The 54,883-nt window shown below is 57.0% G+C and carries 59 protein-coding genes and 1 tRNA gene (1 of these 60 cut by a window edge); 42 read left to right on the top strand and 18 right to left on the bottom strand.

Features of this window, described 5'->3' with window-relative positions; all coding sequences use genetic code 11:
• A protein-coding gene (locus Y5S_RS02395; RefSeq protein ID WP_035230159.1) for a M48 family metalloprotease crosses the window boundary here: on the bottom strand, nt 1-484 show its 5' end (the start). 947 nt of this gene lie to the left of the window's left edge; only the first 484 of its 1,431 coding nucleotides appear in the window; it begins with the start codon at nt 482-484; its stop codon lies beyond the left edge, outside the window.
• Nucleotides 485-557: 73 nt separating this feature from the next.
• Between Y5S_RS02395 and Y5S_RS02390 the strand changes: the two genes are divergently transcribed.
• Nucleotides 558-806 carry a sulfurtransferase TusA family protein gene (locus tag Y5S_RS02390; RefSeq protein WP_035230157.1) on the top strand — a complete coding sequence of 83 codons (249 nt, stop codon included), beginning with the start codon at nt 558-560 and terminating at the stop codon, nt 804-806.
• Nucleotides 806-1,897, top strand: coding sequence for an AI-2E family transporter (locus Y5S_RS02385; protein ID WP_035230156.1), 1,092 nt, complete (start codon nt 806-808; stop codon nt 1,895-1,897). The genes Y5S_RS02390 and Y5S_RS02385 overlap by 1 nt, the downstream gene beginning before the upstream one ends.
• A 285-nt stretch (nt 1,898-2,182) precedes the next feature.
• Here Y5S_RS02385 and bcp read toward each other — a convergent pair whose 3' ends face one another.
• Both bcp and Y5S_RS02375 read right to left on the bottom strand, forming a co-directional pair.
• Nucleotides 2,183-2,659, bottom strand: coding sequence for a thioredoxin-dependent thiol peroxidase (gene bcp, locus Y5S_RS02380; RefSeq protein ID WP_035230154.1), 477 nt, complete (start codon nt 2,657-2,659; stop codon nt 2,183-2,185).
• Between the two features lie 57 nt (nt 2,660-2,716).
• Nucleotides 2,717-3,244 (bottom strand): glycine cleavage system protein R, encoded by a 528-nt coding sequence (locus Y5S_RS02375; protein ID WP_035230152.1) that lies wholly within the window; start codon nt 3,242-3,244, stop codon nt 2,717-2,719.
• A gap of 266 nt (nt 3,245-3,510) precedes the next feature.
• Between Y5S_RS02375 and dapA the strand changes: the two genes are divergently transcribed.
• The 6 genes from dapA (at nt 3,511) to Y5S_RS02345 (ending at nt 7,481) form a co-directional block, all read left to right on the top strand.
• The gene (gene dapA / locus Y5S_RS02370; RefSeq protein ID WP_035230150.1) at nt 3,511-4,395 is read left to right on the top strand and encodes a 4-hydroxy-tetrahydrodipicolinate synthase; all 885 of its coding nucleotides are present in this window, start codon (nt 3,511-3,513) and stop codon (nt 4,393-4,395) included.
• Nucleotides 4,392-5,048 carry an outer membrane protein assembly factor BamC gene (locus tag Y5S_RS02365; RefSeq protein WP_156107547.1) on the top strand — a complete coding sequence of 219 codons (657 nt, stop codon included), beginning with the start codon at nt 4,392-4,394 and terminating at the stop codon, nt 5,046-5,048. Before dapA ends, Y5S_RS02365 begins: the two co-directional genes overlap by 4 nt.
• Before the next feature lie 6 nt (nt 5,049-5,054).
• The gene (locus Y5S_RS02360; RefSeq protein WP_035230149.1) at nt 5,055-5,828 is read left to right on the top strand and encodes an MBL fold metallo-hydrolase; all 774 of its coding nucleotides are present in this window, start codon (nt 5,055-5,057) and stop codon (nt 5,826-5,828) included.
• 27 nt (nt 5,829-5,855) lie between these two features.
• Nucleotides 5,856-6,572 carry a phosphoribosylaminoimidazolesuccinocarboxamide synthase gene (purC, locus tag Y5S_RS02355; RefSeq protein WP_035230147.1) on the top strand — a complete coding sequence of 239 codons (717 nt, stop codon included), beginning with the start codon at nt 5,856-5,858 and terminating at the stop codon, nt 6,570-6,572.
• A 55-nt stretch (nt 6,573-6,627) separates the two neighbouring features.
• Entirely contained in the window at nt 6,628-6,861 is a 234-nt protein-coding gene (locus Y5S_RS02350) for a DUF6726 family protein (protein WP_035230145.1), read from the top strand.
• Between the two features lie 113 nt (nt 6,862-6,974).
• Nucleotides 6,975-7,481 (top strand): hypothetical protein, encoded by a 507-nt coding sequence (locus Y5S_RS02345; RefSeq protein WP_035230143.1) that lies wholly within the window; start codon nt 6,975-6,977, stop codon nt 7,479-7,481.
• 420 nt (nt 7,482-7,901) lie between these two features.
• Here the strand turns inward: Y5S_RS02345 and Y5S_RS02340 are convergent, their stop codons facing one another.
• Nucleotides 7,902-8,447: a hypothetical protein gene (locus Y5S_RS02340; RefSeq protein ID WP_197055077.1), complete on the bottom strand. Its 546-nt coding sequence runs from the start codon at nt 8,445-8,447 to the stop codon at nt 7,902-7,904.
• A 234-nt stretch (nt 8,448-8,681) separates the two neighbouring features.
• Here Y5S_RS02340 and Y5S_RS02335 point away from each other — a divergent pair, with 234 nt between their 5' ends.
• The 4 genes from Y5S_RS02335 to Y5S_RS02320 all read left to right on the top strand — a co-directional run bounded on the left by Y5S_RS02335 (nt 8,682) and on the right by Y5S_RS02320 (nt 10,954).
• Nucleotides 8,682-9,380: a GntR family transcriptional regulator gene (locus Y5S_RS02335; RefSeq protein ID WP_035230140.1), complete on the top strand. Its 699-nt coding sequence runs from the start codon at nt 8,682-8,684 to the stop codon at nt 9,378-9,380.
• A gap of 85 nt (nt 9,381-9,465) precedes the next feature.
• Nucleotides 9,466-9,542, top strand: a tRNA-Val gene (locus Y5S_RS02330).
• Nucleotides 9,543-9,632: 90 nt separating this feature from the next.
• Complete coding sequence (locus tag Y5S_RS02325) at nt 9,633-10,112, top strand: DUF6942 family protein (RefSeq protein WP_035230139.1); 480 nt, start codon at nt 9,633-9,635, stop codon at nt 10,110-10,112.
• Nucleotides 10,112-10,954, top strand: a complete 843-nt coding sequence (locus Y5S_RS02320; RefSeq protein ID WP_035230137.1) for a DUF72 domain-containing protein — start codon at nt 10,112-10,114, stop codon at nt 10,952-10,954. Before Y5S_RS02325 ends, Y5S_RS02320 begins: the two co-directional genes overlap by 1 nt.
• A 151-nt stretch (nt 10,955-11,105) precedes the next feature.
• Here the strand turns inward: Y5S_RS02320 and mltF are convergent, their stop codons facing one another.
• Nucleotides 11,106-12,509 carry a membrane-bound lytic murein transglycosylase MltF gene (gene mltF, locus Y5S_RS02315; protein WP_035230135.1) on the bottom strand — a complete coding sequence of 468 codons (1,404 nt, stop codon included), beginning with the start codon at nt 12,507-12,509 and terminating at the stop codon, nt 11,106-11,108.
• A 409-nt stretch (nt 12,510-12,918) separates the two neighbouring features.
• Here mltF and purL point away from each other — a divergent pair, with 409 nt between their 5' ends.
• From purL to Y5S_RS02295, 4 genes are all read left to right on the top strand, one after another.
• Nucleotides 12,919-16,794: a phosphoribosylformylglycinamidine synthase gene (gene purL / locus Y5S_RS02310; RefSeq protein ID WP_035230133.1), complete on the top strand. Its 3,876-nt coding sequence runs from the start codon at nt 12,919-12,921 to the stop codon at nt 16,792-16,794.
• A 189-nt stretch (nt 16,795-16,983) separates the two neighbouring features.
• Nucleotides 16,984-17,661, top strand: coding sequence for a PaaI family thioesterase (locus tag Y5S_RS02305; protein ID WP_035230130.1), 678 nt, complete (start codon nt 16,984-16,986; stop codon nt 17,659-17,661).
• Between the two features lie 2 nt (nt 17,662-17,663).
• On the top strand, nt 17,664-18,368 hold the full coding sequence (locus Y5S_RS02300) for a PaaI family thioesterase (protein WP_035230129.1): 705 nt from the start codon (nt 17,664-17,666) through the stop codon (nt 18,366-18,368).
• Between the two features lie 13 nt (nt 18,369-18,381).
• Complete coding sequence (locus tag Y5S_RS02295) at nt 18,382-18,711, top strand: Nif3-like dinuclear metal center hexameric protein (RefSeq protein ID WP_035230127.1); 330 nt, start codon at nt 18,382-18,384, stop codon at nt 18,709-18,711.
• 358 nt (nt 18,712-19,069) lie between these two features.
• Here Y5S_RS02295 and Y5S_RS02290 read toward each other — a convergent pair whose 3' ends face one another.
• Nucleotides 19,070-19,627 (bottom strand): NUDIX hydrolase, encoded by a 558-nt coding sequence (locus Y5S_RS02290; RefSeq protein WP_035230126.1) that lies wholly within the window; start codon nt 19,625-19,627, stop codon nt 19,070-19,072.
• A gap of 310 nt (nt 19,628-19,937) precedes the next feature.
• Here Y5S_RS02290 and Y5S_RS02285 point away from each other — a divergent pair, with 310 nt between their 5' ends.
• Genes Y5S_RS02285 through Y5S_RS02270 form a run of 4 tightly spaced genes read left to right on the top strand, consistent with a single transcriptional unit; the run spans nt 19,938 to nt 22,325 of the window.
• Nucleotides 19,938-20,612: a helix-turn-helix transcriptional regulator gene (locus Y5S_RS02285; protein WP_035230124.1), complete on the top strand. Its 675-nt coding sequence runs from the start codon at nt 19,938-19,940 to the stop codon at nt 20,610-20,612.
• The gene (locus tag Y5S_RS02280) at nt 20,612-21,022 is read left to right on the top strand and encodes a CsgE family curli-type amyloid fiber assembly protein (RefSeq protein ID WP_035230123.1); all 411 of its coding nucleotides are present in this window, start codon (nt 20,612-20,614) and stop codon (nt 21,020-21,022) included. Before Y5S_RS02285 ends, Y5S_RS02280 begins: the two co-directional genes overlap by 1 nt.
• Nucleotides 21,022-21,429: a curli assembly protein CsgF gene (locus tag Y5S_RS02275; RefSeq protein ID WP_035230122.1), complete on the top strand. Its 408-nt coding sequence runs from the start codon at nt 21,022-21,024 to the stop codon at nt 21,427-21,429. The genes Y5S_RS02280 and Y5S_RS02275 overlap by 1 nt, the downstream gene beginning before the upstream one ends.
• Nucleotides 21,430-21,488: 59 nt before the next feature.
• A complete protein-coding gene (locus tag Y5S_RS02270; protein WP_197055076.1) occupies nt 21,489-22,325 on the top strand; it encodes a CsgG/HfaB family protein in 837 nt (278 codons plus the stop codon).
• A 1,359-nt stretch (nt 22,326-23,684) separates the two neighbouring features.
• On the opposite strand, the gene Y5S_RS02265 is transcribed toward Y5S_RS02270, so the two are convergent.
• From Y5S_RS02265 to Y5S_RS19355, 4 genes are all read right to left on the bottom strand, one after another.
• Nucleotides 23,685-24,056, bottom strand: coding sequence for a hypothetical protein (locus tag Y5S_RS02265; RefSeq protein ID WP_231552609.1), 372 nt, complete (start codon nt 24,054-24,056; stop codon nt 23,685-23,687).
• 22 nt (nt 24,057-24,078) lie between these two features.
• Entirely contained in the window at nt 24,079-25,017 is a 939-nt protein-coding gene (locus Y5S_RS19080; protein ID WP_052041348.1) for a hypothetical protein, read from the bottom strand.
• A 263-nt stretch (nt 25,018-25,280) separates the two neighbouring features.
• A complete protein-coding gene (locus Y5S_RS02255) occupies nt 25,281-26,540 on the bottom strand; it encodes a hypothetical protein (RefSeq protein WP_035230117.1) in 1,260 nt (419 codons plus the stop codon).
• Between the two features lie 53 nt (nt 26,541-26,593).
• Nucleotides 26,594-27,127: a hypothetical protein gene (locus tag Y5S_RS19355; RefSeq protein ID WP_081939629.1), complete on the bottom strand. Its 534-nt coding sequence runs from the start codon at nt 27,125-27,127 to the stop codon at nt 26,594-26,596.
• A gap of 368 nt (nt 27,128-27,495) precedes the next feature.
• Between Y5S_RS19355 and Y5S_RS02245 the strand changes: the two genes are divergently transcribed.
• Genes Y5S_RS02245 through rssA form a run of 4 tightly spaced genes read left to right on the top strand, consistent with a single transcriptional unit; the run spans nt 27,496 to nt 29,791 of the window.
• A complete protein-coding gene (locus Y5S_RS02245; RefSeq protein ID WP_035230595.1) occupies nt 27,496-28,092 on the top strand; it encodes a CoA pyrophosphatase in 597 nt (198 codons plus the stop codon).
• Between the two features lie 2 nt (nt 28,093-28,094).
• A complete protein-coding gene (locus tag Y5S_RS02240) occupies nt 28,095-28,634 on the top strand; it encodes a gamma carbonic anhydrase family protein (RefSeq protein WP_035230113.1) in 540 nt (179 codons plus the stop codon).
• On the top strand, nt 28,570-28,839 hold the full coding sequence (locus Y5S_RS02235; protein ID WP_407921412.1) for a DUF1289 domain-containing protein: 270 nt from the start codon (nt 28,570-28,572) through the stop codon (nt 28,837-28,839). The genes Y5S_RS02240 and Y5S_RS02235 overlap by 65 nt, the downstream gene beginning before the upstream one ends.
• Nucleotides 28,840-28,858: 19 nt before the next feature.
• A complete protein-coding gene (rssA, locus tag Y5S_RS02230) occupies nt 28,859-29,791 on the top strand; it encodes a patatin-like phospholipase RssA (protein ID WP_052041346.1) in 933 nt (310 codons plus the stop codon).
• Nucleotides 29,792-29,925: 134 nt separating this feature from the next.
• On the opposite strand, the gene Y5S_RS02225 is transcribed toward rssA, so the two are convergent.
• A complete protein-coding gene (locus Y5S_RS02225) occupies nt 29,926-31,188 on the bottom strand; it encodes an HlyC/CorC family transporter (protein WP_052041345.1) in 1,263 nt (420 codons plus the stop codon).
• 202 nt (nt 31,189-31,390) lie between these two features.
• A complete protein-coding gene (locus Y5S_RS02220; protein WP_035230110.1) occupies nt 31,391-32,191 on the bottom strand; it encodes a cytochrome C assembly family protein in 801 nt (266 codons plus the stop codon).
• Between the two features lie 214 nt (nt 32,192-32,405).
• Between Y5S_RS02220 and ffh the strand changes: the two genes are divergently transcribed.
• The 5 genes from ffh (at nt 32,406) to rplS (ending at nt 36,233) form a co-directional block, all read left to right on the top strand.
• Entirely contained in the window at nt 32,406-33,833 is a 1,428-nt protein-coding gene (ffh, locus tag Y5S_RS02215) for a signal recognition particle protein (protein ID WP_035230105.1), read from the top strand.
• A 446-nt stretch (nt 33,834-34,279) separates the two neighbouring features.
• On the top strand, nt 34,280-34,528 hold the full coding sequence (gene rpsP / locus Y5S_RS02210; protein ID WP_035230104.1) for a 30S ribosomal protein S16: 249 nt from the start codon (nt 34,280-34,282) through the stop codon (nt 34,526-34,528).
• Entirely contained in the window at nt 34,528-35,067 is a 540-nt protein-coding gene (gene rimM, locus Y5S_RS02205) for a ribosome maturation factor RimM (protein ID WP_035230103.1), read from the top strand. The genes rpsP and rimM overlap by 1 nt, the downstream gene beginning before the upstream one ends.
• 1 nt (nt 35,068) lies before the next feature.
• On the top strand, nt 35,069-35,866 hold the full coding sequence (gene trmD, locus Y5S_RS02200) for a tRNA (guanosine(37)-N1)-methyltransferase TrmD (protein WP_035230101.1): 798 nt from the start codon (nt 35,069-35,071) through the stop codon (nt 35,864-35,866).
• Nucleotides 35,867-35,876: 10 nt separating this feature from the next.
• A complete protein-coding gene (gene rplS / locus Y5S_RS02195) occupies nt 35,877-36,233 on the top strand; it encodes a 50S ribosomal protein L19 (RefSeq protein WP_035230100.1) in 357 nt (118 codons plus the stop codon).
• A 457-nt stretch (nt 36,234-36,690) separates the two neighbouring features.
• On the opposite strand, the gene Y5S_RS02190 is transcribed toward rplS, so the two are convergent.
• Nucleotides 36,691-36,945 carry a GlsB/YeaQ/YmgE family stress response membrane protein gene (locus Y5S_RS02190; RefSeq protein WP_035230098.1) on the bottom strand — a complete coding sequence of 85 codons (255 nt, stop codon included), beginning with the start codon at nt 36,943-36,945 and terminating at the stop codon, nt 36,691-36,693.
• A 133-nt stretch (nt 36,946-37,078) separates the two neighbouring features.
• Between Y5S_RS02190 and xerD the strand changes: the two genes are divergently transcribed.
• The 7 genes from xerD to Y5S_RS02155 all read left to right on the top strand — a co-directional run bounded on the left by xerD (nt 37,079) and on the right by Y5S_RS02155 (nt 43,521).
• On the top strand, nt 37,079-37,987 hold the full coding sequence (gene xerD, locus Y5S_RS02185) for a site-specific tyrosine recombinase XerD (RefSeq protein WP_035230097.1): 909 nt from the start codon (nt 37,079-37,081) through the stop codon (nt 37,985-37,987).
• 46 nt (nt 37,988-38,033) lie between these two features.
• Entirely contained in the window at nt 38,034-38,795 is a 762-nt protein-coding gene (locus Y5S_RS02180) for a DsbC family protein (RefSeq protein ID WP_035230093.1), read from the top strand.
• A 133-nt stretch (nt 38,796-38,928) separates the two neighbouring features.
• Nucleotides 38,929-40,119 (top strand): alanine transaminase, encoded by a 1,191-nt coding sequence (alaC, locus tag Y5S_RS02175; protein WP_035230090.1) that lies wholly within the window; start codon nt 38,929-38,931, stop codon nt 40,117-40,119.
• Between the two features lie 60 nt (nt 40,120-40,179).
• The gene (locus tag Y5S_RS02170; RefSeq protein WP_035230087.1) at nt 40,180-41,481 is read left to right on the top strand and encodes a homoserine dehydrogenase; all 1,302 of its coding nucleotides are present in this window, start codon (nt 40,180-40,182) and stop codon (nt 41,479-41,481) included.
• A gap of 57 nt (nt 41,482-41,538) precedes the next feature.
• On the top strand, nt 41,539-42,621 hold the full coding sequence (gene thrC, locus Y5S_RS02165) for a threonine synthase (RefSeq protein ID WP_035230075.1): 1,083 nt from the start codon (nt 41,539-41,541) through the stop codon (nt 42,619-42,621).
• Nucleotides 42,622-42,708: 87 nt separating this feature from the next.
• Nucleotides 42,709-43,107, top strand: coding sequence for a globin (locus Y5S_RS02160; protein WP_035230073.1), 399 nt, complete (start codon nt 42,709-42,711; stop codon nt 43,105-43,107).
• A gap of 204 nt (nt 43,108-43,311) precedes the next feature.
• Nucleotides 43,312-43,521 (top strand): DUF3565 domain-containing protein, encoded by a 210-nt coding sequence (locus Y5S_RS02155; RefSeq protein WP_035230071.1) that lies wholly within the window; start codon nt 43,312-43,314, stop codon nt 43,519-43,521.
• A gap of 417 nt (nt 43,522-43,938) precedes the next feature.
• Here the strand turns inward: Y5S_RS02155 and Y5S_RS02150 are convergent, their stop codons facing one another.
• Nucleotides 43,939-45,171, bottom strand: coding sequence for an EstA family serine hydrolase (locus tag Y5S_RS02150; RefSeq protein ID WP_035230069.1), 1,233 nt, complete (start codon nt 45,169-45,171; stop codon nt 43,939-43,941).
• 520 nt (nt 45,172-45,691) lie between these two features.
• On the opposite strand from Y5S_RS02150, the gene Y5S_RS02145 reads away from it, so the two are divergent.
• The gene (locus tag Y5S_RS02145; protein ID WP_035230067.1) at nt 45,692-46,009 is read left to right on the top strand and encodes a DUF962 domain-containing protein; all 318 of its coding nucleotides are present in this window, start codon (nt 45,692-45,694) and stop codon (nt 46,007-46,009) included.
• Nucleotides 46,010-46,020: 11 nt separating this feature from the next.
• Nucleotides 46,021-46,449 carry a group III truncated hemoglobin gene (locus Y5S_RS02140; protein WP_052041343.1) on the top strand — a complete coding sequence of 143 codons (429 nt, stop codon included), beginning with the start codon at nt 46,021-46,023 and terminating at the stop codon, nt 46,447-46,449.
• Here Y5S_RS02140 and Y5S_RS02135 read toward each other — a convergent pair.
• Nucleotides 46,433-47,398: a GlxA family transcriptional regulator gene (locus Y5S_RS02135; protein ID WP_052041342.1), complete on the bottom strand. Its 966-nt coding sequence runs from the start codon at nt 47,396-47,398 to the stop codon at nt 46,433-46,435. The two genes, Y5S_RS02140 and Y5S_RS02135, sit on opposite strands and share 17 nt — an antisense overlap.
• Nucleotides 47,399-47,517: 119 nt before the next feature.
• Between Y5S_RS02135 and Y5S_RS02130 the strand changes: the two genes are divergently transcribed.
• Nucleotides 47,518-48,318, top strand: coding sequence for an alpha/beta fold hydrolase (locus Y5S_RS02130; protein ID WP_065130256.1), 801 nt, complete (start codon nt 47,518-47,520; stop codon nt 48,316-48,318).
• 15 nt (nt 48,319-48,333) lie between these two features.
• On the opposite strand, the gene Y5S_RS19615 is transcribed toward Y5S_RS02130, so the two are convergent.
• Together Y5S_RS19615 and Y5S_RS02125 are read right to left on the bottom strand one after the other, a co-directional pair.
• A complete protein-coding gene (locus tag Y5S_RS19615; protein ID WP_156107543.1) occupies nt 48,334-48,507 on the bottom strand; it encodes a hypothetical protein in 174 nt (57 codons plus the stop codon).
• A gap of 112 nt (nt 48,508-48,619) precedes the next feature.
• The gene (locus tag Y5S_RS02125; RefSeq protein ID WP_035230066.1) at nt 48,620-49,828 is read right to left on the bottom strand and encodes a CaiB/BaiF CoA transferase family protein; all 1,209 of its coding nucleotides are present in this window, start codon (nt 49,826-49,828) and stop codon (nt 48,620-48,622) included.
• Between the two features lie 144 nt (nt 49,829-49,972).
• Here Y5S_RS02125 and trmH point away from each other — a divergent pair, with 144 nt between their 5' ends.
• The gene (gene trmH / locus Y5S_RS02120) at nt 49,973-50,656 is read left to right on the top strand and encodes a tRNA (guanosine(18)-2'-O)-methyltransferase TrmH (RefSeq protein ID WP_035230064.1); all 684 of its coding nucleotides are present in this window, start codon (nt 49,973-49,975) and stop codon (nt 50,654-50,656) included.
• On the opposite strand, the gene Y5S_RS02115 is transcribed toward trmH, so the two are convergent.
• Nucleotides 50,628-52,517 (bottom strand): hypothetical protein, encoded by a 1,890-nt coding sequence (locus Y5S_RS02115; RefSeq protein WP_035230062.1) that lies wholly within the window; start codon nt 52,515-52,517, stop codon nt 50,628-50,630. The two genes, trmH and Y5S_RS02115, sit on opposite strands and share 29 nt — an antisense overlap.
• Before the next feature lie 47 nt (nt 52,518-52,564).
• Here Y5S_RS02115 and Y5S_RS02110 point away from each other — a divergent pair, with 47 nt between their 5' ends.
• Both Y5S_RS02110 and Y5S_RS02105 read left to right on the top strand, forming a co-directional pair.
• Complete coding sequence (locus Y5S_RS02110; protein ID WP_035230060.1) at nt 52,565-53,236, top strand: class I SAM-dependent methyltransferase; 672 nt, start codon at nt 52,565-52,567, stop codon at nt 53,234-53,236.
• A 195-nt stretch (nt 53,237-53,431) separates the two neighbouring features.
• Nucleotides 53,432-54,760 carry a DegQ family serine endoprotease gene (locus Y5S_RS02105; RefSeq protein WP_052041383.1) on the top strand — a complete coding sequence of 443 codons (1,329 nt, stop codon included), beginning with the start codon at nt 53,432-53,434 and terminating at the stop codon, nt 54,758-54,760.
• Nucleotides 54,761-54,883: the final 123 nt, after the last annotated feature.

Raw genomic sequence — 54,883 nt, 5'->3', positions numbered from 1 at the left:
TGGCAAGGCTTGCCAACATGGCTGCCAGAACGGCCGTGTTCACTTTCTTGGAATCCAGGTAGCGGCGCGCAAAATGTCGCTGGCTGACGTGGGCAATTTCGTGCGCGACCACGCCGCCGACTTCGTCTTCGCTATGGGCATTGAGGAACAGGCCGGCGTTGAGGCCGATAACGCCACCGGGAACCGCGAAGGCGTTGATCTGGCGGCTATTGATGACCACGATATCCAGATCGGGTTCTTTCAGATCGCTGAAGGAAGCCAGTTGGTACACCAGACTTTCCGCGTATTCCTGCACCAGTGGGTCAGACATGATAGAAGTCTGACCACGCAACTGACGCAACCAGGCACGGCCCAGCCGGTATTCCTGGTCTGCCGACATCAGCGCGGCTGTCGGATCGCCAAGTACCGGCAGATCATCATTGGCGCTGGTTGGATAGGCGGCAAGGCAGCAGATCAGCAGCAATGCGCGATGTAACAACTTCAATCAGGACTCCATATCGGATGGGCAAGCATGTGACTATAATGCCGTCAGGCAGACAATCAATGAAACCCTGTGCATGACTGACCCGTTAATAGATCATCAAATAGATGCATCCGGCCTGCAATGCCCGATGCCACTACTCAAGACACGTCAGGCGTTGAGACACCTGAATGCCGGGCAGGTTCTGGAAGTCATCGCTACGGATGCTGCGTCGGCGAAGGACATTCCTTCCTATTTGAGACAGTCTTGTCACCAACTGGTTCGCTGCGATGAGCAGCCGGGGCGTTGGATATTCCTGATTCGCCGTGGGGAAAGGGAGAGCTGATGGTACGTATTCTGAAGAACTGGGTGGATCAGTACTTCTCTGACGAGGAGGCGGTATACCTGTTGGTGGTCCTGCTGTCGGTGGGGCTGATTATCGTCTTTCTTGGCGGGATGCTGGCCCCCGTGCTGGCAGCCATGGTCATCGCCTATTTGATGCAGGGTCTGGTTTCCGCGCTGGAGCGGCGCGGCATGCGCAGAATGCTGGCGGTGGGCTCGGTGTTCACCCTGTTTCTTGGCGGCCTGATTGTCACTCTGGTGGTGTTGTTGCCCATGGTGTGGCGGCAGACGGTACTGCTGGTGCGCGACCAGCTGCCCCATGTATTAAAGGGAGGCGAGGCCTGGCTGCGTGAGCTGCCAACCCGCTATCCGGAAATGGTTTCCATAGAGCAGGTGGATTCCATTGTGGCGGTGATTCAGCGTGAGGTGGCGGAAATCGGCCAGGGCGTGCTGACCCTTTCGCTGGCCTCCATCCCCAATCTGGTGGAGGTGATGGTCTTTCTGGTGTTGCTGCCACTGCTGGTCTTTTTCTTTCTCAAGGACAAGGATGAAATTGTTGGCTGGCTGATGCGTTTCCTGCCCAATCGTCGCCGTATCCTCTCCCATGTATGGCAGGAGATGGATGGCCAGATTGCCAATTATGTTCGGGGCAAGGCGATCGAGATCCTGCTGGTTGGCAGTGTGACTTTCGTGGCGTTTGTACTGTTCGGTTTGAACTATGCGGTGCTGTTGGGTGTGCTGGTGGGGCTTTCTGTGGTGGTGCCCTACATCGGGGCCACTGTGGTCACGCTGCCGGTGGCGGCAGTGGCCTATGTGCAATTTGGCTGGAGTGGGGATTTCGCTCTGGTGATGGTGGTCTACGGCATCATCCAGTTTATTGATGGCAATATTCTGGTGCCGCTGCTGTTTTCGGAGGCCGTGAATTTGCACCCGGTGGCGATTATTACCGCCATCTTGCTGTTCGGCGGTCTCTGGGGCTTGTGGGGGGTGTTCTTTGCCATTCCGCTTGCGACCCTGATCAAGGCAGTGATCAACGCCTGGCCGGGACAGGACGATTTTTCTGAGACGATTCCCGACAAACCGGCTGAGTCATGATTCAAACAGAAAGGGGCGCGAATGCGCCCCTTTTTCGTTTCGCCGCAGGAACGTTGGTTATTCGCGATGCTCCCCCTGTGGGCCACCTTGGCGGGCAGCTGCTTCGCTGCGCTCGGTGGAACCGCGATAAAAACCAGAATCAAAAGCCTTTTCACCACAGAGCACACGGAGGCACAGAGACAAACCGCTTTTTCCTCAGTGAACTCTGTGACCTCTGTGGTAAATACGCATTTAAAGGTTAGGTTATCGCACGGCCAGCGATGCTCCCAAGGTGCGAAATGCCCGTTAGATGCCCAGTGCATCCAGTTCAGCCAGCAGGTCTTCGTGGTGGGTCTTGGTCTTGAACTTGTCCATCACCTTCACCAGCTTGCCATCCTTGCCAATAATGAAAGAGGTGCGGATCAGGCCCATGAACTCCTTGCCCATGAATTTCTTCATGCCCCAGCAGCCATATTTTTCCGCCACGGCATGGTCTTCATCTGAAAGCAAAGAGAAGTTCAGGTCATGTTTCTCAATGAATTTTGGAAGCCGCGCGACGGCGTCCGGGCTGATACCGAATACCACCACGCCCCGTTTTTCCAGTTCGGCTTTGGTATCCCGGATGCCGCAGGCCTGGGTGGTGCAGCCCGGTGTCATGGCCTTGGGGTAAAAGAACAGCACCACGGGGTTTTTGCCCTTGAACTGTTTCAGCTCAACGATGTTGCCGTCCTGATCCTGCAGTTTGAAGTTGGGGGCCAGGTTTCCAATCTTGGGATGTGCCATAGCGGTTCAAAACTCTCTTGGTGTCGGTTTCCGTCCTGCGTGCCGCATGATGCGGTTTTATCGCTTCGGACACATGGTGGCATCCAGGTTGCGTGCCTCGCAGAAATCCAGGAAGGTATCGCGCAGCTGGGCCACGGATTGTTCCGCACTCATGCTCAGCACCAGGTGAAGGCTGAACATGGGAGTGCCGGTATGGGGAGCAGCATAGGTGCCGGTGTGTAGATCGTCGATATTAATGCTGCGCGAGGAGAAAAAGTTGGCGATTTCGTGAACAATCCCGGGATTGTCCATGGCGACCACTTCCACTTCGTAGGGCAGCGAGGCAGGGCGTTGATCACGACGCTGGGTGCGCTTGAGCGTGATCAGCAGGTCCAGTTGCTGGCTAAGGCTGGATTGGTCGCTTTCCAGCCGCTCGAGGGTGGAATCACTGCCAGCGACCAGCATCAGTACCGCGAACTCGCCACCGAGCACGGTCATGCGGGAATCGAGAATGTTGCCCTGACGCTCCAGTACTGCACGCGATAGCGACTCCACAATCCCGGGGCGGTCGGAGCCCAAGGCTGAAATCACGATAAGTTGTTCCATCTGGTTCTCTCCCTTAATGACACTGACTGTCCGGGCCCGGCGTTGGGCATTATTATTGGTTGGCCAGTATCGGCACTGGCCTGTCAGCAGTGTAGTGCCAGCGGCGGGATTGTGCACGGGATAGGGCGGATGCGACCCTTCGCGTGTCGTCTTTGCCCCGCTGGCATCTGGCGTCCAGCCCTGTCGGCGTTTACCATAGCGCCCTTCACCATTTAGGCAGGGTCCGGTGCCGAACGGTACCGGTTTGCGGCCAACAGGAGACAGGCATGATTCGCGGCAGCATTGTAGCGCTGGTAACCCCCATGCGTGGGGACGGTTCCGTAGACTGGGAGCATCTGCGCTCACTGGTGAACTGGCATGTGGATCAGGGTACTCACGCCATCGTGGCGGTGGGGACCACCGGTGAATCTGCGACCCTGGGTTTCGAGGAGCACGATAGTGTGGTTCGCGAAGTGGTCGCTATCGTCAACGGCCGTATCCCGGTCATTGCCGGTACCGGTGCCAACAACACCGAAGAAGCCATTCGCCTGACCCGTGACGCCAAGCGTGACGGCGCTGATGCGTGCTTGTTGGTGACACCTTATTACAACAAGCCGCCCCAGGAAGGTCTGTACCAGCACTACCTGGCGATTGCCCGCGCTGTCGACATTCCGCAGATCCTTTATAACGTACCGGGGCGGACGTCCTGCGACATGCTGCCGGAGACCGTGGAGCGCCTGAGCAAGGTGCCGAATATCATCGGCATCAAGGAGGCCACCGGCAATCTGGAGCGTGCCCGTGAAATCCGTGAGCGTTGCGGTGAGGACTTCATGCTGTATTCCGGCGATGATGCCACCGCCTGTGATTTCATTCTGGCCGGTGGCCATGGTGATATCTCGGTGACCGCCAACGTCGCCCCAGCCAAGATGGCGGCCATGTGTGAGGCGGCGCTGGCTGGTGATGCGGACAAGGCCCGAGAATTGAATACGGAACTCGAACCCCTCCATCGTGATCTGTTTATTGAAGCGAATCCGATTCCGGTGAAATGGGCATTGTATGAAATGGGCCTGATTGACGCGGGTATCCGGCTGCCGCTGGTGCCGTTGTCTGATGCGGCTCAGCCACGCCTGCGTGATACCCTGCGCCAGTGTGGCCTTCTGGAGGCTAAATGAAGCAAGCGTTAACGACCTCTTTGCGAGTCTTTTCGATCCCGAAGGGGCGTTTAGCGATCAGCCTGATGTTGCTGGCCGCGGTGAGTGGCTGTAGCTGGCTGCCGGACGCCAGTCTGGACTATCGCAATGCGAAAGTGACTGACCCCATTCAGGTACCTGAGGGCGGGGTATTTATTGGTGAGCAGGCGCTTTACGGTGTCTCTGATCTGGATGACCGGTTGATTGGCAAGCAAGAGGGTGAGAGCAAGTATGTCCCCCCCAAGCCGCCTCAGCTGGTTGTGCTGGGCAATGCGCCGGAAGATGACAACGACGAAACCCCTGCACCAGAGGGCGAATCAAGGGCTATTCTTGCTCGTGATGGCAATGGCTATCCGATTTTGATGATGTCCACACGCTACGCGTGGGCTTGGGAATACGTGGGCGAAGCCCTGAAGCAAACGGATCTGAAAGTGGCGGATCGTGACCGCGAGGTAGGCATCTTTTACCTCCGGGTGCCGTCACGCTATGAGTTGGGTGCGCGAGAAGCGCAACTCAAGCTGAGCCATACCACCAATGGTATTCAGGTCGCGGTGCTCAATGAGAAGGGCACGGCGCTGGTGGAGAAAACGCCGGGTCTGGCCATTCTTGAACGGATCTATGAAGAGCTGGAATAGATTTTGATGCGTCTGGCCTCTCTGGGTAGCGGCAGCAAGGGTAACGCTACCCTGGTACAGGCCGATGACACCCTGGTGTTAGTCGACTGCGGCTTTACGGTGAAGGAAACCCTGGCGCGGCTTGCCCAGCGAGGGCTGCCGCTGGATAGCCTCAGTGCCATTCTGGTCACCCATGAGCATGGTGATCATGTGCGCGGCGCCGGTGCGCTGGCCCGCAAGATCGGTTGCCCGGTTTACAGCACCTTTGGCACGGCATGCGCCGTGAGAGAGAAACCCGCCAGTTTCCGAAATGCGGAATGGCAGGAAGTACGGCCGGGGCGCAGCTTTCAGGTGGGGGCGCTGGATATTTTGCCGGTGCTGGTTCCCCACGATGCCCGCGAACCCTGTCAGTATCGCTTTTCCTGGCAGGGGCGCACGGTGGGAGTGCTCACCGATCTGGGTTCGGTGACTTCCCACGTGGTGGATGCCTATGCGGAATGTGATGCATTGGTGCTGGAGTGCAATCATGATCGCCGGATGCTGGAAGGCGGCCCCTATCCCGTGTCGTTGAAACGCCGGGTGGGTGGTATGTTAGGGCATCTGAGCAATGATCAGGCGGCGGCGCTGTTGCGGCAGACCAATGTGGACCGCCTGCAACATCTGGTTCTGTCTCACCTCAGTGAGCAGAACAATACGGTCATGTTGGCGCAGGATGCCATCGAGCAGGTTATGACCTGTGGCCGCGAACGAATTGGCGTGGCCAGTCAGACCGAAGGGTTCGACTGGTTGCAGATACATTAGAAACTGACCCCGGTGATAGGTCTTTCCATGGAAAAACGCGACGAGTTGTACGCTGGCAAAGCCAAGTCTGTGTACACCACTGATGATGCAGACAAGCTGGTAATGGTGTTCCGCGATGATACTTCTGCCTTTGATGGCAAGAAGAAGGAAGCGCTGGCTCGCAAAGGTGCAGTGAACAACCAGTTCAATGCCGCCATTATGGAAAAACTGAAGGCTGCGGGTATTCCCTGTCATTTTGACAAGATGCTGTCACCTACCGAATCGCTGGTGAAGAAGCTGGATATGATTCCGGTGGAATGTGTGGTGCGTAATATCTCCGCCGGTTCCATCTGTCGCCGCCTTGGCGTGGAGGAAGGTCTGGACCTGACTCCCCCCACATTTGAATTCTTCCTGAAGAATGATGACCTGGGCGACCCCATGGTCAACGACTATCACATCCGCAGCTTTGGCTGGGCAACCGATGAGCAGGTTGCCGAAATGAAGGCGCTGACCTTCAAGGTCAATGACGTACTCAAGCAGCTGTTCCTGGATGGCGGCATGCTGCTGGTGGATTACAAACTGGAATTTGGCGTGTTTAATGGGGAAGTGCTGCTGGGTGATGAATTCAGCCCGGACGGCTGCCGCCTGTGGGACAAGGATACCCGTGAAAAGCTGGATAAGGACCGCTTCCGCCAAGGTTTGGGTGGCGTGGTTGAAGCCTACGAAGAAGTGGGCCGTCGTCTGGGGATGACCTTCCAGTACTGAGGTTAACGGCCGGCCCCCTCTGGGCCGGCAATCCAATAATAATAAGGAGATCATGATGAAAACTGTCATTCGTCTGACCGCTGTGGCGCTCTTGTCTGCTGTGCTAAGCGGCTGTTTTCTTACCAAAATTGCTACCACTCCCATGCGTATTGTGGGTGCTGCTGGTTCTGTGGTGGGGGCAGCCTTGTCCATTATTCCGGTGGCGGGCAATGCTGCAGATGAAGCACTCGAGAAAGTGGATGGTGCCATCGACACCACCGCAGACAGCATCGACAAGATCCCGCTGTAACCGGCCGGACACTCGGGCAGGCGCTGGAGCGCTTGTAATCCCCTGGGGGCTGTGAAGAATAAGGTTTGCGCCCCCTCGGACGCCCGACATAACAACAAGAACTGGAGTTCGCCATGCGTCGCTGGCTTGTGTCTCTTATTGCCTTATTGCCATTTTCCGCTCAGGCGGACGATGCCCTGATCGGCCTGGGTTACCTGAATGGCCTGGTTGGCATCAATCTGGAGTGGGCCACCACCCAGAACAGCTTTTTTGCCCTCCCTGCCTACTATGTGGATTCCTCTGGCCTGGATACGGATGAATTCCGCTGGGTGGTCGGCTGGCGCCATAAAATGGAGCGCGGCATGATGGATGAGAGTGGTTTCTATACTGGCCTGATGGCAGGTGACCTGGGTGGCGAGCGTCATTATGAGCGTCTGGGTGCCGGGTTTGAAATTGGCCACCAATGGGTGAAGCCTTACTCTCGCTGGACGGTCAGTGCTGCTGTTGGGGCACTGGAAGCGCTGGAGTGCGCCGATTACAAGGCCGAGTTCCGTTGTGATTCGGAAGAAGAACGTGACCAGAATGACCTGGATATAGAGCCTGTTGTCGTGCTGGGGGTTAGCTACAGTTTCCGCCGCTAGTTAAAAACGCTTTACCTTGAAGGAGTTGCGCCTCGCGACTCCTTGATTCCCTGTGTGATGCCCGCCTTTTTCCGTTTTTTTTCTACCCGAAAAACCGGAATAACCACCCTGTTTCGTAAAATTGTCTGCTTCTTAAGGGGCGATGCCCTTATTTTGCGCATGAGTTTTGCACAGTCTGGAACCCCTTTTTAACTCCCTTGTGAAGGTTCGCCGCTAACTCATTGATTTGCAGTGCTGGATTCTTAACTTATTGATATTTAATGTGTTTAATCTTATGGCCATTTTTTCATCACTTTAATGCCATAACAGGTAGAGTCTGAGCTGAGGGCGGTTCCTGACAGTCTATGCACAGAGTTATCCACAGATACTGTGAGTAACTTTTTATACTTCAGCGTGAGCGGTTCATCCGTGCTGGAGGCGCTATCGACGCAGCATGGGAAGGGGTTTCCAGGGTTGGCTGAGCAGCTGCTGGCCACTGAGTTTCAGCAGCAGGGTGTGGAAGCCCGCGTTGGGGAATGTGGCTCGGATACGCCGGATCCGGGCGGCAGGAAGACCAAATCGCAACAGGCCCAGGCTCACGTCAATCCAGTCCGCCCGACGGAACATCTCTGCCAGTGACTGGCGGTCGGCACTGAATCGTGTGACCTTGTGGTGATTCTGGATCATGGCACCAATTTCAGGCCCCCAAGCCTCCAGGCCCTGTTCTTCCAGATAGTGGGCTGCCAGCCGGGCAGAGGGTTCCAGGTAATCAAAGGTGCCCGCCAACCAGATGCCGGCATCATGGAAAAAGCCGGCAATCGCCACCTTCTCCAGTTCCTCTTCACTCAACGCCTTTTGTATGGCAACCAGATTGATCACGCGATAGATATGGTTGCGATAGGGCGTCTGCTCTTTGCCGAACCGTTCAGAGTAGGCATCAAACAGGGCTTCAAGGCGCGGATGGCGCTGAATCAGATCCTGGGTCATCGGTAATCCATACGAAGTCGGCCTTTCATACTGGCCTGAGGTGTATGGGAAATCCAGCATTGGCTCAGGGATATTCTACCGGGTTGGCACTTTCGGTGTGTTCTGCCTCCCGTGCCAGGCCTGCGCAACGGGTAAGAGTTTGTGATGTCTTGTCTACGGGGCTTGGTGCCACAAATTAGCTGTACTATAGTCGGACAATAATTTTGAAATTGTTCAACAAGCACCGGGGGTCAGGTGAGCTTCAAGGCAAAGGAAAGTCTTTCAGAGCAGATCGCCCAGCATCTAGCAGAGCAGATCATTCGTGGTGACATGCTGGCTGGTGATCGAATCCAGGAGTTGCGGGTTGCCGGTGAGCTGGAAGTCAGCAGGGGCTCGGTGCGCGAGGCCTTGCTGATCCTGCAGAGGCGGCAGCTGATCGATATCCTCCCGCGGCGTGGCGCGGTGGTGAAGGAAATGTCCGAGTCCCATGTGCGCAGCCTCTATGAGGTGATGCAGATCTTGCTGGGACTGGTTATTCGCAAGGCCATCAAGGTAGTGCGTGAAGAAGATCTGGATGCCTTTATCGAGCTTGTGCATGGCCTGCAGCTGGCAGCAGAGGATCGTAATCTGGATGACTTCTTCACACTCAGTTTCCGCTTCCTGGAGCACGCCTACCCCTACGCCAGAAACCCGTTCGTGGAAGATATCCTCATCAACATGCAGCCGGCCATGCAGCGAGCGTACTTTATGGCTCTGCATCTGGAGGCTGATGAGGTGAAGGAGTGCCTGTCGTTTTTCAAAGCCTTGGTGGAAACCATCTTTCGCCGAGACGTCCGTTCCGCGCTGGAAATCATCCGTGAGTTTGCCGAACATCAGTCCGATTTGGTGGAGGAGTCCATTACCCGTGCCCGCCAAATCGAAACCGCTTGGGGGGCGAGACGGAAAAAGTCCTAAAGCCCCAGGCAGGGGGGTTGCCCTGACCCGGCAAGCTGCATAGAATTGCCACCCTCTTCAGAGCGTTACGATGCCTGAGAGATATACAACCGTAGCTCAGTTGGTTAGAGCACCACCTTGACATGGTGGGGGTCGGTGGTTCGAATCCACTCGGTTGTACCAAATTGCAAAAGGCCCTGTCGCACTGCGACAGGGCCTTTTTGTTTGTGGTCTCCCTGCTAGAATCCGGGTTTTGCCGACATCCATTTCGTGATGACCTCTATCGATTTTCTGGGTAGTCCTTGTGCTCGTCTTGTCTTGTATCTTCCCCACCGGCCGGAGGGGCTGGATAGCTTTGTGCATGCTCCCTCTGCTGGTGAGATCGTGGCTGCCAACAGCAATCATTGGCGCAAGATCATTAATCTGCTGGCAAAGGTGGCAAGCCCACAGGAAGACGATTGGCGCAGGTTTCGTGATAGCGACCTGTTCGAGCATACGGCGCTATGTTTTGAGCCGGCATTGAAAGAAGAGGGCTGTTGGCACTGGATTGCCGGGCAGGCCAACCTGCAACGCTTTGTGTCGCTGGATCATCATGCCGCGGTGCTGCCTGAGGATGCCGAGATTGCCGTGGACGGGGCTCGTCGGTTGTTATTGTCGCCTTACCCGGATTATCGCCAATTGAGCAATCAACGCGTGGCACGCATCCGTGAGGCGCTGGCACAGGCTGGCTTCTATGGCGGGGTGGCCTTCTGATGAGTCCGTATCGATTGGGTTGCCCCCAGTGGCAGCATGCGGGCTGGCATGGGCGTCTGCCTGCTGGGGGTGGTCCGCTGGTGCGTTATAGCCGGGTGTTTGACTGTGTGGAGGGAAATACCACCTTTTACGCCACGCCGACGCAGTCACAGTGCGAGCAGTGGCGGACACAGGTGGGAGATGATTTCCGCTTCCAGTTCAAGTTCCCTCGGGCGGTGACCCATGATCGCCTGCTTGCAGGCACCAGTGAGTTGGTGGACGAGTTTCTCGACATCATGGCGCCGTTGCGTGATGTGATGGGGCCCTTTCTTCTGCAGCTGCCAGCAGCCTTCGGGCCGGATCATCTGGATGCCTTATGGGCTTTCCTGGATAGGCTGCCTGAGTCTTTGCCGTGCGCTGTTGAAGTACGTCATCTGGCCTTCTTTGCCAAGGGCGAGGGGGAGCATTTGCTGAATCAGGGGCTGCGCGAACGTAATACGACCCGGGTCTGTTTCGACAGTCGGGCGCTGTTCAGTCAAGTGGCCTCGGATGCGGTAACCGCCGATGCCCAGCGCAAGAAGCCGCAGGTGCCGGTGCATGTGTTGCCGATGGAGGCGGATCCAGTGATCCGGTTTATCGGCCATCCGCAGCTGGAGGTGAATCGGATATTTTTGCGGCCCTGGGTGAAGCGGGTGTCGGAATGGGCTGCGGCCGGCCTCAGGCCGTACATGTACATTCACATGCCGGATAACGGCCATGCGCTGGCGTTGGCGGAGTTATGGCACGGGATGTTGCAGGAAGTGATGTCGGATCTTGATTCTTTGCCGCTGGAAAGAGAGGTGAACCAGCCGGGGTTGTTCTGATGGCCCGGTGGCGAGTGACGAGGAGCGAGTTTCGAAAGTCAAAGCCCGGGGGAAGTGATGACGTTACCGGGATGGCAATGCGGTGAGAACGCGGATGGAGCGAGAAGCGAATCCCGGAACGGTTTTCGCTTCTCGCAACTCGTCACTGATTTTAGTTCAGCGCGATACGGGTCTCGTCACGGCGGCGGCTGTTCTCCGCCCAGACCAGCAGATCGTAGTAGCGGCGAATGTGGCGCACATACACAACTGCCTGGCCGCCACGGGCATTGCCGTATTTGAGCTGGCTGGCGTAGGCCGGCTTGGCCAGCATCGGCAGACGTTGCTTTACGTCCTGCCAGTTGTCAGGGTCACCACCCTGACGCTGGGTCAGGATGCGGGCATCTTCCAGGTGACCATAGCCCACGTTGTAGGAGGCCAGTGCCATCCAGGTGCGGCTGGGCTCTGGGATCCGATCCGGGATCTTGGCATGGACGCGGCGCAGGTAGGCGGCTCCGGCCATGATGCTCTGGGTCGGGTCGGTGCGGTCGCTAATGCCCATTTGGCGCGCGGTGTCGTTGGTCAGCATCATCAGGCCCTTCACCCCGGTGGGGGAGATGGCACCCGGATCCCACAGGGATTCCTGATAGGCGATGGCAGCCAGTAGACGCCAGTCGAATTCGCTTTCTTCACCGGCCTTGCGGAACAGCTCTTCGTAGCGGGGCAGGCGATCTTCCAGATGACGCATGAAGCTGCGAGCGGCATACAGGTTGAAGTGCTCAACGTGCCCGTAGAAGCGGTCTTCCAGCTTGGCGGTGGTGCCGTCGGCTTTCACCTGGGTCAGATAGCGCTGGGCGGCCAGATACAGGCTCTGGTCATCCTTGGGATTGAGTGCCCAGGCCAGCGGCATATCCGTAGCCACGGTGTAGTCGGCAATCAGATCGGGCCACAGGGCGCGCTGCAGGGAATAGACGTTGGAGTGGATCAGGGTGTAATCCACCTCGCCATCTTCCACCAGGGCCAGCAGCTGCTCGGGGGTAGCACCTTCCACTTCAATGAATTCCAGCTCAGGGTTTTCCAGCTGGGCCTTGATCAGCAGTTCTGCATGGCTGGAACCTGCGGGTACCGCCACGGTGTGATCAACCAGGCCATCGAGATCAGTGAGTCGGGGGCTGTCCAGACGGCGCACCACCAGAGAGTCCACCAGTTGATAGGCGGTGGTGAATTGCATGCCTTCGCTACGCTCGGGAGTGTTCACCAGGCCGGCGGCAGCGATATCAGCGGTGCCCTTGCGGACCACATAACGGATGTAGGAGAGATCGTCAGATTCCAGGATGCGCAGTTCTACACCGAGGCTGTCAGCAAAGCCCTTGGCCAGCTCGTATTCCATGCCGGTGTGGCCATGCTGGTCTTCATAATAGGTGGTATTGGATGGACGAGTAATCACCACCAGCTCGCCACGGGCCATGACCCGCTCCATGGCGGTAGGCGTGGGGCGCATAGCCAGCATCAGGCCAATCACGCTGAACAATGCCAGCGAGGCCAGGAGATGCTTACTGTGTCGGAAGAACACCGTCATCCTTGGGGCTACCTCTGTCAGGTTATCCAGACAGGCCGATACTGCCTTACGTCGACCGGGTTGCTACTTCATATTCTAATACGTTCTCGTCCTATATGTGATCTATATCACGAAAGACGGCGTGCACTCTATCATTGGCAACCCCCTGATCTGTAACCATTTGTCGGACAATTGCTCCTTTTTTGCACAAATTTAAAAAGTCACGAATAGAGCATGATTTTGCTTATCAGACGTCCGGCGTAGGAAATCGCCCTTTTTCTGAGGTGCGTCGTATGACGGCCATGTGACCGCCTTAAAACGGTTAAATATCCCCCGCAGAAGGCTGCGATGGCCGGTCAAATCCCGTATCATTGCGGCCCTGATATTGGGCACCCCCCATCCCCCACTGGTTAATCATATAAGGCGCACTATGCTGATCCTCTCCGGAAGTCCGGCCCTGTCCGCATTTCGTAAGGAAAAACTGCTGGCATCCCTGCCCGGGATTTCCGCCATTTCAGCCCGTTATGTTCACTTTGTGGCACTGCACGAAGACCTGACTGCGGATCAGCAGCGGGTGCTGGAAGGCCTGCTGCAATATGGCCCGTCGCTGGAAGAGGATGAGGTTGAGGGTGAGCGCTTTGTAGTGGTGCCCCGTCCGGGCACCATTTCGCCGTGGTCTTCCAAGGCCACCGATATTTGTCACAACGCTGGCCTGACCCAGGTGGAGCGGGTAGAGCGGGGCATTGAGTACCGGGTTGTGGGCGAAGCCTCCCGGGCCGAGCTGGCAGCGGAGCTGCATGACCGCATGGTGGAGGTGGTGCTGGCGGAGTTGAATGAGGCCGAGGCCTTGTTTGTTCACCACTCACCTCGAGAGTTGTCCACGGTGGATATCATTGGTGGTGGCCGTGACGCGCTGGTGGCAGCCAACGGTGAGCTGGGCCTGGCTCTGGCGGAAGACGAAATCGATTACCTGGTAGAGCAGTTCACTGCACTGGGCCGTAACCCGGCAGATGCAGAACTGATGATGTTCGCCCAGGCCAACTCCGAGCACTGTCGCCACAAGATCTTCAATGCGGATTGGACCATTGATGGCGAAGAGCAGGACCTGAGTCTGTTCGGCATGATCCGCAATACCTACAAGCACGCCCCCGAGGGGGTGTTGAGTGCCTACAAGGACAACGCCTCTGTTGTCGCCGGCCCGGTTGCCGACCGTTTCTTCCCGGCACCGGGTTCCGCTCGTTATGAATTCGTTAACGAGCCTGTGCATCTGTTGATGAAGGTGGAAACCCATAACCACCCCACCGCCATTGCGCCGCACCCGGGTGCCGCCACCGGCTCCGGTGGTGAGATCCGTGATGAGGGTGCCACCGGCCGTGGTTCCAAGCCGAAGGCGGGCATGACCGGCTTCTCGGTGTCCGATCTGAATATTCCCGGTTTCCAGCAGCCCTGGGAAAAGGGCTACGGCAAGCCGGGGCGGATCGCCTCCGCGCTGGATATCATGATTGATGGCCCTTTGGGTGGCGCTGCCTTTAATAACGAATTCGGTCGTCCCAACCTGTGTGGTTATTTCCGTACCCTGGAAATCGAAGCGCCAGGTGTGAACGGCGACGAGGTGCGTGGTTACCACAAGCCGATCATGATTGCCGGCGGCATGGGCAATATCCGTGACGGCCACGTGGAAAAGGACCCGATCAAGGAAGGCGCCAAGATTATCGTACTCGGCGGCCCGGCCATGCTGATCGGCCTCGGCGGTGGCGCGGCCAGCTCCATGGCCTCCGGCCAGTCCGACGAAGCGCTGGATTTTGCCTCGGTGCAGCGCGACAACCCGGAAATCGAGCGTCGGGTGCAGGAAGTCATCGACCGCTGCTGGGCCATGGGTGACAACAACCCCATCGTTTCCATCCACGATGTGGGCGCGGGCGGTCTGTCCAATGCGTTGCCGGAACTGGTCCACGACCACGACATGGGCGCGAAACTGGAACTGCGCAAGATTCCCAGCTCCGAGCCCGGCATGAGCCCGGTGGAAATCTGGTGTAACGAAGCCCAGGAACGTTATGTACTGGCAGTGATGCCGCAGGACATTGATACCTTCGATGCCATCTGCAAGCGCGAGCGCACCCCCTATGCGGTGCTGGGGGAAGCCACCAACGAAGAACATCTGACCGTCAGCGATGAGCACTTCGGCAAGCCGCCGGTGGATCTGCCCATGGACCTGCTGTTCGGCAAGCCGCCGAAAATGCAGCGCAGCTTCGATCGTGAAGACTTCCAGCGTCAGGCTTTCACCACCGACGGCATTGATTTGAAAGAAGCGGGTGAGCGCGTACTTCGCCTGCCGACGGTAGCCTCCAAGAGCTTCCTGATCACCATCGGCGACCGCTCCATTACCGGCCTGGTGCATCGTGACCAGATGGTAGGCCCCTGGCAGGTGCCGGTGGCGGACTGTGCGGTAACCGCCACGGGCTTTAACCAGCGTACCGGTGAAGCCATGGCCATGGGCGAGCGTACCCCGATCGCCATGGTGGATGCGCCAGCCTCAGGTCGTATGGCAGTGGCGGAATCCATTACCAATATTGCCGGTGCTCATATCGGCGATCTGGGCCAGATTCGTTTGTCTGCCAACTGGATGGCCGCTGCCGGTCACCCGGGGGAAGACCAGGCCCTGTTCGATACCGTAAAGACCGTGGGCATGGAACTGTGTCCGCAACTGGGTATCGCTATCCCGGTGGGCAAGGACTCCCTGTCCATGCGCACCGTGTGGAATGAGAAGGGTATCGACAAGAGCGTGACCGCGCCGCTGTCGCTGATCATCTCCGCCTTCTCCACCGTCACTGACATCGATCTGACGGTGACTCCTGAGCTGAAGACCGACGTGGCCAGCGAACTGCTGCTGCTGGATCTGGGCCGTGGCCAGAATCGTCTGGCCGGCTCCGCGCTGGCACAGGTGTATGGCAAGGTGGGTGACGTAGCGCCGGACCTGGATGATGCCAAGGATCTGATCGCCTTCTTCGAAGTGACCCAGCAACTGCTGGCCGAGCGCAAGCTGTTGGCCTACCACGACCGTTCTGACGGCGGCCTGTTCGCCACGCTGACCGAAATGGCGTTCGCCGGTCGTACCGGTCTGGATATCAGTCTGGATCATATTGCCGGTGATACCCCGGAAGCCGTAGCAGCGCTGTTCGCTGAAGAACTGGGCGCGGTGATTCAGGTGGCTGACGCCCACGTGGCGGAAGTGCTCAAGCGATATGACGAGGCTGGTCTCAAGCAGTGCGTCACCCGCCTGGGTCGCACCGATGCGGACGACGTGATTCGCGTGCGCCTGGGTGGCGGCATCCTGCTGGAAACCCCGCGCCGTGATCTGCAGCGTATCTGGGCCGAAACCAGCTATCGCATTCAGGCCCTGCGTGACAACCCGGATTGTGCCCGTCAGGAATTCGATGCCATTCCGGTCAGCAATGCCCCCGGCCTGAATGTGCGCCTGACTTTCGACATGACGGAAAACCCGGCGGCGCCGATGATCAACACCGGTGTGCGTCCGCAAATGGCGATCCTGCGCGAGCAGGGCGTCAACGGTCAGACTGAAATGGCGGCGGCGTTTGATCGTGTCGGCTTCGACGCCATCGACGTACACATGAGCGACCTGCTGGAAGGCCGTGTAAACCTGGAAGACTTCAAGGGGCTGGTGGCCTGTGGCGGTTTCTCCTACGGTGACGTGCTCGGTGCCGGCGGTGGCTGGGCGAAGACCGTGCTGTACAACGATGCCCTGCGCGATGCCTTCAACCGGTTCTTCTTCCGCGAAGATACCTTCGCGCTGGGTGTGTGTAACGGCTGTCAGATGCTCTCGCACTTGAAAGACCTGATCCCCGGTGCCGAGCACTGGCCGCGCTTCGTACGCAATCTGTCCGAGCAGTTCGAGGCACGCACCGCGCTGGTAGAAATCCAGAGCTCGCCGTCAATTCTCCTGCAGGACATGGCCGGCACCCGCATCCCCATCGCGGTAGCCCACGGTGAAGGCCGTGTGGAAATCTCCGACGAGGCTTTGGGCCGCAACATCGAGCAGCGGCTGGTGGCTCTGCGCTATGTGGACGGCCTGGGTAACGCTACCGAGCAATACCCGGCCAACCCCAACGGTTCTGCCCAGGGGGTGACCGGCTTCACCACCACCGACGGCCGCGTGACCATCATGATGCCGCACCCGGAGCGAGTGTTCCGCGTGCTGCAGAACAGCTGGATCCCGGATGACTGGCGCGAACACGAAAACGGCCCGTGGCTGCGCATGTTTGCCAATGCTCGCAAGTGGGTGGGGTAAAAAGCAGTTAACAGTGAACAGTTAATAGTTAACAGCTGAACAAAAAGGCGGAAATGGCTTGGCTATTTCCGCCTTTTTTGTGGCACTTATTGATCTTGTCGGGAGCGGCACGGGTGTTCAGAATCAAACGATTGTTTGAATGTGTTTTCGCTGTTCACTATTAACTGTTAACTATTCACTGGTGTTCCTGTGTCCGAAAAAACCACGGAAAAAACCTACGGTCCTTTTGAGCTCCGCAGTGCTTATCACTCCGAACCTGTGCCGGATGATTTTGTCCAGCGCCGCCGCATCAGTGCCGCGATTCGTACCTTGTCCGAGCGCCTGATCCGGGTGGAGGCTGATGAAGCTACCCTGACGGGCTGGGCGGATCAGCTGGAGGCGTTGGTGGACGCCGTTGGCCAGCCGGAGCGGCGTGACAGTCGTGAGGCGAATCGCAAGCTGTTTACCGGGGCTGCGACTATTGGCGATCTTTACCACATGATGGACTACGATCCGGTGGGCGGTGGGGCCAACCCGATCGCGCCGCAGATCGACTGGACCCGTGAGGATCAGGACGGGGTTGAGGGTGCGCTGTGGCTGGGACAACAGTATCAAGGACCTCCGGGCCGGGTTCATGGCGGCGTGGTGTCCTGGATTCTGGACGCGGTGCTATCTCGGGCCATGCATGCCTCATTTCGGCTGGGGGTCACCGGGACCTTGAATATTCGCTATATGGCCGGTTCCCCTATTGAAGAAGCCCTGACTTGCCGCGCGCATATCGTCCGCCAGGAGGGCCGCAAGATTTTTATTGAGGGCGGTATCTGGCATGGCGAGACTCAGACGGTGCACGCTGAAGGCGTGTGGCTGACCCCCAAGAGCTTGGGTTGATCATGACTGATACCTTCTATCATTTTCGGGATATCCGCGTGGCGGAAACGCCCGCACCGAGTCCGCGGGCGGAACTGCATCGTGAACTTGGGCGCACGCTGGCTGAACTGAATGAGCAGGTGCTGCGACTGGATGCGTCTGACGATCAGCTCAGAGACTATATTCAACAGGCTCGGGAGCTGAAAGCTGCCATGGCCGAGCAGGGCCAGCGTGACTACGGCACTACACTTCGGCGTTTGTTGGATGGTGAGGGAACGGGGGATGACGTTACGGATCTGGTGGATTTCGAGATTCTGACCGGCAAGGCTTCGCCGCTGTCACCGCCTCTTGAGTTGTGGCTTGAAGGGGACAAGGTGAAAGGTCGTGGGATCTTTGGTCTGGCTTTTCAGGGCCCGCCGGGGCGACTTCATGGCGGTGTGATCGGCCTTGCGCTGGATATCCTGCTGGCAAAGACGCAGGATTTTGTTGAGCAGATCGGCGTCACAGGTACCCTGAAAATTCGTTATCTGGCAGGGACCCCGCTACACAAACCGGTGGAATTCGAGGCCCGGCTGATTCGTATGGAAGGCCGCAAGCTGATTTGCGAAGGCTCAGTCTGGGTCGAAGGCCAACAGACTGTAGCTGCGGAGGGGATCTGGATTTCTCCTCGGGGAGATTACCGCTTGAAGCCAGAGTATGCCGAGCTGGAAGCCGCGATCCGCGCCTGAATAGGGAATTGCCATGCCTGATCTTATCTACAAACTCTGCTTTTATGTGCCCGATACCCATCTGGAGCAGGTAAAGACCGCGGTCTTTGCTGCGGGGGCCGGCCACATTGGCAACTATGATTGTTGTGCATTTCAAGTGCGGGGAGAGGGGCAGTTCCGGCCGCTGGATGGTAGTCAGCCTTTTCTTGGCCAGCAGGGGGAGGTGGAAGTGGTGTCAGAGTACCGGGTCGAAACCATCGTCACCGAGGCCAGCCTTCAGGCGGCTATCAGCGCCCTCCGTCTGGCGCATCCCTATGAAGAACCCGCTATTGATCTGTTCCGGCTGGAGCCGCTGCCTGCATAACTGCGGTCATATGAGGTGCGCTAAGAAGCCGCTGTAGGAACGCAGCGCAGTGGAGTAACGCACGGAGTGCGGCCCCGAAGGGGTGAGCGAAGCGAATAACGAGCTTGCTCGCGATCCGAGTCTTGGCGAGGTAAGGATTCCAGAAGCGAGTTTCGAGTACCAAGTTTCGAAAATCAAAAGACACCAACCAGGCACGAGGTTTGAGGTTTTTCCTTTCGAAACTCGCTTCTCGCGGCTCTAAACTGTTTACCTCACTGAGGCTCGGATCGCGGCCGAACGGCCGCTCCTACAGCGGGGTATAGAGAGTGTTTTACCGATGCAAAAGGCATTAGGTATCCAGCGGCCGCAGCGCGGCTAATCAATCCTCGCTGGGGCGTCGCTGTAAAGGTGCGATGTCCTGGCAGCGCACCGGGAAGTTGCCGCTTTTCAGATCTTCAATGTAGAAACGCAGGGTGCGGCCGATGGTGGGAAAGGCCAGCTCGTCCCAAGGGATTTCGTCCAGGCTGAACAGGCCGGCATCGCTGCTTTCTTCACCGACACCGTATTTGCCATCCTCGATGCGGCCAAGAAAAAAAACATACACCTGATTGATATGCGGAAGGTTAAATACAGTGTAGAGGTCGTCAATCGCTACGGTGGCGCAAGCCTCTTCCCAGGTCTCACGTGCTGCCCCTTCCTGCAGTGTCTCTCCGTTCTCCATAAAGCCGGCGGGAAGGGTCCAGTAGCCTTTGCGCGGTTCAATATCGCGTTTGCAAAGCAGTACCTTGCCCTCCCAGATCGGCACGGCGCCGACGACTATTTTAGGGTTTTGATAATGGATTGTCTGACAATGTTTGCACCAATATCGTGGCCGGTTATCGCCTTCCGGGATGCTGAATTGAAGGTCTGAATGGCCACAATGGCTGCAAAAACGCATGAAAACTCGCTTAATTGGCTAGGCGCTGGAAACCAGAGTCTACAGCACTTTGCGGCGATACCCTATCCGGGGTATAGGCAGGCTTGGCGATAGTGTGTATAAAAAATGCGCGGCTATTTTGTGAATTGGGTCACCATTTTTCAATTTTTAAAAATAGCCGGAAGAATTAGTGTCACCCCGTTGGGGGAGCCCTAGACTAACCATCCGGGCTGACACAATCATCAGTCGCCTGTTCTGAATGGGGCAGGTTTGGAAGGGAATGTTATTCCTCACCGCACATCATTGCGAGAGGGGGAAAGGGGAATCGGAAATGGATGCTTCGATGGCGCAGGGAACGCGTGACGACAGTAAAACCTACCTTGTTGTTTCACACTGCAATAATCTCGCTATTCGTTTATTGGCGCGGTCTATTGAGAATCAGCGGGGCGTGGCCTGTACGGCAATTACCAGAGACGATCTGTTCTGCGACCAGATCCAGGATGATCTGGTGTTGATCAATGTGCTCGATTTTTCCTCTGCCGAAATTGAGCGTTTGCTGGGCCGCATCCAGGAAAAGATGCCCATGTGCCGGGTGATCCTGGTGAATGCGGATCGCGGTGACAATATCTTTTTCCTGTTGAACTGGCCTGTCGTAAAAGGGGTTATCTATCAGCAGGACAACGACACCCTGATCTCCAAGGCCATTGATGTGGTCTGCAAGGGGCGTAGCTGGTTCCCCCGTAATTACATGGATTATCTGGTACGGCATCGCAAGACTCCCACGCGTTGTGGCCATGTCTTCGAGAGCCTCACCAGCCGTGAGCGGCAAATGCTGGATCATGTTGTGCGAGGCATGAGCAACAATGAAATTGCCGATGCCCTGTGCCTGAGCACCCATACCGTAAAAGCCCATTTGCAGAGCCTTTATCGCAAGGTTGGTGTGAAAAACCGCGTGGGTGTGATGCGTTGGGTGCACGAAAACCATCTGGAAGAAGAAAGCCGTTAATGGACCGGCGGCGACACATCCTGCGGTGGGCTGTGTTGCTTGCGTCTCTCTGGGGCGGCAACCTGGTTCTGGCGTCAGATCAGGAACAGGAGCTGGGTGTGGTGGTGGATCAAACGGTCACCCCGATTGGCAAGCGTTTCTACCAGCAATTTGCTTACCAGCGTCACTATCTTTATCCGGATACCCCGTTCAGCGTCAGCATTTACGAGCAGCCGTCAGCAAGAAGCGGCAGCATTATCACCATTAAGGGTGCGGATACCCAGATAACCCGATTTGTTCTTTCCTTTGCCTCGAACTGGGAGGATGCCCGTGTTCAGGGGTTGGTGCAGTCAGTTGAGAATCAGGTCAGGCGCCTCAAACTGCTCAATGCACTTGTTGATAATCCGGACCTGGCCAAGGATGGCTATTAATGAAAATGATCTTGAAAGTGGCAGCAGGTTTGCTGCTGGCGACGGGAGTGGCGGCCAGTGAGCTGGTCTATCAGCCGGTCAATCCCAACTTCGGCGGTAACCCGTTGAATGGTTCCCACCTGCTGGGTAATGCCCAGGCCCAGAATGATTACAAGGATCCGGAAGCGTCCAGCTCCGGATATGAAAGACCCTCAGACCTGGAGCGGCTGACCTCGTCGTTGCAGTCCCGCCTGCTTAGCCAGCTGCTGGCCGATGTGGGGGCCGGCAATGAGGGCAGCATTGTCACGGAAGACTTTGCGATCAATATCGTGGATGACCAGGGCGTACTTTCCATCTTGATTGAAGACATCAACACCGGGGAAGTCACCCAGATCGAAGTGGATGGGTTGGTACCGGACACTTTCTGAGCTTACGGAAACCGCGCCCCCCAGCCATCAATTTATTCAAAACGCATTCAGGGATGAACATGCAATCGAAAATACTGCGCATGGCGATGGCCAGCCTGGCAGCCTTGTCGCTGGGTGCGTGTGTAACGCCGCCGTTAAAACCCGAAGCTCCGATGCTGGTAGAAAAATCAGAAGTGGCACAGGACCTTGAGGTGATGCCTGAACCCAAGGGAAAGATCATGGCATCGGTATACAGCTTTCGTGATCTTACTGGCCAGTATCGGCCTGCTCCGTCCTCGTCGTTTTCCACTGCGGTCACTCAGGGCGCTGCGGCATTCCTGATTGATGCCCTGAATCGTTCCGGTTGGTTTATGACGCTGGAGAGGGAAGGGCTCCAGGATTTGCTGACAGAGCGGAAGATTGCCCGGGCGGTGGTGGAGAAACGCCAGAAACAAGGACAGTTGATCGCTGATGTGCCGGACCTGTTTTCCTCCGATATCCTCTTTCAGGGTGGAATTGTGGCCTATGAGACCAACCTGAAAACCGGGGGGTTGGGGGCGCGTTATCTTGGTGTAGGAGCCTCGGAGCAGTATCGAGCTGACCAGGTGACCGTCAATCTGCGTGCCGTTGATGTGAGAACGGGCCGGATCATCAATACGGTTTCTACCCGGAAAACCATTTACAGCAAAGAGCTGCAGGTAGGAGTGTATCGCTACATCGATTTCAAGGAATTGCTGGAATCTGAAGCGGGTGTAACCACCAATGAGCCTGTACAGCAATGTGTAAAGCTGGCCATTGAAGCTGCGGTGGCACACCTGATTGTCAAAGGGGTGCTGGATGGCAACTGGCAGCTCAAGAATCCTGAGGATATGAATTCAGAGATTATTGAGCAGTACAGTATGGCGTTCAAACAGTAGCAGTGGTGCCGCTGCTGCCAGCCATGATCTTCATTCCTTAACGTGCGGTAGCGTTGCCTCTGCGCATCTTTAGGGGCGGAATTTGCCATGTCCTCCGGGGCCGGGCCAGCTGCAGATCGCCCATGTTTTCGCGGCGGAACCGCAGCTCCCACAAAAACAGCAAGAGCACCCTTTAGTGGGTAATGCTGTTCACTTAAGCTCGATTTTTCTGTGGGAGGGTGCTTGCACGCGAATGAAGTCCCCTGAAACAAAGTCTTCGCTTGCAAGCACGCTCCCACAAGAAATCAACAGTACTACTTAAGTGAACAGCATTGCCCTTTGTGGCGGCTTGCTTGCAAGATAATCTGCCGTACCTTCGGCTTTTCTCACTTCGCGTGCAGATACGCTTCCACAGCAGGGAGAGGCACTGTTGCTGCCGCTTCCAACGTATCGGTAACTGACAGCAAATAAATGCAAGGCAGGCAGCGCCTTACCCCCCCAGTCTTCGTAGGGTGGAAATGCCCGAAGGCATCTCCACCATGAGCACCAGAGTGTATCCATAGGAGCGCCGGTTGTTCACTACGCCCACTCCCTTCGGGAGCGTCTTCCGGTGTGCCTTTGCTTCGCTTTGTGAGGCGAACTGCCGCAGCGAGGCCATAAGACCAGAGTTTGCAGAAAGCAGATAAGACAAAAGCCTCGACTCCCAAGTGAAGCAGGCGCCACCGGATTACCGTAGCTTCCTCGTGCACTCCCGCTATCATCGGTAAACCATGCCCTGAGACACTCTTGTCGGGAACTGTGGTTTGCGATGAGCTCTGGATGCGACTGCGAAACGCCGATGCTCAAGCAATGCAGCGGAACCACCGCTCACACAAGGAAGAAAAACCTGTGATGTTGTGTAGGCTTTTCCTCGGTATTTCCGGGCACCGTTTTCTGGAAAGCGGAAAGTGAGAGGTCGGGGATGATGCCTGGATTCTCCATCAGGGCAACGTTGTCACTCTATGGTTGCAGGGCCGGTGAGCGTGCAAAACGTTTTGTTTGAGTCTGTCGAAGACTAAGGAGCCTCTGAATAACTCCTTGCATACTCAGTCTTTCAGGCTGGTTCGCCCTCTCGGCCAAGGTAAAGAGGGGCGCAATTTTGAAGGCATGCTGGTTGCCTGTCGAAGCTCATACCTTAAAGAACAGGCAACAACGAGTGCGGGCCAGCCTGGAAGACCCGGTAGCACCCTGCGGGCATAAAGGCGCGGCCTGAAGCGCACATCTGCTGCGCCTTGCCCCTCGGAAAGGGAGCGACCCTGACCATCGAGACAAGACACAACAGCTGCACGCTTCAGGCCATGCTGAGTACGCAAGGAGTTATTCAGAGGCTCCCTAAGTGGATTACTGCACAGAAAATTCCTGAAAGGCTTCAGCAATAATCTGTTCATCAGCATCTCTTACCATACCGGTTACGAGAACGGTATCTGCCGCTTGAAGGTTGATTTTGACATTGCCTAACAGCAAGTGATCGGAGTCAATCATGGTGGTTCCTGACTGACCTGCCTGGCTGGTGCCGCTTTTCCCTTTCCGAGTGACCTGAAGTTCATAGCGAATGTGCCCACCGGTTTCTTTGCATTCCAGCGCGAGTTGATAGCGATGGAGGCTATCTGTGGCATCTTGAAGGATATGCAGGGTGCAGTGAGGAGTGTCGCTGATGGCGGGCATGGAGAGGGTTCCTGCAAATGAAATCAGTAGTAGCCAGTAGGCAGTCATGCTGCGTGGCCGGCGCTGGGGTTTAGAACTGATGGATCGATGCATTGTTATTGGTGCCATATTGAATAATGTTCCCAGCGTTGCCACCGGAAGATTGAATGATCAGGGCCGAATTACCTGCTGCTGAGGAGGCGGGAGACTGCTGCAGGATTGTGGCCTGATTGGTGTGGTTGGTTTGTTCAATAGTGGCATCGTTATCGGGGCCATCCTGCCATACTTCTGCCTGCAGGTTATTGCCGTCCTGTTGCTGGATGCTTGCCTGGTCAGGAACTGCGTGGCTGTTTTTTTGCTCTATGTTGGCGCGACTTTCGTTGGCGTTAAGCTGCTCGATATTAGCCCTGGATAGCGGTGCTTCTTGCTGGAATATGAGTGCTTCGCTGTGCGGGCTGAAGGTTTGCATGATTGAAGCTTGGCTATCCGAGGTGTTGGATTGGTGGATTTGTGCCGCGCTGGCGGATGATGCCGCTTGGGTAATTCTGGCTTCGGACAGATAGCTGTGGTCCTGAATCGTGAGAGCGGTGACATTCTGAGAGTTGGATTGCTGAATGATCGCTGTGTTTTCTCCGCTATCGTGCTGCCGGATGTTAGCTTCACCGTTTAAAAGATCGACTTGCTCTATTTGGGCCAAGTTGGCTTCAGACTGTGTGGTTTGCAGGATTTCCGCTTGGGTTGAGTCAACCTGCTGCTGGTTCGCTGTGGCAAGGTTGTGTTCCCCTTCTGTGTATGTCCGGATGCTGCTGTTTTCACTGGCCTGCTGGCTTGCCAAAGCGGTGTTATATGCACCTCCCTCGTCATCGCCTGTCTGAGTGGTCTCGATGTGACTCTGGGTTGATGCTTGCTGGGATACGCTGGACGTATTGTAGGCACCATATTGAGAAACAGACGCTGTGCTGTCTGCCCGGATTGACTGCAGCGGAAGCAGTAATGTGAAAAGCAGTCCTGCAAGGATGAGGGGAGGCATGATCTGTACCTTTTCAGGGTAACAGGCAACGGCGGTTGTGAGTTGTCCGTACGGCAACACGGGTTCAAGTCGAGATTTTGCCGCGCAGAGTTTTTCCGGTGGATTTAGTTTGCAGGAGCCGCCTTGCAAGTGTAATTAGCCGTTGTTACCGATTAAAAAAGAGCGGTTTGATACTTCAAGTTGTGCAAGGCATAGCGGATAAGAAGACGCCCTGACAAACAAAAACCGGGGCCATAAGGCCCCGGTTTCTGATGCTGCCCAGATTAGTTCTGGTGGATGAAGGCGTTGTTGCCGCCACCGCCAGCTTGCATGATGGACGCGGTGTCCAGCATGCCTTCTTGCAGGATGGTGGCAAAGTTTTCGTTGCCGGAGGCACCAATGCCAGACTGGGTGATGAAGGCACCGTTATCGGCACCGGTCTGGGTAATGGTGGCAATGCCGTATTCCGCAGGGGCGGTCTGCTCAACATTGGCCATGTTGAAGCTGTTGGACTGATCGATGTCGATGACACCGTTGCCACCGTGGGAATGCGCGATAGCGGTATTTTCACTGCCCACTTGATCAACGGTGGCCAGGTTGTCAGAACCAGACTGGTCAACTTCTGCGCTATTCATGTTGCCGCCTTGATTAACGTAGGCATCGTTGCGGTTGCCCAGGCCCTGATCGACCAGTGCCACGTTGTCAGCGCCACCCTGGTTCACTTCGGCGTAGCTGAAGTGAGAGTCGTTCTGGATGACATCCACATCGCCATTCATGCCGGACTGAACCACCACTGCGTCAGCACTCCAGGCGGAGTCCTGGGTGATAACGCCATCATTGTTGTCACCGGTTTGGGTGATGGAGGCGGTAGCAAAGTCAGAAATGGCAACCTGGCTGATGTCGGCGGTGTTGTTCTGGCCGCTCTGGTCGATGGTTGCGGTAGCATTCCAGGAATCATCCTGAAGAATGGTGGCAGTGTTGCCAACATTGCTCTGGTTGATGGTGGCTACGGAGTTGATCAGGTTGTTCTGGGTAATGGACGCCTGATGGAAGTCGCCGGTTTGGGTGATGGTCGCATCAGCATCAAAAGCGGAGTCCTGAACAATGGAGGCGTCAGAGGCGTCGGCATTGTTCTGCTCAATGGTGGCCTCGGAGTTTTCAGAGCCACCGATTTGCTGAATGCTGGCGGTGGTGACGTCAGAAGTCAGAACCTGAGTAATGGTGCCAGTGTTGGCGTTGCCCACCTGCTCAATGGTGGCAGTGGAAAACCAGGAGTCATCCTGAGTGATGCTGGCGTTGTTGTCGTTGCCGGTGGTGTCGATGTCTGCCGTCATCATGTTGATGCTGTTGGTCTGGCTCACATCGGCAGTATTGAAGTCGCCGGTTTGATCAACCGTGGCGGAGGAATCGTTCACATTACTCTGAACGGTGTTGGCGGTATTGCCTTCACCGGTCTGATTGGTGGAAGCAGTGCTGCCTGCGGCCCAGGTGGTGCTGGAGATGGCGGCCAGTACGGCGACTGCCAGAGGCTTCATTACGTTCATGGTGTTTCTCCTCATCGTTTCATCGTTTTAGGCAAAGTCAAAGTGCTGCAAAGTCAGTCCCATTGTTGAATGGAGACATACATTCCGGCCCCATATTGGGAAACCGAAACTGTGTTGGTCGTGCCGTGTTGTGAAACTTCGGCATGATTACCAATTCCGTATTGCGCGATAGCGGCAAAGTTGTATTCGCCCAGCTGCTCAACAATGGCAGTGTTGCTGATGCCGTTCTGGTCGATGGTGACGATATTGCCGGTGCCGTATTGGGCAACGATGGCCAGGTTTTCCCAGCCAAGCTGTGTGATATCAGCCTGTTGTGCCGTGCCGTACTGGAGGATGTCAGCCTGGTTGCCATGACCGTTCTGGATCAGGCGGCTTTGATGTTGGTGGCCGTTTTGGTCGACAGTGGCAGTGTTGCCGCCAGTCTGGGAAACATAGGCAGAGAGATCCGATCCCGTCTGGGAAATATCGGCGCTGTTTTCCAGCGAAATCTCGTTAAAGAGGGAGAGGTCCCCTGCATGCCCCTGAAGTGCTGTGATCAGCAAAAGGAATGCGACGATCCCCGGGCCTCTTGAGTGCCCATCTTTCATGATACCGTCCCTAGTCTTGCTCTTGGTCTTGCCTCGCACACCGAGTCTTGCGTGATTCGTCAGTGGATGACATTCACCCTGAGAACGGATTTTTTCTTTCCTGACTAAGCCCCGGGTGTAGGAAAAAGTGCGTTATTTGCGCAAAAGAGCTTCCGGCAAAAATGGTGAGGTGGGATTCGCACTGTGATAGCGGGGTTTTCCGGCTTTTGGGCTGGCTTATTCCTTCGGTGTAGGAAATTGGCTATCGCCTGTTGCAGAGGGAATGACGGTAGAAAGGATCAGTGGTCGCTTCCCGATAGCCGGTAGACTTGCCGCGGGAGCCGTTGCTGTTCAAACTACCGTTTGAATCGTCGGTTCTGGAGAGTGTTGTGCTCGATTTGCTCAGGCAGAGGCTGCCTGAATATCAACGCACGGAGTTGCCCCTGGCGCTGCCTGAGGCAGCGGTGCTGATGCCGCTGGTGGACAGCCCGGAGCCGAGGGTTATTCTGACCGTCCGCTCCAATTCCATGCCGACTCATGCGGGGGAGGTGGCTTTTCCCGGCGGCAAGCGGGATCCTTCCGACAAGAACCTGTTGATGACCGCGTTGCGTGAAAGCGAGGAAGAGGTTGGTCTGAATGCCCGCTATGTGGACGTACTGGGGCAGCTGTCTCCGTTGGCATCCCGCTATGGTATGAAGGTGACCCCGTTTGTGGGAATTGTGCATCCCGATGCACAGTTGCAGGCGGAGCCGGGCGAAATAGACACCATTTTTCAGGTGCCACTGAAATTCTTCCTTGAGGAAACGCCGGAGTTGTCCAGCCCTATCGATTTCTTCGGCCGGCGCTTCCGTATCCCCAGCTATTATTACGAAGACAAGCGAATCTGGGGGCTGACTGCCTTCATGATTCTGGATCTGATCAACCATGTATATGATGCAGGCATCGAGTTCGACGTGAGCCACTGGCCTGCAGACAGGGAACAATAATCATGATTTACAAGATCGGCAGCCGCCAGCTTGAACAGCGTGGTTCAGGCCACTGGATTGCAGACAATGCCACGGTTATTGGTTCGGTGGTGATGGAGAGTAACAGCAGTATTTGGTTCAACGCGGTGCTGCGGGCAGACAATGACCTGATTGAGATTGGCGAAAACACCAATATTCAGGACGGTGCCGTGCTGCATGTGGATCCTGGTGTACCGATGAAGATTGGCCGTGACGTGACAGTGGGGCACAAGGTGATGCTGCATGGCTGCACCATCGGTGATAACAGCCTGATCGGCATCAATGCAGTGGTGCTGAACAAGGCCGTGATTGGGAAAAACTGCATCATCGGAGCCAACTCGTTGGTGCCGGAAGGCATGAAAATTCCAGACAACTCACTGGTAATGGGATCTCCGGCCAAAGTTGTCAAGGAAATCTCCGATGGCCACAAGGCAATGCTGACCATGAGCAGCATGCATTATGTGGCTCATGCCAAAGAGTTTAGTGAGCACCTGGAAGTGGATGAACGCTACCACCATGACTGATAGGCAACGGGTTTCACCCTGTGTGTCTATTTGCGCACTGGACGAAAATGATATTTGCGTGGGCTGTTTTCGCTCTGGGGGCGAAATTTCCATTTGGGGGCTGCTCACCGATGATGAAAAAGATGAAGTGTTTCGCCGTATTGAGCAGCGGATGAACGGTGAGCCTGCTCCCTGTGTGGTTAGAAGCAAGAGGGAGCAGCCATGAGCAAAATCAGGGGCAAATCATGAGCAGCGATGCCACGTTGACGCAGGGTGGTGGAAAGCCGGTGATCGGCCTGGCTCTGGGCAGTGGCTCAGCGAGAGGCTGGGCACATATCGGCGTGATACAGGGCCTTGAGGAAATGGGTATCGAGCCGGAAGTGGTGGCTGGTACTTCGATTGGAGCCATCGTTGGCGGGGCTTACGTAACAGGCACACTCAACGAATTTGCCGATTGGGTTAAGGGCCTGACGGTGAAAGATGTGGTTGGGCTGTTGGATATCAGTTTTTCCGGTGGGGTGGTGAAGGGGGAAAAGCTGTTCAGTTTTTTTCGTGAGCACCACGACAATCCGGATATAGAGCACCTGGAGAAAAAACTGGTGACGGTCGCGACGGACATGAAAAGCGGCCGGGAGATCTGGATTACCAAGGGGCCGATGCTGGACGCGGCCAGGGCATCCTGTGCGCTGCCGGGATTGTTTTCTCCCTTTAGTCTGCAAGGTCGCTGGATGCTCGATGGAGGATTGGTGAATCCGGTGCCGGTGTCTGCGGCTCGCGCCATGGGCGCGGATGTGGTCATTGCCGTTAACCTCAATGCCCAGCTGGTGGGTGGTCATCTGGCTCGGGATACGCGCAGTCAGGTGGAAAGTGAGGAAGCCTCAGAAGAGGAACGCAGCATCTGGCAAAAAATGATGGATTACTTTACTTCCGGCGACGGGGAGGACCCGGGCTTTTTCGATGTGGTTGCCTCCAGCATCAACATTATGCAGGACCGTATCACACGCTCCCGTATGGCCGGCGACCCGCCGGAGGTCACGCTGGTTCCCCTGTTGGAAGACTTTGCCCTGATGGATTTCCACCGAGCCAAAGAGGCCATTGAGGAAGGCAGGGCACTGGTGAAGCGCTATGAAGCCGATATTCGTGGTTGGGTTGGGTCGGCAGTGGCGGATAGGGTTTGAAGGTAGTGAACAGTTAACAGCCGCGTTCACCCTCGTTAATTTTCAAACCTTGATGCCCGCGGCCGAAGTGGGGCGCGGGCAGAGGCCCCCAAAAGCAACCCATACTTCGTTCGCGAACTGTTCACTATTCACTGTTAACTGTTCACTGCCTTTCTCATCTTCACCGCCTTCACCATATTGTCCTTCACCTGCAGGATTTCGATCTGGTAATCCAGAATCTGCACGGAGATGTTGGCGTCGGGGATGTCTTGCAGATACTCCAGGATCAGGCCGTTGAGGGTTTTCGGGCCGTCGGTGGGGAGCTCCCACTGCAGGGTGCGATTGATGTCGCGCAGGGTGCTTGAGCCGTCGATGACGAAGGTGCCGTCATCCTGAGGATGAATATCCTGGCTGGTGGCGGCCAGGTCGGTGGTGAATTCGCCGACAATCTCCTCAAGAATGTCTTCCAGGGTTACCAGACCGAGAACATCGCCGTATTCATCCACCACAATACCGATGCGCCGTTTGGCGTTCTGGAAATTGATCAGCTGCTGATGCAGTGAGGTGGCCTCCGGCACATAGTAAGGCTCGACCGTGTACTGCATGAGTTCGGCCTTGTTGATTTCTTCCTTGAGCAACAGACGGCTGAGTTTGCGCAGATGCAGCAGGCCAATCATATTGTTGGGGTCGCCATTGTAAACAGGCAGACGGGTATGCTGGCTGGCGCGCAGGGTGGTGAGGATGTCGTGCATGTCATCCTCGAGGTCGATGCCCACCATTTCGTTGCGCGGCACCATGATGTCTTCCACGGTGACCGTTTCCAGATCGAGAATGTTGAGCAGCATCTTCTGGTGGTTTTCCGGGATCAGCCCCCCGGCCTCGTTCACCACGGTGCGTAGCTCTTCCGGGCTGAGATGATCGTCGTCTTGCTCATTGGCGTTGATGCCACCAAGGCGCAGCAGGATATTGCTGATGCCGTTGACCAGCCATACCAGCGGCGCCAGCAGGGTCTGCAAGGGCTTGAGTGCAAGACTGGCGGGAAAGGCCACCCGTTCCGGGCGCATGGCGGCAAAGGTCTTGGGGGTGATCTCGGCGAAGACCAGCATGATGATGGTAATCACCACTGGTGCTACCGCTGCACCACTGTCGCCCAGCCAGCGAATCGCCAGAATCGCCGCTACGGTGGCGGCGAAGTTGTTGACGAAATTGTTGCCGATCAGGATGACTGACAGCAGTCGGTCGGTGCGCTTGAGCAGCTTTTCTACCCGGGCTGCGGCCTTGTGCCCCTGACGGGCAAGGTGCCGCAGGCGGTAGCGGTTGATGGCCACCATGCCGGTTTCGCTGCTGGAGAAGAAGGCTGAGCCAAGAACCAGAAAGATCAGGGCGCCAATCAGCCACCCGTCCGAGAAGGTATCCAAGGGAAATGTCGTTTATCCGCCAGTTGGGGGGATATTGTTTGGGCTAGGACCGAGAAGTGTCAAGGAGTCCGGTGCCAAAGTCGAAGCCCGGGAGGTTGGAGAATGGGGCGTGGCAGCGAGTAACGAGTAACGAGTTGCGAAAATCAAGAGCGTTTGCCCTTCGAAACTCGTTACTCGCAACTCGAATCTGTTTGGTAGTTGTTTACCGTTTCAGGATGAATTCGAGCACCAGCTGACTGCCAAAGAATCCCACCAGCAATACCGCGAAGCCACTCAGGGTAAAGCGGATAGCGGTACGCCCGCGCCAGCCACGCAGATACCGTCCCGCCAGCAGGATGGCGAATACCACCCAGGCAATCAGAGTCAGAACCGTCTTGTGCACCAGGTGCTGGGCGAACAGGTTGTCCACGTAGAAAAAACCAGAGGCGATGGCGATGGTAAGCAAGGCCTCCCCAACCCAGATGGCCTCGAACAGCATGGTTTCCATTACTTGAACCGGGGGGAACAGGCGCATGATGCCGCGAATATGGCCTTCCTTGAGCTGGTGGTCCTGGATGCGCACCATCACGGCCTGGGCGGCGGCGATGGCGAGTACGGCATAGGCAAGGATAGAAAACAGCACATGCGCGCCCAGTCCATGGGCAAGCGGTTGCGCGTTGCTGCTTGGGCTGCCCCAGAGCATGCAGGGAATGGTCAGGGCGGCAAAGGGGTAGGCGATAGCGTTGATCCACTCAAAGGGGCGACGCAGGCAGGAAATGAGTACCGCCAGAACACAAGTGGCTCCCACTGTTGAGGCCACAGCAAACAGCCCCAAATGCAGGCCATTAGGCGTCACCATGATGCCCCACAGGCTTACGCCATGGGCAATCAGGGCAAGCGAGCCGGGAATCAGGATGGATTGCCGGGACGGCTGACTCTTCCCTTTGAACTGGGAAAAGACAATCAGGCTGGCCAAAGTGTAAAGCGCGAAGGCGGCAATGCCACTGATCACGGTAAGCGTCATGGGTGTTGATATCCATCCAGTAGCCGGCGACGAAATTGCCGGGCAATCCGCAGAAGTCTGGCATAGGGGCAAGTTGACTATCAACAATCATTCTCATTTTGCCTGCCCGTTTACCCCAGCCCATGACGTTGGGCGTCAATGAGGGCTATAATCGCGCCCTTGTCCCTGCCGCATGGAAAAAGGCGCGCAGACATGAGGATTTGGAGGTAGCACCATGTTCGAGAATCTCACCGACCGGTTGGGATCGTCGCTTAAAAACCTGGCAGGTCAGGGCTCCCTGACCGAAGACAATATTCGCGACACCCTGCGTGAAGTACGCAAGGCGCTGCTGGAGGCCGATGTGGCCTTGCCAGTGGTGAAAGAGTTTGTCGAGCAGGTCAAGGAAAAGGCGCTGGGTCAGGAAGTGCTGCAAAGCCTTAACCCGGGCCAGGCGTTCGTCAAGATCGTCAACGACGAGCTGGTTCACACCATGGGCGACGCCAATGATGCCCTGGATCTGGCTGCCAAACCGCCGGCTATCATCCTGATGGCAGGCCTGCAGGGGGCGGGTAAAACCACCTCCGTGGCCAAGCTTGCCCGCTTCCTGCAGGAGCGCGAGAAGAAGAAGGTCATGGTGGTGTCCGCGGACGTTTACCGTCCGGCGGCCATCGAGCAGCTGAAAACCCTGGCCGGGGAAGTGGAAACCAACTTCTTCCCGTCCACCGGTGACCAGGATCCGGTGGATATCGCCAATGCGGCGCTGGATGAAGCTCGTCGTCGTTATATGGACGTGCTGATCGTCGATACCGCGGGTCGTCTGCATGTCGACGAAGACATGATGACCGAGATCAAGCGTCTGCACGGGGCGATCAGTCCAGTGGAAACCCTGTTCGTGGTCGATGCCATGACCGGTCAGGATGCGGCCAACACTGCTCAGGCCTTTAACGAGGCGTTGCCCCTGACGGGTGTGATCCTGACCAAGGCAGACGGTGACTCCCGCGGTGGTGCCGCCCTGTCCGTCCGTCAGCTCACTGGCAAGCCGATCAAGTTCATCGGTATGGGCGAGAAGACCGATGCCCTGGAGCCTTTCCACCCGGATCGTATCGCCAGCCGGATCCTCGGCATGGGCGACGTGCTGTCTCTGGTGGAAGAAGCCGAGCGCAAGCTGGACAAGAAGAAAGCCGAGAAGATCGCCAAGAAGTTCAAGAAAGGCAAGGCGATGGACTTCGAGGATCTCAAGGACCAGTTCCAGCAGATGCGCAACATGGGCGGCATGGCCGGCCTGCTCGACAAGCTGCCCGGCATGGGCGGCATGATGCAGGCGGCTCAGGATCCGGCGGCCATGAAGCAGATGAAGCACATGGAAGCGTTGATCGACTCCATGACCATCAAGGAGCGCCGTAACCCGGACATCATCAAGGGTTCCCGCAAGAAGCGGATTGCCATGGGCGCCGGGCTGGAGATTCAGGATCTGAACCGCCTGATGAAACAGCAGAAGATGATGGCCAAGATGATGAAGAAAATGCGCACCAAGGGCGGCATGAAGAACATGATGCGCGGCCTGGAAGGCATGATGGGTGGAAACGGTGGCCCTGGCGGTACCGGTGGTCCGGGTGGCGGTATGCCTCCGGGTGGCATGGGTGGCGGTATGCCGCCGATGTGATTGACGCTTCAAGCGACACGCATCATGCAACACGCGGGCAGGGCAGGTGGAAACCTCTCTGCCCGCGCTGCGTTTGGGGTAAGGGGTTTTGTAGGAGCGGCGCTTGAGCCGCGAATCGTGCGGCGGTGAGGAAGATGCCATTGGCAACAGCGCTGCAGGCTATCTGCAGCAACCCCATCGAATTCGGTAATGCTTGATCATCCTGCGGACGATTCCGCGTTTACATGCGGTTCGCGGCTCAAGCGCCGCTCCTACAAGCCCACCGAAGCGTTTTGCTGGGCTAAATGCTTGTTGCGCGGGTTATCTGCCTGTATAATCCGCGCCCTTCGCGGCCTTTCCCTGTTTTCTATGGATTCGGGGGCTGGCTTTCAAGCGGATACGATGGCTCGCTATGCCCTCCTCGGCAGGCGGCCGGGAAACCGGATTGATAAAAAGGTAGATAAACCATGGTAATTATTCGTCTCGCTCGCGGCGGTTCCAAGAAGCGCCCGTTCTACAGCATTGTTGTTGCCGATAGCCGTAACGCCCGTGATGGCCGTTTTATCGAGCAGCTGGGTTTCTACAACCCCATCGCCCGTGGCGGTGAAATTCCTCTGAAGCTGAACCTGGAAAGCCTGGACGCCTGGGTTGGTAAAGGTGCTCAGCTGTCTGATCGCGTCAAGACTCTGGTTAAGCAGGCCCGTAAGGAAGCCTGATGACCACTGGAGGGCAACAGTCCTCTGAGCTGGAGGTTGTCGGTCGCATCCTTGGGGTGCACGGCGTGCAGGGGTGGGTAAAGGTGTTCTCCGATACCGACCCCCGCGAAAACATCCAGCACTACCAGCCCTGGCATCTTAAACAAGGTGGCCAGTGGAAGCCGGTGAAAGTGACCGGCTTCCGTCCCCAGGGCAAGGGCCTGATCGCACAACTGGAAGGCATTACCGACCGGAACATGGCGGCGGCGCTGGTGGGGCAGGAGATCGGGATACCCCGTGACCTGCTGCCACAGTCTGGTGGTGGCGAATATTACTGGCGCGACCTGATCGGATTGCGAGTCTTCGAAAGTGGAGGCGCAGATCTGGGCAAGGTGGCGAAAATGCTGGAGACCGGTGCTAACGATGTGCTCGTGGTACGCGGCGACAGCAGCAGCCTGGATCGCCGTGAGCGGTTGATCCCCTGGCTCCCGGACGACGTGATTACCGACGTGAATCTGGCCGAAGGCCACATGACGGTAGACTGGGACCCGGAATTTTAGAATGACGACGGATTCGACGCCGTACACCGTGACTCTGGTGACACTGTTCCCGGAGATGGCCAGGGCGATTACCGATTTCGGCGTCACGCGGCGGGCCGTGGATAATGGCCAGTTGCAGGTGGAAACCGTGAACCCGCGAGATTTCACCGAAGATCGTCATCGCACCGTGGACGATCGCCCCTTCGGTGGCGGCCCCGGCATGGTGATGAAGGTAGATCCGCTGGCGAAAGCCTTGCAGTCTGCCCGCGCTGCTAACCCGGCGGCCACAGTGATTTACCTGTCCCCCCAGGGGCAGCCGCTGACCCAGGCAAAAGCCGAGGCGTTGGCGAAGCAGCCCGGTCTGGTATTACTGGCTGGGCGCTATGAAGGCGTGGATGAGCGCTTGCTCGACGCCGAGGTGGATGAGCAGATCTCCATCGGCGACTACGTTCTCAGCGGCGGTGAATTACCGGCGCTGGTGCTGATCGATGCGGTCAGCCGACTGATTCCCGGAGTCTTGGGTCACCAGGATTCCGCTGAGCAGGACTCGTTTTCAGGCGAATTCGAAAACCTGCTGGATTGTCCGCACTACACCCGCCCGGAGGTGTACAACGGACAGGCAGTGCCTCCGGTACTGCTGAGTGGCAATCACGAGCTGATTCGCCGCTGGCGCCTCAAGCAGGCGCTGGGACGGACCTGGCAACAGCGTCCTGACCTGCTGGAACGCCGCCGGGCGCGGGGTTTGAGCAAAGAAGAGCAACAGCTGCTGGACGAATACATCGCCGAGCAGTCGTCGCATACAGCAAAACCGAACGAATAGGAGCATTGCCATGAGCGGCAAGAACCTGATCATCCAGGGCATCGAAAACGCCCAGCTGAAAACCGATCTGCCGGAATTCGGCGCCGGTGATACCGTTACCGTACAGGTAAAGGTGAAAGAAGGTACCCGTGAGCGTCTGCAGGCGTTCCAGGGCGTTGTTATCGCCCGTCGTAACCGCGGTCTGAACTCTGCGTTCACCGTGCGCAAGATCTCCCACGGTGTGGGCGTTGAGCGTGTATTCCAGCTGCACAGCCCGCTGATCGACTCCATTGAAGTCGTTCGTCGTGGTGACGTGAGCCGCGCCAAGCTGTACTACCTGCGTGACCGCTCTGGTAAGTCCGCTCGAATCAAAGAAAAGATTCGTTAAGACCTGCGCAATCGGGTCTGCCGAGGGCGAATGTTGGTTCAGCCTTTGCTGTAGGGCATGCGGAATCAACCTCTGGACGGGTAGACCACAGCTCCAACAAAAAAGCCGCTTCCTTTTGGGAAGCGGCTTTTTTGTTGGTCGCGCTGCGAGTAACAGGCTTTATGCCGCTCGCCAATGCCCAGGGCAGGGTTGCTGTGGGAGCACTCTGTGCCCTTCAGGGTATGCCTGCAATTGATCTGTGCCTGGGCGAGGAATAAGTTTCGAGTCACGAGAAGCGAGTTGCGAAGATCAAAACCCTGAAACATCAGGCTGAGATGTCTTTTGCCTTTCGAAACTCGTGACTCGTCACTCGCTCCTTTTTTGCTTCGCTGTCGCTCGGATCGATTGCCGCCAAAAAATGGCGGAGATGCCTTGCAGGCATTTCCGCCCTACGGTCGTATCATTGGCGTCAGGCGTTTTATGCCTTCTTCACCATCCGGTAAAGGAACAGCAGCACCAGGGCACCGACAATGGCGGTGACAAAGCTGCCCAGGCTAAAGCTTCCCACGGAGCCGCCAATGCCGGTGATGGAGCCGAGCCAGCCGCCAACAAAGGCACCGGCAATGCCGATCAGAATTGTGATGATGAAACCGCCGGGATCCTTGCCCGGCATAATCCATTTGGCGATGATCCCGGCAATCAGCCCAAATACAATCCATGAAAGAATTCCCATGCTTCCTCTCCCTGAGAATGAAATGAGTCTCTGTTTGTGCCAGAAACCGGGCTGGTTGTCGCTTAGCTGTGTCAGTCTGTGCGTAATATTTGGTAAAAGGGGGTAACAACGGCGGGTGAGTCACGCAGCGGCAATGAATCAAATCAATGAAGAGCAGGTTCGTCTGATTGATGCCTGGCTGGATCAGCAGTGGCTGGAAAAGGGCCTCAGTGAGCACAGCCTGGACAATTATCGCCGAGATCTGCGTCAGCTGGCATTGTGGTTTCAGGAACAAGGGAGGGAATTGCTGGCCTGTCAGCGGGCGGATTTGCAAGATTACCTGGCCCACCGTTTCTCGTTGGGGTTGGCCGCCAGTTCTTCTGCCCGGCAGTTATCAGCCATCAAGAGTTTTTACCGCTGGCTGAAGCGGGAGGGTCGGATTGCAGAAGATCCGGCATTGCTGATCTCGCGTCCGAAAACCGGGCGGCCGTTGCCAAAAACGCTCACCGAAGCGGATGTAGAGGCCCTGTTGCAGGCTCCGGACCTGGGATCACCGCTGGGGCTGCGGGACAGAGCAATGCTTGAGGTGCTCTATGCGACAGGCCTAAGGGTGACGGAGCTGGTGACACTGACATTGAGTCAGGTGAACGTTCGACAGGGGTTGGTGAGGGTTATTGGCAAAGGAGACAAGGAGCGGCTGGTTCCCCTGGGTGAAGAGGCGCTGCACTGGTTGATGCGATATACCCGGGAAGGGCGGCCGCTGTTGTTGGGAAATGATCAGGAGCTGCTGTTTCCCAGCCAGCGAGGAACCTGCATGACCCGGCAAACCTTCTGGCACCGTATCAAGCAATTGGCGAAAGTAGCGGGGGTGCAAAAGAGCCTCTCGCCCCATACACTGCGGCATGCGTTTGCCACTCATCTGCTAAATCACGGTGCCGATTTGAGGGTGGTGCAGTTGTTGCTTGGCCACAGTGATCTTTCTACCACCCAGATCTATACCCATGTGGCTCAGCAGCGATTACAGGATCTATACCAGAAACATCATCCCCGTTCGGGAACCTGACCTTCCGGCAAGGTTCTAATCAGGGAACTGAAGGAGTAACGACAGAATGAAGAAGTGGTTTGTATTTGCCCTGCTGGGGCTGGTGGCTGCCTGCGGGGCAGAGTCGGGTGGGAAGGCAGCGGAGGCTTCCTCTGCTCGCGGTGAAGCTGTGAACGGGGACAAGGCTCGTGCGGTCTTCGAGAAGGCGTTTGACGGTGTGACGGTATCGGATGTACGTAATTCCCCAATTGACGGCATGCTTGAGCTGGAAGTGGACGGCAGCGAGACGGTGTTCATTACGGAAGACGGCAGCTATCTGCTGGTCGGCAAGCTGTTGCAGATCAAGGACGGCGATGTGGTCAATCCGGCGGAGGAGCGGCTTGAGAAAGTGCGTAAGGAAGGCATCAGCAAGCTGGATGAAGCGCAGATGATCACCTATCCGGCGGAAAACGAGAAATATGAGATCTATGTTTTTACCGATATCACCTGCGGCTACTGCCGCAAGCTGCACCGCCATATCGAGGAATACAATGATGAGGGCGTGACAGTGCATTACCTGGCGTTCCCGCGTGGAGGCTCGATGGCCAAAGCGGCGGAAGCCATGCGCCACATTTGGTGTGCGGAGGATCGGCAGGCTGCCCTGACGAAGGCGAAGCTCAATGATGACATCAGCAAGGCGGAGTTGGGTGTTTGCGCCAAGCCGGTTGATGAGCAATATCAGCTGGGAGTGAAATTCGGTGTTCGTGGCACCCCGGCCATCTACACCACTGAAGGCAAGCAGCTGGGTGGCTATGTGGCCCCTGACGACCTTCTGAAGCGACTCAACTAAATTGTCCTGACGCTGTCTCCAGCCCCCGCCAGCTGGCGCTTTCGAGCCCGGCTGGCGGGGTGTATACATTGACTGTGACCGGCTGCACCGTTAATGTGTCCGCCTTATTTTTACTCCCACCCAAGGTGCTGTTGTGGAAACCGATTTCCAGCGAATTCGTCGTTTGCCTCCGTATGTCTTCAATATTGTTGGAGAACTGAAGAAGGCTGCGCGAGCACGGGGGGAAGACATCATCGATTTCGGCATGGGCAACCCGGATCAGCCTACCCCGAAACACATCGTCGACAAGCTGACCGAGACGGTTCAGCGTGGCGATACCCACCGCTATTCCCAGTCCCGCGGCATCCCCCGGCTGCGCAAGGCCATCACCGACTGGTATCAGCGGCGTTATGACGTGAGTCTGGATCCTGAATCCGAGGCGATTGTCACTATTGGTTCCAAGGAAGGTCTGGCGCATCTGGCGCTGGCTACCATGGGGCCTGGTGATACCGTACTGGTGCCGAACCCCAGCTATCCCATCCACCCCTATGGCTTCGTGATTTCCAATGCGGATATCCGCCATGTGCCGATGGTGAAGGGGGTGGACTTTTTTGTGGAGCTGGAGCGGGCTATCAAGGAATCCTGGCCCAAGCCCAAGATGCTGGTCTTGAACTTCCCCGGTAATCCCACCGGCCAGTGTGTAGAGCTGGAATTCTTCGAGAAGGTGGTCGCTATTGCCCGCGAGCACCAGATCTGGGTGATACACGATATTGCCTATGCCGACATCGTATTTGATGGCTACAAGGCACCGTCTATTCTCGAGGTGGAAGGGGCCAAGGACGTGGCAGTGGAATTCTTCTCACTGTCCAAGAGCTACAATATGCCTGGCTGGCGGGTAGGGTTCTGCTGCGGCAACCCGGATCTGATCAATGCCCTGGCGCGGATCAAGTCTTATCTGGATTACGGCACCTTTACCCCGATCCAGGTGGCGGCCATTGCTGCACTGGAAGGCGATCAGAGCTGTGTCAGTGAGATCTGCGAGATGTATCGCAAGCGTCGCGATGTGCTGGTCGATGGCCTGTCAGAGATCGGCTGGCAGGTGGAGCGCCCCCGTGCCACCATGTTCGTTTGGGCCGAAATACCCGAACCCTACAAGGCCATGGGCTCTCTGGAGTTTTCCAAAAAATTGCTCACAGATGCCGGTGTGGCCGTTTCTCCGGGAGTGGGCTTTGGTGAGTATGGCGACGACCATGTGCGTTTCGGCCTGATCGAAAATGAACAACGTACCCGGCAGGCGATTCGTGGCATCAAGAAGATGTTCCGCGAAGACGGGCTGTTGGATTGACGCGGTTGCCGGCAGAGTCGGTAGCCAGACTGATTTAATGAAATGAAACGAGGAAACGCTGTGAATCCAGTGAAGGTGGGTATTGCAGGTCTGGGCACTGTGGGCTCGGGCACCGTCAATGTGCTGAAGCGCAACGCGCGGGATATCGCCCGCCGTGTCGGTCGCCCGATCGAAATTACCCATATTGGCGCCCGTCGTGACCATCCTGACTGTGATCTCAGCGGTATTCGTGTCTCCCGTGACATCTTTGCTGTGGCTTCCGATCCGGATATCGACATCCTCGTCGAGCTGATTGGCGGCATCGAAACCGCCCGTGAGCTGGTGCTGACCGCGATCAAGAATGGCAAGCACATCGTGACAGCCAACAAGGCCTTGATTGCCGAACACGGCAATGAAATTTTCCAGGCGGCAGAAGCCAATGGCGTGGATGTAGCCTTTGAAGCCTCCGTGGCGGGCGGTATCCCGATTCTCAAGTCCCTGGGCGAAGGCCTGGCCGCTAACCATGTGAACTGGCTGGCTGGCATCATCAACGGTACCGGGAACTTCATTCTTACCGAGATGGAAGAGGGCGGTCGTGCCTTTGATGATGTGCTGGCTGAAGCGCAGCAGCTGGGTTATGCGGAAGCCGATCCCACTTTTGATGTGGAAGGGATCGATGCAGCCCACAAGCTGACTATTCTGGCATCGATCGCCTTTGGTATTCCGCTGCAGTTCTCCAAGGTCTACACCGAGGGGATCAGTCGCATCACCATCGAAGATGTGGCCAGTGCTGCGCACTTTGGTTACCGCATCAAACACCTGGGCATTGCCAAGGACACCGGCAATGGTATCGAACTGCGTGTTCACCCGACCCTGATTCCCAAGGAAACCATGCTGTCCGCCGTGAATGGCGTGATGAACGCGGTGATGATTCACGGTGATGCTGTAGGGCCGACCATGTTCTACGGTGCTGGTGCCGGTGCCGAGCCCACTGCCTCTGCGGTGGTGGCGGATATCATCGAGCTGGGCCGTGCCCTGACCGTGGACCACGAAGAGCGTGTTCCCTACCTGGGCTTCCATACGGATCACATGTCCGATGATCCGATCCTGACTATCGATGATGTGGCCTGCAGCTTCTATCTGCGCCTGCATGTCCAGGACAAGGCCGGGGTGCTGGCGGACATCACCCGCATCCTCAGCGACAATAATGTGAGCATTGATGCGCTGGTGCAGCGGGAAGTGGATCAGGGCCTTGTACCTATCGTGATGATGACTCATCAGGTGCGTGAGGGTGATATGAACGCCGCTCTGGACAAGATCGCTGCCCTGGACACCGTAGATAGCGATATAATGCGTATCCGTGTAGAAACGCTGGACGCCTGATTTTTGTCGTCTGACGTTCGACGTCAGACGTCTGACGCTTTAAAAGAGATTAAGACTATGCCTTTTCGTGACCGTTACACTGGCCTGATCAACCGCTATCGTGACCACCTGCCGGTGAATGATGACACGCCGATCATCAGCCTGGGTGAAGGTAATACCCCGCTGATCCGCCTGAAGAACATCCCCAAGATGCTGGGCAAGGACGTGGATATCTACGTCAAATACGAAGGCCTGAACCCCACCGGTTCCTTCAAGGATCGTGGCATGACCATGGCCGTGACCAAGGCCGTGGAAGAGGGCAGCAATGCCATCATCTGTGCCTCCACCGGTAACACCTCCGCTGCGGCTGCAGCCTATGCAGCCCGTGCCGGCATCACCGCTTTCGTACTGATCCCGGAAGGCAAGATTGCCATGGGCAAGCTGGCCCAGGCGATGATGTACGGTGCCGTGATCATGCAGATCCGTGGCAACTTCGACCAGGGCATGGAGCTGGTGAAGCAGGTCGCGGAGAAGGCGCCGGTAACCATCGTGAACTCGGTGAACCCCTACCGTCTGCAGGGCCAGAAGTCTGCTGCCTTCGAGATCGTGGAAGAGCTGGGCCGTGCCCCGGATTTCCACTGTCTGCCGGTGGGTAACGCAGGCAACATCACCGCCCACTGGATGGGCTACAGCGAATACAAGAAAGCCGGTGTGGTGAACTCCGCGCCGAAGATGGTCGGTTACCAGGCCGAAGGTGCTGCACCCTTCCTGCGTGGTGGTCCGGTGGCAGATCCCGAGACCGTGGCGACCGCCATCCGTATCGGTAACCCACAGTCCTGGGACAAGGCCTGGGCCCTGCAGAAAGAATCCGGCGGCTGGTTCGACGAACTGACCGACAAGGAAATTCTGGCGGCCCAGAAACTGTTGGCAGAGAAGGAAGGTGTGTTCTGTGAGCCGGCGTCTGCTGCCTCCCTGGGTGGCGCCATGCGCGATATCCAGAGCGGCAAGATCCCGGAAGGCTCCACCATCGTTTGTACCCTGACCGGTAATGGTCTGAAGGACCCTGATACTGCCATCGCTCAGTGCCAGGACAGCCGCATGGTGACCATCGATGCGGAACTGGAGGCGGTGAAAGGCGCTATCCTGTCCAATATGGAATAAAAGACGCAATCCCGCAGGATAAGCGTCAAGCCCAGGGAACGGGCCGGTGAAAACCGGCCCGTTTTCTTTTTTCAGGAGACTACACAAGTGGAACTACAACCCTCTGACGCAGTTTTTCAGAGCTATGGGAGATGCTGCGCGTCTGAGCATTTCTTTGAAGATTTCTATCGTATTTTTATGGGTAAGAGTGATGAGGTCCGCTCGGTGTTTACCAGTACCGATATGCCTGAGCAGCGTCGTCTGCTGCGGGCCGGCATCATGTGGCTGATCATGGTGGCCCGCGGCGCCTCGGACAACAAGCTGGCCCACCTGGGCAAGACCCACAATCGCGAGGGCTACAACATCCAGCCCTATCTGTACGACTACTGGCTTGATGCACTACTGGAAACCGTGGCCAAGCATGACAACCAGCACAGCGATGATCTCGGTCGCCATTGGCGCACCGTGTTGCAGCCCAGCATCGACAAGATCCGCGGCGCTTACTGATTCTGCCCACGGGATTTCCGGTCAGGGTTGACCGGAAATTCCCTCTCGAAGAAGCGAGTTGCGAGTTACGATTTTCGAAAAGCAAAACCGGCAGGGTGATTCGGGTTTTGGGTTTTGACTTTCGCAACTCGTAACTCATTACTTCCCTCCCGTGCTTGCCTGGATCATCATGAACCAAGGCAGGATATTCAGGGAGAAGGTGCCATGACCAACCAGGTAACCGTCAACGGCTTCCGTCAGGATGAGGCGGGCGATTGGGTAATGGAGCTGTCCTGCGGCCATCGTCAGCACGTGCGCCACCAGCCCCCCTTTATCAATCGCCCCTGGGTCACCACGGATGAAGGACGACTCCAGCATCTGGACATGGTGGTCACCTGTACCCAGTGCCAGCGGGGGATGCCGTTGCCGGAATGAGCAGCTGCACGCACTACGCTTCACGCAAAACCCCCAAACCCAAAATCCGTCGCCGCTTCAAGGGCGCACCCTGTAGGAGCTTGCCTGCAAGCGATCCGAGCCTAAGCGAGGTAAGGATTCCAGAGGCGAGTTACGAGTACCGAGTTTCGAAAATCAAAAGACAACAACCAGGCACGAGATTTGAGGGTTTTGCCTTTCGAAACTCGCTTCTCGTAACTCGAAACTAATTACCTCGCCCAGGCTCGGATCGCTTGCGGGCAGGTCATTCGCTCCGCTCACCCCTTCGGGGCTGCACTGCGTGCGTTACTCCGCTGTGCTACGTTCCTACAGCGGGGTATAGCGAGTGTTGTGATGATGAAAAAAGGCCCGCCCGGGCATCGGGCAGGCCTTTTTTCGTCAGGCGTCAGGCATTCGGTCTCAGGCGTTCTTCAACCGCGTATGCTTGTTAATGGTGTGCTGCAGGCTGAAAAGAGAGGGCAAGTGGGGGCCGACGACGCCTTTACCGGTGGTCAGCAGTGCACCACTGAGTGCACGCTGCGGATCTGCCCAGCAGTAGATACTGATGAAACCGAGATGGCCAAAGGCCTTGGGTGCACCTGGGCCGAACATCCCCATCCCGCGATTGCCCAGCATGAACCCACTGGAGAAATTCAGTGGCAGCATCAGGGTGCGGTCGAAGCGCGGGCGGTGCCAGGCGGGTTCCAGTGCTCTGGCCACGGTTTCGGGTTTGAAAATCTGCTGACCGTTGTACTGGCCCTGGTCCAGCAGCATCTGAAAGAAGCGGCTGGCCTCTTCCGCAGTGGCGTAGAGATTGCCCGCCGGGACGATGATGTCCTGAAAACGATCATCGTTGGTCACTTCCACTACCTCATCAATAGTGCCGCCAACGGCGTAGCTGAGAAAAATATCCACCAGTTTCATCGGTAGGCCGGTGGAAACGTCCATTGCTCTTTCGGGCCCGGTCTTGCCAAAGGTGAAATATTTCATCCCCATTGGCTTGCGGATCACCCGGTCCAGAGTGGCGTTGAGATCTTCACCCGTAATGGCCTCAGCGATGTTGCCAAGAATGAAACCTGCGGTCACCGCATGATACGCCTGGCTATTCAGCCCTGCGGGCTTTGCGGCACAGAGAATATCGGTGATTTCCTGGGGGCGGTAAAGAATCTCTGGAGTCACTTCTTCCTGCGGGCGCGGGATGCCTGCCTGATGGGTCAGCAGATGGCGAATGGTGGTGCGACCCTTGCCGTTCTGGCCATACTTGGGCAGATAGCGGGTGACCGGGTCATCCAGGTCCAGCTGGCCGGTTTCTGCCAGGTGATGGATCATCATGGCGGCGACCACCTTGGAGGCGGAGAACAGGCACACGGGGGTATCCGGTGTCATGATGCGCTGGCTGTCCGGGTCGGCAAAGCCGATACTGCGATTGAGCATGATCTCGCCATGGCGGCGCAGGCAAAGGCTCACAGCGGGACTCATGCCACCACGATACAGTTTGCGGGTGGCGCGCCAGATGGCTTCTACCTGCTCGGAGGCCATGCCAGTTTTGTCCAGCGGCGCTTCGTCTCCCTGCCGAGTGAGGGAATCCAGGCTGCGTGGAATGGGGTTGCCTTGTTTGCTGATCAGGCGACGAACGCGGGGACTTAAAGCCATAAGATTTTGAACCTGTCGGAGCCCGCTGATTTGAGTGCGGACGTTAACACAATGTATAGGGGGTATTTTCCCGTAATTTCAGTGGCCTGCATTGGCAGCAGGGCCCCTGCAGGATGACACAACTTCACCGTCATCCTGTCCTGAAATGACGACGTCATAGGCGGTATAATCAGGGCCTGTTAACACTCCCAAAATGGCCCCTGTTGAGCCCCCAAAGCCGCCAATCTAGGCATGAGGAGTGATGTTTGGTTTCTCCAAATGAATGACGAATAACGACGAGTGGCGGCTTTGGGGGCGCAACCCGGAGGGCTGATCCCTTTTCCCGCCCAGTAGCGCCAGCCGCTGTTGATGTAGAATGACTACACGGCACATCGGCTGACACTACTGGACGAAAAAATGCATTCAGCAGGGGCCATTTTGGTAGTGTTAACAGGCCCTAGCCCAAGCTTACAATTTTTTCTGGCAGCATCCTTGGAAGATTGAGGGCATAACAACCAGAAGCGGCATTCAGGAGCGCATCATGAACACCATCAAGCAGTCCGATTTTCAGAGTTTTGCCGAGTTCTATCCGTATTACTTGCAGGAACACGGCAACCCTACCTGTCGTCGCCTGCATTTCTTCGGCACCCTGGGCGTGCTGGCCATTCTGGTCGGGGTGATATTCACGGGCAATCTGGCGGGGCTGATTCTGCTACCGATCGTGGGCTATGGTTTTGCCTGGGTCGGCCATTTCTTCTTTGAAAAAAATCGCCCGGCCACTTTCAAGCATCCCTGGTACAGTCTTGCCGGTGATTTTGTCATGTTCAAAGACATTCTTGTTGGCCGGATTAGCTGGTAAGAGGAAAGGTGATGACGGCGGTGGAGATCTTTGTGCCGGGGCAGGCGCAGCCAGATAATGCCTCGTTGCCGGATCTGGATTGCAAAGACAATATCGATGCCATGGTCTATGGCTTCTATCAGCGCATGCTGGAAGACCCGGAAATGGCAGCGGTATTTTTTGACGTAGCCGGGATCGATCTCAACGCGCATTTGCCGCTGATCTGCCAGTACTGGCACAAGATGCTGCTGGGGGACAGAACCTACCAGCGGCACATGATGGAAAAGCATCGGGCGCTGGATGACAAGATCCCGCTCACCGGTGTGCATCATGAGCGCTGGCTCGGCCATTTTATGGCCAATCTTGACGGACGTTTTGCCGGGCCCAACACCGACAGGGCCAAACGCCTTGCGGCCCGGGTAATAGATAATCTTTACCGTCAGCTCAGTATGCGCCGTTAGTCTTGCGCCACTGGGCAGGAGTGTCGCCCGCTTCGCGCTGAAACAACCGAATAAAATAGCTGACATTCTCATATCCCACCTGGTGGGCAATCTGCTGCACAGACAGTGCCCCACTGATCAACAGCTTCTTGGCACGATCTATTCTGACTTTCTGAAGGTACAGGTGAGGCGCAAGTCCGGTCGCAAGGGTAAAGCGTCGCTTCAGGTTCCGCTCGCTGAACCCGAACCGGGAGGCGAGCTGCTCCAGAGACAATGACAGCTGCGGGTTGCTTTCAAGCCACTCCTGCACGGCAAGGATGGCCGCATCATCGTGGCGTCGGGTGCCGGGCAGAACCGGGCGCATCTGGATTGGGCTTGAGACCAGCAGGTGCGCGGCGCAGAGCTGGGCAAAGTGGTCTCCACGGTCATTGGCCAGCAGAGCCAACAGGGCATCGAAACTGCCATGTAACGAACCGGTGCTGTATAACCAGCGATCCTGAAGATAGCTCTCTCTGGCCCGAAAGTGGCATTCTGTGTAGCGCTGCTGAAGCGTGGGGAGAAACGCCCAGTGGGTGTTGATACGCAAGCCGTTGACGAGTCCCGTGGCTGCCAGTGGGACAATGCCGGTGGACAGGGTAAGTACAACGCGGTTTGCTTCACAGTGCCGGGCAAGATATGCCAACGCGCGCCGCGGCGGGCTGGGGGTATGTTCCAGTACCGGACCTTCAATGGCCGGGAAAATCAGCCAGTCTACCGGGCGCGCCTCTTCCAGAGGGGAGTCTGTCTCAATGGCAATCCCTCCAGCTGCATCGAGCCGGGTGTCCGCTGCGTTCGCCAGCAGGTGAACCCGGTAACCCGCTGCCAGCCCTGTCTGCTTTTCCAGCAAAGAGACAATACGGAAGAAGTCGGTCACCGCGAACAGGCTCATGGCCCAGCAGCCAGGGGTGACGACAATACCGATGTTTTTCATAGACAGGGGAACGCATGATGGCCTGAATGGACTATCAGTTTGCCTGTGCGGGAATGGAACAGGAAGAGGGGGCTGGGGACAATACAGGGGTCACAGTAATGGCGAAGCCGGGGACAGACATGACAGAGCCAACAGGGTTTTTGCAGAAAGGGGGCGAGAGGCTATTGCCGTTGCCCGGGCTGGGGGTGGTCTATACCAAAATCTGGCCTGGTGACCCGCGCAAGGCTCCGTTGCTGTTGCTGCATGATTCGCTGGGGTGTGTGGCGTTGTGGCGGGATTTCCCCGAGCAGCTCAATGTCGCCACCGGGCGCACGGTCATTGCCTATGATCGCCCGGGTTTTGGCCGCTCTCCCAACCGGGCGGACCCACTCCCGGTGTCGTTCGTGGAAGACGAAGCCACTGAAGTTGCGGCGCTGTGTGATGCGCTTGATCTGAATCGGGTCGCTTTACTGGGGCACAGTGTGGGGGGCGGAATGGCGCTGGCGAGTGCCGTGGCTCTCGGGGAGCGTTGTGTTGCCGTGATTACCCTGGCAGCCCAGGCCTTTGTGGAAGAGCGGACCCGGTGCGGCATCGAGGCGGCGAAGGTCGCTTTTTCTGATCCAGCGCAGAGGGAGAAGTTATCACGGTATCATGGTGACAAAACGGACTGGGTATTGGCTGCCTGGATTGATACCTGGCTGGGTGAGTCGTTCAGTGACTGGAATCTGGATCAGCTATTGTCCTCCATGCGACGACCCTGGCTGTGTCTTCATGGCGATGCCGATGAATATGGATCGGTGGCGCACCCCCTGCGGTTGAATGATCAGGCGGCGGTTAAGGGGGAGCTGAGGGTTTTGCCAGGCGGAGGGCATTTCCCGCACCGTGAAAATGGCTCGTTGGTCGTAGAGGCCGTGCGAGGGTTTCTGCAGGAGAAAGCCTGAACCGCACGACGGGATTTACAGCATCGGCACCAGCCAGTTGCCCAGCAGCAGGGCACCGCCGCCAAGATAACAGCTGCGAATCAATACCGGATCAGACTGCAGCGCCTGGCGGCGTAGCTGGTAATAGAGGCCGGCGCCCAGCAAGGCGGCGGCCACGGCGATGACGGTAAACCACATGAAGAGCTGCATCTTGTTGTCCTTTTGGCGTCTCGGTCACTTCATTGCTTCCAGTTTTAACGCCCTCTGATGGCGTGGTCAATGATCTGGCCGGGTGGCTGACAGACGGCCACCAGTCCTGACCTCAACCAATAATACCGTCCTGCCTGAGCTGTTCGAATTCCTCGTCACTGAGTCCCAGTTCATCGCGTAGAACGCTTTGATTGTGGCTGCCGATCTCGCCACCCGGCCAGCGGGTTTCTCCAGGGGTATCCGCCAGGCGTGGTGTAATCGCCGGGATCTTCAGGGGTTTGCCATTGATCTCGACCTGCTGGAACAGCCCACGGGCCTGAAAGTGGGGGTCCTGCATCATGTCCGCGACGGAGTAGATCGGGCCGGACGGTACCCGTGCATCTTCCAGAATAGCGAGTACCTGCTCACTAGGCAGGCTGCGGCACCAGCTGTCCAGCGCTTCATCAATGGCGGCTTCGTTGTCCACCCGACCGGCATTGCTGGCCATGGCCGGGTCATCCGCCATGTCTGGGCGACCGGCGGCGGTCATCAGGCGTTTGAAAATGGAGTCGCCATTGCCGCCGATGACGACGAATTTGCGATCCGCACAGCGATAGGTGTTGGTAGGAACAATACCGGTGACGGTGGAGCCGGAAGGCTCACGAACCACACCGGCACCGTCGAATTCCGGGATTACCCCTTCCAGCAAGTTGAAGACCGACTCGAACAGGGACACATCCACCACCTGGCCCTTCTCGCTGGACTGGCGCTCAAACAGGGCAAGCAGGATGCCCAGTGCCGCATGCAGGCCAGCAATGGTGTCGCCCAGGGACAGGTTGGGTCGCACCGGGCGCTCGCCGGGAAAGCCATTCACATAACGCAGGCCGCCAATGCCCTCACACACGGACGCATAGCCAGGTTTGCTGGCGTAGGGGCCGGTCTGTCCGTAGCCGGAAATGCGCGTGTAGATCAGGCCGGGGTTGTCGTCAGCGAAGCTGTCCGGGCCGAGCCCCCAGTTTTCCATGGTGCCAGGGCGAAAGTTCTCGATCACCACATCCGCCTTGCCCATCAGCTTGCGCACCAGCGCTTTGCCTTCGTTGGTCTTCAGATCGAGGGTTACCGATTTCTTGTTACGCCCCAGGCTACGCCACCAGAACGAGGTGCCGTCTTCGTCCAGTTTGCGCCATCCCCGAATCGGATCGCCACCGGGCGGCTCTACTTTCACCACATCGGCCCCGAAGTAGGCGAGCAGGGTGCCGGTGAAAGGACCGGCCAGCAGTTGGCCGAGTTCGACGACGCGAACGCCTTCCAGGGGTAAACGACGGGTGGGGGTGGTGCTCATGCTGACTCCAGGTCGATCTGTGGTGTGAAGAGCCTAGCGGATTCGTCCCCGCTGTGGCAGTGACGATTCGCTTCGAAAATCGTGGCGAATTTTGTCATCCGTGTCCGGGCCTATACAATCCGCGGCCAGCAATGAGGAAAAACCATGACCCCGGAACGTTATCGCCGTATCTGTGAAACCCTGGATCGCCGTCAGCCTGATATGACCGTGATCATGGATGGGGTGCACAAGCCCCATAATATCGCTGCCATCGTTCGTACCTGCGATGCGGTGGGCATCCTGGACGTGCATGCCATTCTTCCCAAAAACCGTGCGCGGGTGGCTGCCGGTACCGCCATGGGGTCCCAGCGCTGGGTGAAAGTCCACAAGCATGAGGACAGCACCCCGGTGATCCGTGAATTGCAGGGGCAGGGCGTGCAGGTACTGGCGGCGCACCTGTCGGATACGGCGATTCCCTACCGCGAAGTGGATTACACCAAGCCGACAGCGTTATTGCTGGGGACCGAAAAGTTTGGTGTCAGTGATGAAGCGGCGGCGGCGGTAGACCAGCATGTGATTATCCCGATGATGGGCATGGTGGAGTCATTCAACGTGAGTGTGGCGGCGGCCATCATTCTGGCTGAGGCCTGCGAACAACGCCGCGCCAAAGGTTTCTACGATCAGCCCCGGATTGACCCGCAGCGCTATCATGAGCTGTTGTTCCGTTGGGGCCACGAGAAGATTGCACGGCTATGCGATGCCCACGGGGTTCCCTATCCTGAGCTTGATGAGGAAGGGCAGGTGAAAGACAGCGCCGCGCTTACGGCGCTGCTGCAGAAGGCTGACTGACCGGGCCCATCAATGTGGAACTGGGAGCGTGGCTGACCTGCCAATGGAAATCGGTGGCCCCTCCTTCTCCCACCCATGCCGGGAACCACAGGGTGTTGTCCATGGTGGCGTAGCGTAGCCGGGTGATATCGATGTCCTGTGCTTTGGCCAACTCCACCATGCGTTGCAATACCTTGCCGTGATGGATGCGGTCGGGGCTGTCGGTGGTGTCGAGAATGGCCTGATGCACCAGTTTGTTAAAGGTGTCACGGGGAATGCCGGAGAAATTCATTCGGTCCAGATCCGCGATAAAGGCATCTGCCAATGATGCCACGGTGGTGAAGCGCCCTTCTTCATTCAATGCCACCAGCCGCTTGTGTACCACCTCGTCATACTTGTCGAAGGCGCCATTATCCTGGGCCTCGGCAAGCGCAACAATCGCTTCGCCCAAGCTGTTCATGTTGGCGTAATCCAGTTTCGGAATGGAACCCATCAGATCAATCACGGTGCGGGGCAAGCCGCTGCTCTGGAAGCCCAGGCGCGGGGTCGCACCGGGAAAACGTTCGTAGTCTGTCAGGCTGCTGGCGTCGTCTTCGTAAAACATGTTCATGCTGACGCCGTCGAGAAAGGCGTCGAACAAGCCGTTGGGCACCACTGGCATGTGGTTGCTGAAGAACATTTCCCAACCCTGGTTGGAATCCATATGCAGCCAGTCGCCGGGCAGGCGGGTGGCGTTCATGGTGGTTTCGAAAGGGGTCATCTTCCCATCAACTACACCATACTGCTGCTGATCGTAGACCGACTGGAAGGTGACACGAGCACCCTCCAGGTTATGGAAATCGATGGCAAAGTGAATGCGCGGGTCGCGCAGGAACATCAGGAAGAACTTGAGCACCTTGACGCTGCCGATGGCAAAGCGTGACGGAATAGTGACGGATTGCTCGTAGAAATCCACCTGGAATTTCTGGCTGAAGAAGGTGGGCATGAACGCATACCAGATGCGGGCTTTCACCAGCATGGAAACCCTTACCGGCCCGTCTTTCACTGCGATCGGGGTAGCCTTGATGTTCTTGCGGGTGTCCAGGTCCACGCGCAATTTCTGGTTGAGGATGCCGGTGCTGATATTCACATAAATATTATCGAATACGCTGGTGTCCTGATGGGGGCCAAGGCGCGGCGCCATGGAGTGGATCTGGGTGAAGTCATTGGGTTTGTAATCCAGATCCATCAGGGTGCTCTGCACATGCCCGGCCTCCAGGTCGGCGCTGACATAATCCGCACGGGAGCGTTCCGGATTGTTGCGCACCAGATAGATGTAGCGGGGAGCATTGCGGGGAGAATCCAGGCGGATTTCTTCCAGTACCTGGCCAGCGTCCAACGTATGCTTGTCGGCAGAGTAACGATCGTTACCGCCATCCCTGAACATGAAGACGAGTTCGTCAAAGTCGTCAAAGATGCCGGGTTCTCCCTCCGGCGGATGGTCATTCTCACCTTCGATCCAGATCAGTCCGGTTTTGTCGAATTCATCAATCTGGAATGGAATGGGAATAAATTTTCCGGCACGTACCGCCATCAACGACAGTTCTTCGACCGGCAGGCCGAGATGGTCGGGTAGCTGGAAGCCCTTCATTTCCATTGGATAGAGATAGGTGAACTGGGTGGTGTCCAGCGCCTTGATGGTGGCATCCAGCTGTGCAGTGGAAATGTTGCTCAAGCCAGGAGCCCAACGGCCCATGGCACTGGGGTCGGCTTTATAGAACTCAAGGAAATGCTGGAAGTAGGCGTCAGGCACCCCGTCAGTCCAGATTTCACGAGCCTGGAGCGGGTTGCCAAGGCTGATCAGTAGGGCGATCAGTCCAATCCATGCCTGTCTGGCGGTCATTTTGTTATTCTCTGCGACGATTTTGGATAGGCGACGGAGCCTAGAGTATGACAAGCGACACGAAAAGAGTAGGCCTCAACGCCCTGCATGAACGGCTCCACCGCGTATTGCCCAATGTGCAACTAACCTGCCAGCAGTTGCCGCAGACACCTGCGCTGAAATTATGGCTGCTGGACGAGCTGTTTCCTGAGCAGGCCCTGGAGCCAGGCATCGTCAATGCGATCATGGAAGAGCCGCCCTACTGGTCGTTTTGCTGGGCCTCCGGGCAGGTGTTGGCGGAATTTCTGATCAATAATCCCCAGTGGGTGAAGGATCGCTGTGTGGTCGATGTGGGCCCGGGTTCTGGAGTGGTGGCCATTGCTGCTGCGCAAGCGGGTGCCCGTAAGGTGATTGCCTGCGATCTGGACGAGGATGCGCTGACGGCAACCGCAGTGAATGCGCTGGAAAATGAGGTAGAGATCATCCTCAGTCAGAATCTGGATGAGGCCTTGCAGGAAGCGGATCTGGTGACGGCGGCGGATATTCTGTATGACCGGGAGAATCTGTCCCTGCTCACCCGCTTTCAGCAAGCAGAGCGAGTGTTGCTGGCGGATTCCAGGGTGCCGGATTTGAATCCTCCTGGTTACCAGTTGCTGGGCGAGTGGCAGTCCTGCACCTGGCCGGATCTGGGCGAGTCCAGCGAGTACAATGGGGTTCGGTTGTTTGCTGCGCAGCCCTGATTGGGAACCGTTGGCGAGAAAGCCGGTCTGAATTGGCTGTAGCGGAAGCTATCTGCATTGAGCTGCCTTCACTTCTGCTACGGGGGTAACAGGGAATTCATCCCGACTTATGCTTTTCCTTTGAAACAGGAGGAACTCACCTTGGTACAAGTAAAATCATCCATCAACCCAGCTGTCTGGCTGCTGACGATTTTGATGTTGGCTGTTTCGTCTGCCCAGGCTGCATTGCCGTCGGTAACCGGCGATGGCGATGCCCTTCCTTCGCTGGCGCCGATGCTGGAGAAAGCCTCACCGGCAGTCGTCAACATTGCCGTTGAAACCCGTATTCGCGCTGCACGTAACCCGCTGATGGAAGATCCGTTCTTTCGGCGCTTTTTCAACATCCCTGAGCAGCAGCGTGAGCGCCGTGCCGCCAGCGCTGGCTCCGGTGTCATCGTGGACGCGAAAAACGGTTATGTGCTGACCAATGCGCATGTGGTGAAGAACGCGGACACTATTGAGGTGACGCTCACTGACGGTCGGGAATTGACCGCCGAATTGGTGGGCACCGACGAGGAAGTGGATCTTGCCGTGCTGAAGCTGGAAGAGGCACGTGATCTGACCCAGATTGCCATCTCTGATTCGACTACCCTGAGGGTGGGTGATTTTGTGGTCGCCATCGGGAACCCCTTTGGTCTTGGGCAGACCGTCACCAGCGGCATTGTCTCAGCCTTGGGGCGCAGTGGTCTGGGTATCGAAGGCTATGAGAGCTTTATCCAGACGGATGCCTCTATTAACCCGGGTAATTCCGGTGGTGCGCTGGTGAACCTGCGTGGTGAGCTGGTCGGTATTAATACGGCGATCATTGCTCCTGCGGGCGGGAATGTGGGGATCGGTTTTGCCATTCCCACAGAAATGGCCGAGAACGTAATGCACCAGCTGATCGAACACGGCGAAGTGCGCCGCGGTATGCTGGGTGTGACGATCCAGGATTTGACGCCTGAATTGGCAGAGGCCTTTGGGGTCGAGCGTCAGCGCGGTGTGGTGATCACTCAGGTGGTAGAGGATAGCGCCGCAGAGAATGCTGGCCTCAAGAGTGGTGATGTGGTGGTGGCCGTGGATGGCCGTCAAGTCAACCGGGCGGCGGATCTCCGTAACAAGGTGGGTATGTCTCCGGTGGGCGAAAAAGTGCAGCTGAGCATCCTCAGAGACGGCAAGAAAAAGACGGTGACTGCCGTCATCAGTGAAACCAGCCAGGAAACCTCAGGCGGCGAAGCTGTCTCCAAGTACCTGGAGGGTGCGAGCCTGCGCGATCTGCGCAAGGGTGAACTGCAGCATGCGGATCAAGGCATCCTGGTGGACAAGGTTGAGCAGGGATCTGCTGCCTGGCGCGCCGGGTTGAGACAGGGTGATGTGATCATCAATGCGAACCGTCAGGATGTGGTGAACATGGATGAGCTTCAGGATGCGATCAAGGACAAGGAGGCTGCCCTGTTGTTGCGGGTGAATCGCAATGGCGGCGTGTTCTTTGTGGTTGTGCGCTAATGACTGACAGTGGAGCGGTCAGACTGGATTGCATTCTGGCCGCCGACTGTTCTTCGGACCTGTTCACACTACCAAAATGGCACCTGTTGAGCCCCAAACACCGCCAATCTAGGCATGAGGAGT

Source organism: Alcanivorax nanhaiticus (assembly GCF_000756665.1).
Classification (GTDB): domain Bacteria; phylum Pseudomonadota; class Gammaproteobacteria; order Pseudomonadales; family Alcanivoracaceae; genus Alcanivorax; species Alcanivorax nanhaiticus.
This window is presented reverse-complemented; position numbering and strand designations above follow the sequence as displayed.

What these genes read in the sequence shown, in the direction of transcription:
- Y5S_RS02390 (WP_035230157.1), top strand. Translation starts at nt 558, where the DNA reads ATGACTGACCCGTTAATAGATCATCAAATAGATGCATCCGGCCTGCAA.
- Y5S_RS02385 (WP_035230156.1), top strand. Translation starts at nt 806, where the DNA reads ATGGTACGTATTCTGAAGAACTGGGTGGATCAGTACTTCTCTGACGAG.
- bcp (WP_035230154.1), bottom strand. Translation starts at nt 2,659, where the DNA reads ATGGCACATCCCAAGATTGGAAACCTGGCCCCCAACTTCAAACTGCAG.
- Y5S_RS02375 (WP_035230152.1), bottom strand. Translation starts at nt 3,244, where the DNA reads ATGGAACAACTTATCGTGATTTCAGCCTTGGGCTCCGACCGCCCCGGG.
- dapA (WP_035230150.1), top strand. Translation starts at nt 3,511, where the DNA reads ATGATTCGCGGCAGCATTGTAGCGCTGGTAACCCCCATGCGTGGGGAC.
- Y5S_RS02365 (WP_156107547.1), top strand. Translation starts at nt 4,392, where the DNA reads ATGAAGCAAGCGTTAACGACCTCTTTGCGAGTCTTTTCGATCCCGAAG.
- Y5S_RS02360 (WP_035230149.1), top strand. Translation starts at nt 5,055, where the DNA reads ATGCGTCTGGCCTCTCTGGGTAGCGGCAGCAAGGGTAACGCTACCCTG.
- purC (WP_035230147.1), top strand. Translation starts at nt 5,856, where the DNA reads ATGGAAAAACGCGACGAGTTGTACGCTGGCAAAGCCAAGTCTGTGTAC.
- Y5S_RS02350 (WP_035230145.1), top strand. Translation starts at nt 6,628, where the DNA reads ATGAAAACTGTCATTCGTCTGACCGCTGTGGCGCTCTTGTCTGCTGTG.
- Y5S_RS02345 (WP_035230143.1), top strand. Translation starts at nt 6,975, where the DNA reads ATGCGTCGCTGGCTTGTGTCTCTTATTGCCTTATTGCCATTTTCCGCT.
- Y5S_RS02340 (WP_197055077.1), bottom strand. Translation starts at nt 8,447, where the DNA reads ATGACCCAGGATCTGATTCAGCGCCATCCGCGCCTTGAAGCCCTGTTT.
- Y5S_RS02325 (WP_035230139.1), top strand. Translation starts at nt 9,633, where the DNA reads ATGACCTCTATCGATTTTCTGGGTAGTCCTTGTGCTCGTCTTGTCTTG.
- Y5S_RS02320 (WP_035230137.1), top strand. Translation starts at nt 10,112, where the DNA reads ATGAGTCCGTATCGATTGGGTTGCCCCCAGTGGCAGCATGCGGGCTGG.
- mltF (WP_035230135.1), bottom strand. Translation starts at nt 12,509, where the DNA reads ATGACGGTGTTCTTCCGACACAGTAAGCATCTCCTGGCCTCGCTGGCA.
- purL (WP_035230133.1), top strand. Translation starts at nt 12,919, where the DNA reads ATGCTGATCCTCTCCGGAAGTCCGGCCCTGTCCGCATTTCGTAAGGAA.
- Y5S_RS02300 (WP_035230129.1), top strand. Translation starts at nt 17,664, where the DNA reads ATGACTGATACCTTCTATCATTTTCGGGATATCCGCGTGGCGGAAACG.
- Y5S_RS02295 (WP_035230127.1), top strand. Translation starts at nt 18,382, where the DNA reads ATGCCTGATCTTATCTACAAACTCTGCTTTTATGTGCCCGATACCCAT.
- Y5S_RS02290 (WP_035230126.1), bottom strand. Translation starts at nt 19,627, where the DNA reads ATGCGTTTTTGCAGCCATTGTGGCCATTCAGACCTTCAATTCAGCATC.
- Y5S_RS02285 (WP_035230124.1), top strand. Translation starts at nt 19,938, where the DNA reads ATGGATGCTTCGATGGCGCAGGGAACGCGTGACGACAGTAAAACCTAC.
- Y5S_RS02280 (WP_035230123.1), top strand. Translation starts at nt 20,612, where the DNA reads ATGGACCGGCGGCGACACATCCTGCGGTGGGCTGTGTTGCTTGCGTCT.
- Y5S_RS02275 (WP_035230122.1), top strand. Translation starts at nt 21,022, where the DNA reads ATGAAAATGATCTTGAAAGTGGCAGCAGGTTTGCTGCTGGCGACGGGA.
- Y5S_RS02270 (WP_197055076.1), top strand. Translation starts at nt 21,489, where the DNA reads ATGCAATCGAAAATACTGCGCATGGCGATGGCCAGCCTGGCAGCCTTG.
- Y5S_RS02265 (WP_231552609.1), bottom strand. Translation starts at nt 24,056, where the DNA reads ATGACTGCCTACTGGCTACTACTGATTTCATTTGCAGGAACCCTCTCC.
- Y5S_RS19080 (WP_052041348.1), bottom strand. Translation starts at nt 25,017, where the DNA reads ATGCCTCCCCTCATCCTTGCAGGACTGCTTTTCACATTACTGCTTCCG.
- Y5S_RS02255 (WP_035230117.1), bottom strand. Translation starts at nt 26,540, where the DNA reads ATGAACGTAATGAAGCCTCTGGCAGTCGCCGTACTGGCCGCCATCTCC.
- Y5S_RS19355 (WP_081939629.1), bottom strand. Translation starts at nt 27,127, where the DNA reads ATGAAAGATGGGCACTCAAGAGGCCCGGGGATCGTCGCATTCCTTTTG.
- Y5S_RS02240 (WP_035230113.1), top strand. Translation starts at nt 28,095, where the DNA reads ATGATTTACAAGATCGGCAGCCGCCAGCTTGAACAGCGTGGTTCAGGC.
- Y5S_RS02235 (WP_407921412.1), top strand. Translation starts at nt 28,570, where the DNA reads ATGTGGCTCATGCCAAAGAGTTTAGTGAGCACCTGGAAGTGGATGAAC.
- rssA (WP_052041346.1), top strand. Translation starts at nt 28,859, where the DNA reads ATGAGCAGCGATGCCACGTTGACGCAGGGTGGTGGAAAGCCGGTGATC.
- Y5S_RS02220 (WP_035230110.1), bottom strand. Translation starts at nt 32,191, where the DNA reads ATGACGCTTACCGTGATCAGTGGCATTGCCGCCTTCGCGCTTTACACT.
- ffh (WP_035230105.1), top strand. Translation starts at nt 32,406, where the DNA reads ATGTTCGAGAATCTCACCGACCGGTTGGGATCGTCGCTTAAAAACCTG.
- rpsP (WP_035230104.1), top strand. Translation starts at nt 34,280, where the DNA reads ATGGTAATTATTCGTCTCGCTCGCGGCGGTTCCAAGAAGCGCCCGTTC.
- rimM (WP_035230103.1), top strand. Translation starts at nt 34,528, where the DNA reads ATGACCACTGGAGGGCAACAGTCCTCTGAGCTGGAGGTTGTCGGTCGC.
- trmD (WP_035230101.1), top strand. Translation starts at nt 35,069, where the DNA reads ATGACGACGGATTCGACGCCGTACACCGTGACTCTGGTGACACTGTTC.
- rplS (WP_035230100.1), top strand. Translation starts at nt 35,877, where the DNA reads ATGAGCGGCAAGAACCTGATCATCCAGGGCATCGAAAACGCCCAGCTG.
- Y5S_RS02190 (WP_035230098.1), bottom strand. Translation starts at nt 36,945, where the DNA reads ATGGGAATTCTTTCATGGATTGTATTTGGGCTGATTGCCGGGATCATC.
- xerD (WP_035230097.1), top strand. Translation starts at nt 37,079, where the DNA reads ATGAATCAAATCAATGAAGAGCAGGTTCGTCTGATTGATGCCTGGCTG.
- Y5S_RS02180 (WP_035230093.1), top strand. Translation starts at nt 38,034, where the DNA reads ATGAAGAAGTGGTTTGTATTTGCCCTGCTGGGGCTGGTGGCTGCCTGC.
- thrC (WP_035230075.1), top strand. Translation starts at nt 41,539, where the DNA reads ATGCCTTTTCGTGACCGTTACACTGGCCTGATCAACCGCTATCGTGAC.
- Y5S_RS02155 (WP_035230071.1), top strand. Translation starts at nt 43,312, where the DNA reads ATGACCAACCAGGTAACCGTCAACGGCTTCCGTCAGGATGAGGCGGGC.
- Y5S_RS02150 (WP_035230069.1), bottom strand. Translation starts at nt 45,171, where the DNA reads ATGGCTTTAAGTCCCCGCGTTCGTCGCCTGATCAGCAAACAAGGCAAC.
- Y5S_RS02145 (WP_035230067.1), top strand. Translation starts at nt 45,692, where the DNA reads ATGAACACCATCAAGCAGTCCGATTTTCAGAGTTTTGCCGAGTTCTAT.
- Y5S_RS02140 (WP_052041343.1), top strand. Translation starts at nt 46,021, where the DNA reads ATGACGGCGGTGGAGATCTTTGTGCCGGGGCAGGCGCAGCCAGATAAT.
- Y5S_RS02135 (WP_052041342.1), bottom strand. Translation starts at nt 47,398, where the DNA reads ATGAAAAACATCGGTATTGTCGTCACCCCTGGCTGCTGGGCCATGAGC.
- Y5S_RS02130 (WP_065130256.1), top strand. Translation starts at nt 47,518, where the DNA reads ATGACAGAGCCAACAGGGTTTTTGCAGAAAGGGGGCGAGAGGCTATTG.
- Y5S_RS19615 (WP_156107543.1), bottom strand. Translation starts at nt 48,507, where the DNA reads ATGCAGCTCTTCATGTGGTTTACCGTCATCGCCGTGGCCGCCGCCTTG.
- Y5S_RS02125 (WP_035230066.1), bottom strand. Translation starts at nt 49,828, where the DNA reads ATGAGCACCACCCCCACCCGTCGTTTACCCCTGGAAGGCGTTCGCGTC.
- trmH (WP_035230064.1), top strand. Translation starts at nt 49,973, where the DNA reads ATGACCCCGGAACGTTATCGCCGTATCTGTGAAACCCTGGATCGCCGT.
- Y5S_RS02115 (WP_035230062.1), bottom strand. Translation starts at nt 52,517, where the DNA reads ATGACCGCCAGACAGGCATGGATTGGACTGATCGCCCTACTGATCAGC.
- Y5S_RS02110 (WP_035230060.1), top strand. Translation starts at nt 52,565, where the DNA reads ATGACAAGCGACACGAAAAGAGTAGGCCTCAACGCCCTGCATGAACGG.
- Y5S_RS02105 (WP_052041383.1), top strand. Translation starts at nt 53,432, where the DNA reads ATGTTGGCTGTTTCGTCTGCCCAGGCTGCATTGCCGTCGGTAACCGGC.